Annotated in this window: 48 protein-coding genes (2 of these 48 running past the window's edge); 15 read left to right on the top strand and 33 right to left on the bottom strand. The window is 65.8% G+C overall.

What is annotated here, in order from left to right:
- Positions 1-727 carry the 5' portion of a pyridoxal phosphate-dependent aminotransferase gene (locus BVG12_RS12475; RefSeq protein ID WP_075792664.1) on the bottom strand. 500 nt of this gene lie to the left of the window's left edge, so 727 of the gene's 1,227 nt are visible here — the first part of the coding sequence; it begins with the start codon at positions 725-727; its stop codon lies off the left edge, out of view.
- Between the two features lie 304 nt (positions 728-1,031).
- Between BVG12_RS12475 and BVG12_RS12480 the strand changes: the two genes are divergently transcribed.
- From BVG12_RS12480 to BVG12_RS12525, 10 genes are all read left to right on the top strand, one after another.
- Positions 1,032-1,430: an Mth938-like domain-containing protein gene (locus tag BVG12_RS12480; protein ID WP_075792665.1), complete on the top strand. Its 399-nt coding sequence runs from the start codon at positions 1,032-1,034 to the stop codon at positions 1,428-1,430.
- Positions 1,427-3,097, top strand: a complete 1,671-nt coding sequence (locus BVG12_RS12485) for a glycosyltransferase family 39 protein (RefSeq protein WP_075792666.1) — start codon at positions 1,427-1,429, stop codon at positions 3,095-3,097. The genes BVG12_RS12480 and BVG12_RS12485 overlap by 4 nt, the downstream gene beginning before the upstream one ends.
- Positions 3,098-3,103: 6 nt before the next feature.
- The gene (locus BVG12_RS12490) at positions 3,104-3,478 is read left to right on the top strand and encodes a DMT family transporter (RefSeq protein WP_075792667.1); all 375 of its coding nucleotides are present in this window, start codon (positions 3,104-3,106) and stop codon (positions 3,476-3,478) included.
- Between the two features lie 122 nt (positions 3,479-3,600).
- Positions 3,601-4,740: a DegT/DnrJ/EryC1/StrS family aminotransferase gene (locus BVG12_RS12495; protein ID WP_075792668.1), complete on the top strand. Its 1,140-nt coding sequence runs from the start codon at positions 3,601-3,603 to the stop codon at positions 4,738-4,740.
- Positions 4,741-4,751: 11 nt separating this feature from the next.
- Positions 4,752-5,735: a glycosyltransferase gene (locus BVG12_RS12500; RefSeq protein WP_075796332.1), complete on the top strand. Its 984-nt coding sequence runs from the start codon at positions 4,752-4,754 to the stop codon at positions 5,733-5,735.
- 151 nt (positions 5,736-5,886) lie between these two features.
- Positions 5,887-6,804 (top strand): formyltransferase, encoded by a 918-nt coding sequence (locus tag BVG12_RS12505; RefSeq protein ID WP_075792669.1) that lies wholly within the window; start codon positions 5,887-5,889, stop codon positions 6,802-6,804.
- Entirely contained in the window at positions 6,801-7,841 is a 1,041-nt protein-coding gene (locus tag BVG12_RS12510) for a bifunctional UDP-4-keto-pentose/UDP-xylose synthase (protein WP_075792670.1), read from the top strand. The genes BVG12_RS12505 and BVG12_RS12510 overlap by 4 nt, the downstream gene beginning before the upstream one ends.
- Positions 7,842-7,850: 9 nt before the next feature.
- Positions 7,851-8,798, top strand: a complete 948-nt coding sequence (locus tag BVG12_RS12515) for a polysaccharide deacetylase family protein (RefSeq protein WP_075792671.1) — start codon at positions 7,851-7,853, stop codon at positions 8,796-8,798.
- Positions 8,799-8,834: 36 nt separating this feature from the next.
- Positions 8,835-9,290 (top strand): peroxiredoxin, encoded by a 456-nt coding sequence (locus BVG12_RS12520; protein ID WP_083684972.1) that lies wholly within the window; start codon positions 8,835-8,837, stop codon positions 9,288-9,290.
- Positions 9,291-9,642: 352 nt separating this feature from the next.
- On the top strand, positions 9,643-11,463 hold the full coding sequence (locus tag BVG12_RS12525) for a PhoH family protein (protein WP_075792673.1): 1,821 nt from the start codon (positions 9,643-9,645) through the stop codon (positions 11,461-11,463).
- A gap of 88 nt (positions 11,464-11,551) precedes the next feature.
- Here the strand turns inward: BVG12_RS12525 and BVG12_RS12530 are convergent, their stop codons facing one another.
- The 5 genes from BVG12_RS12530 to BVG12_RS12550 form a co-directional block, all read right to left on the bottom strand.
- Positions 11,552-12,331 (bottom strand): FecR family protein, encoded by a 780-nt coding sequence (locus tag BVG12_RS12530; RefSeq protein WP_083684975.1) that lies wholly within the window; start codon positions 12,329-12,331, stop codon positions 11,552-11,554.
- Positions 12,297-16,544 (bottom strand): two-partner secretion domain-containing protein, encoded by a 4,248-nt coding sequence (locus tag BVG12_RS12535; protein WP_075792674.1) that lies wholly within the window; start codon positions 16,542-16,544, stop codon positions 12,297-12,299. The genes BVG12_RS12530 and BVG12_RS12535 overlap by 35 nt, the downstream gene beginning before the upstream one ends.
- An 11-nt stretch (positions 16,545-16,555) precedes the next feature.
- Positions 16,556-18,130 carry a ShlB/FhaC/HecB family hemolysin secretion/activation protein gene (locus BVG12_RS12540; RefSeq protein WP_075796334.1) on the bottom strand — a complete coding sequence of 525 codons (1,575 nt, stop codon included), beginning with the start codon at positions 18,128-18,130 and terminating at the stop codon, positions 16,556-16,558.
- A 353-nt stretch (positions 18,131-18,483) separates the two neighbouring features.
- Positions 18,484-20,739 (bottom strand): CHASE2 domain-containing protein, encoded by a 2,256-nt coding sequence (locus tag BVG12_RS12545; RefSeq protein WP_075792675.1) that lies wholly within the window; start codon positions 20,737-20,739, stop codon positions 18,484-18,486.
- 4 nt (positions 20,740-20,743) lie between these two features.
- Positions 20,744-22,363: an HD family phosphohydrolase gene (locus BVG12_RS12550; RefSeq protein ID WP_075792676.1), complete on the bottom strand. Its 1,620-nt coding sequence runs from the start codon at positions 22,361-22,363 to the stop codon at positions 20,744-20,746.
- A gap of 238 nt (positions 22,364-22,601) precedes the next feature.
- Here BVG12_RS12550 and BVG12_RS12555 point away from each other — a divergent pair, with 238 nt between their 5' ends.
- From BVG12_RS12555 to BVG12_RS12565, 3 genes are read left to right on the top strand one after another with little or no spacing between them, the layout of a single operon-like run.
- Positions 22,602-23,504, top strand: coding sequence for an MBL fold metallo-hydrolase (locus BVG12_RS12555; RefSeq protein ID WP_075792677.1), 903 nt, complete (start codon positions 22,602-22,604; stop codon positions 23,502-23,504).
- Entirely contained in the window at positions 23,504-25,885 is a 2,382-nt protein-coding gene (locus BVG12_RS12560) for a GspE/PulE family protein (RefSeq protein WP_075792678.1), read from the top strand. Before BVG12_RS12555 ends, BVG12_RS12560 begins: the two co-directional genes overlap by 1 nt.
- Positions 25,886-25,922: 37 nt before the next feature.
- On the top strand, positions 25,923-26,159 hold the full coding sequence (locus BVG12_RS12565) for a hypothetical protein (RefSeq protein ID WP_075792679.1): 237 nt from the start codon (positions 25,923-25,925) through the stop codon (positions 26,157-26,159).
- Between the two features lie 62 nt (positions 26,160-26,221).
- On the opposite strand, the gene pulA is transcribed toward BVG12_RS12565, so the two are convergent.
- The 8 genes from pulA to rpsF all read right to left on the bottom strand — a co-directional run bounded on the left by pulA (position 26,222) and on the right by rpsF (position 34,550).
- Complete coding sequence (gene pulA / locus BVG12_RS12570) at positions 26,222-29,305, bottom strand: pullulanase-type alpha-1,6-glucosidase (RefSeq protein WP_229503868.1); 3,084 nt, start codon at positions 29,303-29,305, stop codon at positions 26,222-26,224.
- A 291-nt stretch (positions 29,306-29,596) separates the two neighbouring features.
- A complete protein-coding gene (locus tag BVG12_RS12575) occupies positions 29,597-30,607 on the bottom strand; it encodes an inorganic phosphate transporter (RefSeq protein ID WP_075792681.1) in 1,011 nt (336 codons plus the stop codon).
- Between the two features lie 22 nt (positions 30,608-30,629).
- Positions 30,630-31,256, bottom strand: coding sequence for a DUF47 domain-containing protein (locus BVG12_RS12580; RefSeq protein ID WP_056440441.1), 627 nt, complete (start codon positions 31,254-31,256; stop codon positions 30,630-30,632).
- 193 nt (positions 31,257-31,449) lie between these two features.
- Positions 31,450-32,835 carry a replicative DNA helicase gene (locus tag BVG12_RS12585; RefSeq protein WP_075796335.1) on the bottom strand — a complete coding sequence of 462 codons (1,386 nt, stop codon included), beginning with the start codon at positions 32,833-32,835 and terminating at the stop codon, positions 31,450-31,452.
- Positions 32,836-33,018: 183 nt separating this feature from the next.
- A complete protein-coding gene (gene rplI, locus BVG12_RS12590; RefSeq protein WP_075792682.1) occupies positions 33,019-33,471 on the bottom strand; it encodes a 50S ribosomal protein L9 in 453 nt (150 codons plus the stop codon).
- Positions 33,472-33,517: 46 nt separating this feature from the next.
- Positions 33,518-33,808, bottom strand: coding sequence for a 30S ribosomal protein S18 (rpsR, locus tag BVG12_RS12595; RefSeq protein ID WP_020656854.1), 291 nt, complete (start codon positions 33,806-33,808; stop codon positions 33,518-33,520).
- Between the two features lie 42 nt (positions 33,809-33,850).
- Positions 33,851-34,141, bottom strand: a complete 291-nt coding sequence (gene priB, locus BVG12_RS12600) for a primosomal replication protein N (protein WP_075792683.1) — start codon at positions 34,139-34,141, stop codon at positions 33,851-33,853.
- A 25-nt stretch (positions 34,142-34,166) separates the two neighbouring features.
- Positions 34,167-34,550, bottom strand: a complete 384-nt coding sequence (rpsF, locus tag BVG12_RS12605; protein WP_036232978.1) for a 30S ribosomal protein S6 — start codon at positions 34,548-34,550, stop codon at positions 34,167-34,169.
- A gap of 304 nt (positions 34,551-34,854) precedes the next feature.
- Between rpsF and lexA the strand changes: the two genes are divergently transcribed.
- Positions 34,855-35,517 carry a transcriptional repressor LexA gene (gene lexA, locus BVG12_RS12610; protein WP_075792684.1) on the top strand — a complete coding sequence of 221 codons (663 nt, stop codon included), beginning with the start codon at positions 34,855-34,857 and terminating at the stop codon, positions 35,515-35,517.
- A gap of 16 nt (positions 35,518-35,533) precedes the next feature.
- On the opposite strand, the gene BVG12_RS12615 is transcribed toward lexA, so the two are convergent.
- On the bottom strand, positions 35,534-36,169 hold the full coding sequence (locus BVG12_RS12615) for a class I SAM-dependent rRNA methyltransferase (RefSeq protein WP_075792685.1): 636 nt from the start codon (positions 36,167-36,169) through the stop codon (positions 35,534-35,536).
- A gap of 97 nt (positions 36,170-36,266) precedes the next feature.
- On the opposite strand from BVG12_RS12615, the gene udk reads away from it, so the two are divergent.
- Positions 36,267-36,908 carry a uridine kinase gene (gene udk, locus BVG12_RS12620; RefSeq protein ID WP_075792686.1) on the top strand — a complete coding sequence of 214 codons (642 nt, stop codon included), beginning with the start codon at positions 36,267-36,269 and terminating at the stop codon, positions 36,906-36,908.
- A 21-nt stretch (positions 36,909-36,929) separates the two neighbouring features.
- Here udk and BVG12_RS12625 read toward each other — a convergent pair whose 3' ends face one another.
- From BVG12_RS12625 to BVG12_RS12710, 18 genes are all read right to left on the bottom strand, one after another.
- The gene (locus BVG12_RS12625) at positions 36,930-37,730 is read right to left on the bottom strand and encodes a tetratricopeptide repeat protein (protein ID WP_229503869.1); all 801 of its coding nucleotides are present in this window, start codon (positions 37,728-37,730) and stop codon (positions 36,930-36,932) included.
- 66 nt (positions 37,731-37,796) lie between these two features.
- Positions 37,797-39,038: a cystathionine gamma-synthase family protein gene (locus BVG12_RS12630; protein ID WP_075796337.1), complete on the bottom strand. Its 1,242-nt coding sequence runs from the start codon at positions 39,036-39,038 to the stop codon at positions 37,797-37,799.
- A gap of 89 nt (positions 39,039-39,127) precedes the next feature.
- The gene (gene purF, locus BVG12_RS12635; RefSeq protein WP_075792687.1) at positions 39,128-40,651 is read right to left on the bottom strand and encodes an amidophosphoribosyltransferase; all 1,524 of its coding nucleotides are present in this window, start codon (positions 40,649-40,651) and stop codon (positions 39,128-39,130) included.
- Positions 40,652-40,691: 40 nt separating this feature from the next.
- Positions 40,692-41,180, bottom strand: a complete 489-nt coding sequence (locus BVG12_RS12640; protein ID WP_056440455.1) for a CvpA family protein — start codon at positions 41,178-41,180, stop codon at positions 40,692-40,694.
- A gap of 14 nt (positions 41,181-41,194) precedes the next feature.
- Complete coding sequence (locus tag BVG12_RS12645) at positions 41,195-42,151, bottom strand: SPOR domain-containing protein (RefSeq protein ID WP_075792688.1); 957 nt, start codon at positions 42,149-42,151, stop codon at positions 41,195-41,197.
- A gap of 11 nt (positions 42,152-42,162) precedes the next feature.
- Positions 42,163-43,461, bottom strand: coding sequence for a bifunctional tetrahydrofolate synthase/dihydrofolate synthase (gene folC / locus BVG12_RS12650; protein ID WP_075792689.1), 1,299 nt, complete (start codon positions 43,459-43,461; stop codon positions 42,163-42,165).
- A 67-nt stretch (positions 43,462-43,528) separates the two neighbouring features.
- Positions 43,529-44,401, bottom strand: a complete 873-nt coding sequence (gene accD, locus BVG12_RS12655; protein ID WP_075792690.1) for an acetyl-CoA carboxylase, carboxyltransferase subunit beta — start codon at positions 44,399-44,401, stop codon at positions 43,529-43,531.
- A 185-nt stretch (positions 44,402-44,586) separates the two neighbouring features.
- Complete coding sequence (gene trpA / locus BVG12_RS12660) at positions 44,587-45,387, bottom strand: tryptophan synthase subunit alpha (RefSeq protein ID WP_075792691.1); 801 nt, start codon at positions 45,385-45,387, stop codon at positions 44,587-44,589.
- A 42-nt stretch (positions 45,388-45,429) separates the two neighbouring features.
- The gene (gene trpB / locus BVG12_RS12665; RefSeq protein WP_075792692.1) at positions 45,430-46,674 is read right to left on the bottom strand and encodes a tryptophan synthase subunit beta; all 1,245 of its coding nucleotides are present in this window, start codon (positions 46,672-46,674) and stop codon (positions 45,430-45,432) included.
- Entirely contained in the window at positions 46,655-47,350 is a 696-nt protein-coding gene (locus tag BVG12_RS12670; protein ID WP_075792693.1) for a phosphoribosylanthranilate isomerase, read from the bottom strand. Before BVG12_RS12670 ends, trpB begins: the two co-directional genes overlap by 20 nt.
- Positions 47,351-47,513: 163 nt before the next feature.
- Positions 47,514-48,320 (bottom strand): tRNA pseudouridine(38-40) synthase TruA, encoded by an 807-nt coding sequence (truA, locus tag BVG12_RS12675; protein WP_075792694.1) that lies wholly within the window; start codon positions 48,318-48,320, stop codon positions 47,514-47,516.
- 11 nt (positions 48,321-48,331) lie between these two features.
- Positions 48,332-51,376, bottom strand: coding sequence for a motility hub landmark protein FimV (locus tag BVG12_RS12680; RefSeq protein ID WP_075792695.1), 3,045 nt, complete (start codon positions 51,374-51,376; stop codon positions 48,332-48,334).
- A gap of 414 nt (positions 51,377-51,790) precedes the next feature.
- A complete protein-coding gene (asd, locus tag BVG12_RS12685) occupies positions 51,791-52,915 on the bottom strand; it encodes an aspartate-semialdehyde dehydrogenase (protein ID WP_075792696.1) in 1,125 nt (374 codons plus the stop codon).
- Positions 52,916-53,058: 143 nt separating this feature from the next.
- Positions 53,059-54,129: a 3-isopropylmalate dehydrogenase gene (gene leuB, locus BVG12_RS12690; RefSeq protein WP_075792697.1), complete on the bottom strand. Its 1,071-nt coding sequence runs from the start codon at positions 54,127-54,129 to the stop codon at positions 53,059-53,061.
- A gap of 14 nt (positions 54,130-54,143) precedes the next feature.
- A complete protein-coding gene (gene leuD / locus BVG12_RS12695; RefSeq protein ID WP_075792698.1) occupies positions 54,144-54,791 on the bottom strand; it encodes a 3-isopropylmalate dehydratase small subunit in 648 nt (215 codons plus the stop codon).
- A 65-nt stretch (positions 54,792-54,856) separates the two neighbouring features.
- Positions 54,857-54,979 carry a lipoprotein gene (locus BVG12_RS12700; RefSeq protein WP_075792699.1) on the bottom strand — a complete coding sequence of 41 codons (123 nt, stop codon included), beginning with the start codon at positions 54,977-54,979 and terminating at the stop codon, positions 54,857-54,859.
- A gap of 69 nt (positions 54,980-55,048) precedes the next feature.
- Positions 55,049-56,449, bottom strand: a complete 1,401-nt coding sequence (gene leuC / locus BVG12_RS12705; RefSeq protein WP_075792700.1) for a 3-isopropylmalate dehydratase large subunit — start codon at positions 56,447-56,449, stop codon at positions 55,049-55,051.
- 229 nt (positions 56,450-56,678) lie between these two features.
- Positions 56,679-57,671, bottom strand: the 3' portion of a protein-coding gene (locus BVG12_RS12710) for a chemotaxis protein CheA (protein WP_075792701.1). 903 nt of this gene lie beyond the right edge of the window; 993 of the gene's 1,896 nt are visible here — the last part of the coding sequence; the start codon falls outside the window, past its right edge; its stop codon occupies positions 56,679-56,681.

Here is a 57,671-nt window from a genome sequence, read left to right on the forward strand (position 1 = left end):
GGTAGTTCTTCGACAGGCCGTTCAGCGTGACGAACAGGACGTCGTCGGCCAGCGAGGCGAGCGACACGTGTTCCTCGCCGTCGTACAGCGTCTTGTCGTAGATTTCGTCGGCGTAGACGATCAGCTGGTGCTGGCGCGCCAGTTCGACGATTTCCAGCAGCACGTCGCGCGAATACAGCGCGCCGGTCGGGTTGTTCGGGTTGATGACGACGATCGCGCGCGTGTTCGGCGTGATCTTCTTGCGCATGTCGTCGATGTCGGGCAGCCAGCCGGCCTGCTCGTCGCAGATATAGTGCACCGGGTTGCCGCCGGCCAGGCTGACGGCCGCCGTCCACAGCGGATAGTCCGGCGCGGGCACGAGCACTTCGTCGCCGCTGTTCAACAGGCCCTGCATGGCCATCACGATCAGTTCGGAGGCGCCGTTGCCCAGGTAGATGTCGTCGATGCCGACGCCGCGGATGTTCTTTTCCTGGGTGTAGTGCATCACCGCTTTGCGCGGTGCAAACATGCCTTTGGAATCCGTGTAGCCGGCCGAGCTCTGCATGTTGCGGATCATGTCCTGCACGATCTCGTCCGGCGGATCGAAGCCGAACACGGCCAGGTTGCCGATGTTCAGCTTGATGATCTTGTGGCCGTCTTCCTCCATCTGGCGCGCGATCTGCAGCGCCGGGCCCCGGATCTCGTAGCAGACGTCGTCGAGCTTGTTGGATTTCAAAATCGGTCGCAAAATATCACCCTGGAAATTTATGGCTGAACGCATCAGTACCCATCGGGGGCCTCGAAAAACCGTAGCGAGCGGCAGCAGTTTTGTCCAAGAAGCGCAGCCGTACTCAAGTACGGCCAGCATCGCATCCTATGCGGCCCGGACAAAAATGCAACGCGCAGTAGGTTTATCGACGCCCCGGTTGTTGCAATGCGAAAAATTCCATTCTGCCCAAAGCGCAAGGATTAAGCAACCCGCCATTGCTGGGACGTGGTGGAAACCAGTTACAATACGCGCCCTGTGCCTGTCATCTCCCGGCTTTTCCATCATGAAGCTACATTCCAGCAGCACCGAAAAATACCAGACGGTCACCGGCTACGACCAATCCGGCGTCGAGATCAACGCCCAGCGCTTCGACTACAGCGTGCTGGTGATGCCCGAGGTTGCGCCGCGCCCGTGGCCCGTGACGCGCTTCGAGGACCTGCAAACCGGCCATTTCGACGCCATCGCCGCGGACAAGCCGGACGTCGTCATCCTCGGCACGGGCGAGCGCCAGCGCTTCGTGCACCCGCGCCTCGTCGCCAGCCTGTCGAATCTGCGCATCGGCGTCGAGAGCATGGACAGCCACGCCGCCTGCCGCACCTACAACATCCTGATGGGCGAAGGCCGCAAGGTCACCCTCGCGCTGATCATCGACGCCAACGACGAGGGCGCGAAGGCCGAATGAACGACCTGCACCGGAACAAGACCCTCGCCTGGACCCTGCTGATCGCCTTTGCCGTCGTCCTCCTGTATGTACTGGGCGCGCGCACGCTCGTGCCGCCGGACGAAGGCCGCTACGCCGAGATGGCGCGCGAGATGTTCGCCAGCGGCGACTGGATCACGACGCGCCTGAACGGCATCAAGTATTTCGAAAAACCCCCGCTGCAGACCTGGATGAACGCCCTGTCGTTCGCCCTGTTCGGCCTCGGCGACTGGCAGGCGCGCCTGTGGACGGGCCTGTGCGGCCTGTTCGGCGTCGTGCTGACGGGCTTTGCCGGCACGCGTGTGTTCGGCGCGCGTGTGGGCTTCTATGCCGCGCTGGTGCTGGGTTCCTCATTCTACTGGGTCGCGTGCAGCCAGATCGATTCGCTCGACATGGGCTTGTCCGGCATGATGACGCTGGCGCTGTGCGCCCTGCTCATCGCCCAGCGCGACGACGCCAGCGATTCGGAACGGCGCAACTGGATGCTGGCCTGCTGGGCCGGGATGGCGCTGTCCGTGCTGGCCAAGGGCCTCATCGGCCTGCTGCTGCCGGGCGGCGTGCTGGTGTTCTACACGATTTTTTCGCGCGACTGGGCGATCTGGAAGCGCCTGCATCTGGTGAAGGGCTTGATCGTCTTCTTCGCGATCGCCGCGCCGTGGTTCGTGCTGGTCGGGATGAAGAATCCGGAACAGCCGCACTTCTTTTTCATCCACGAACACTTCGACCGCTTCCTGAAGAAGGAACACCACCGCGAGGCGGCATGGTGGGTCTTCTTCGCCCTGCTGGCCGCGGGCAGCGTGCCGTGGGTCGGCGTGCTCGTGCAAAGCCTCGTCGCCGGCGCGCGCGGCAACGGCGAAACGACGAGGTTCCGTCCGCGCCTGATGCTGCTCGTGTGGGTCGCGTTCATCGTCCTGTTCTTCACGAAGTCGAATTCCAAGCTGCCCGGCTACATCCTGCCCGTGTTCCCCGCCGTCGCGCTGCTGGTGGCGCACTACCTGGACAGCGGCACGCGCCGCGGCCGCATGGTCACGGCCGGCCTCACGGCGCTGCTGGGCGTGGGCTTCCTGGCCACCGTCCCGTTCATGCAGAAGCTGGCCAAGCATGCGGGCGAGGACGTGCTGTACGCCGCGTATCAGCCGTGGGTGCTGGCGGCGGGCCTCGTGCTGCTGATCGGCGGCTGCCTCGCCATGCTGTACGCGCGCCAGATGCTGCGCGACCTGTTCGTCGTCGTGCTGGCCGTCGCCGGATTCGCCGGCACGGAGCTGCTGCTCGTCGGCTTCGAGCCGATCGGCCAGGTGCGCGCGGGCGTCAACCTGCTGCCCGCCCTGAAGGCCGCCGGCGCCGCGGATCCGGCCGTGAAAGTCTATTCGGTCGGCATCTATGAACAGTCGCTGACCTTTTATCTGCGCCGTCCCGTGATCCTCGTCGACTACCGCGACGAATTCGACTTCGGCCTGCAGCAGCAACCGGAACTCGCGATCCCGGCGATGCCCGCGTTCGTCGCCCAGTGGCGCGCGGATGCGGCGGAAGGCAGGCACGACGTGGCGATCACCCGTCCGGAAATCGCCGCCGACCTGCAGCGCCAGGGCGTCATGCTGCGCATCGTGGCGGCGGACTCCCGCCGCACCGTCATCGCGAATTTTAAATAGGGCCTCATGAACCTCACCACGTTTGCCTTCATCATTTCCGGCGTCCTGCTGAACGCCTGTGCCCAGCTGCTGCTGAAAGCGGGCACGAACGCCCTCGGCGGCGCCATCCACCTCACCATGGCGACCTGGTTCCAGACCCTCGTCAAGGTCTTTACCCAGCTGCCGATCGTGGGCGGCCTGGCCTGCTACGGCCTGTCGCTCATCGTGTGGATCATCGGCCTGTCGCGCACCGACGTGACGATCGCGTACCCGATGCTGTCGCTCGGCTACGTCGTGTCGGCCTTCGGCGCGTGGATGTTTCTGGGGGAAGCTGTCTCGCCGCAGCGCCTCGTGGCCATCGGCGTCATTATCGTCGGCGTCGTATTGCTGGCGAGAACGTAATACGGCGCAGGACGGCGCGCTGCTACAATGACAGCTTTGTCTGCATAAACATATTCACCCTGGCATGCCGCACGATGGCGCGCCATGGATGACATCTTTACCGAGAGAATAACGAGCTTCCCATGACTGCCGAGCTGCCCTTCCTGCCCTTTTCCCGGCCCACCATCGACGAAGAGACCATCGCCGCCGTCGGCGAGGTGCTCCGCTCCGGCTGGATCACGACCGGACCGAAGAACCAGGCATTCGAGGCGCTGCTGTCCGAATACTTTGGCGGCCGTCCGGTACGCACCTTCAATTCCGGCACCTGCACGATGGAGATCGCGCTGCGCATCGCCGGCATCGGCCCGGGCGACGAAGTGATCACGACGCCGATCTCGTGGCCGGCCACCGCCAACGTGATCATCGAAGTGGGCGCGACCCCGGTGTTCGCCGACATCGATCCGGTCACGCGCAACCTGGACCTGGACAAGCTGGAAGCCGCGATCACCCCGCGTACCCGCGCCATCATCCCCGTCTATCTGTCCGGCCTGCCGATGGACATGGACCGCCTGTACGCCATCGCGAACAAGCACAAGCTGCGCGTCGTCGAGGATGCCGCGCAAGCCATCGGCGCGCTGTGGAACGGCAAGCGCATCGGCTCGTTCGGTGACTTCGCGTCGTTCAGCTTCCAGGCCAACAAGAACATCACGACGGGCGAGGGCGGCTGCCTGGTGCTGAACAATCTGGAAGAAGCGCGCCTGGCCGAAAAATACCGCCTGCAGGGCGTGACGCGCAGCGGCGTGGACGGCATCGACGTCGACGTCCTGGGCGGCAAATACAATATGAGTGACATCATGGCCACCATCGGCCTGGGCCAGATGAAGAATCTGGACAAGCTGACGGCGCACCGCGCCGCGCTGGCCCGTCACTACTTCGACTGCTTCGGTCCCGATTTCGAAGAGACGACCGGCGCCCAGCTGCCGGTCCAGGCCTTCGGCACGAGCAACTGGCACCTGTTCCAGATCATCCTGCCGGACAACGGCCCGGGTACGCGCGCCGACTTCATGACCCGCATGCAGAAGGAACACAATATCGGCACCGGCTATCACTACGCGCCGATCCACCTGTTCACCTTGTACCGCGAGCGCGGCTTCAAGGAAGGGATGTTCCCCGTCGCCGAGAAGATCGGCCGCCTGACCGTGACGCTGCCGATGTTCAATGCGATGACCATCGCCGACGTCGAGCGCGCCGTGGCCGCAGTCAAAGCGGTGCTGGCGAAATGACGGCGCAGGCGATGAAGCCGGAAGTCTCGGTCGTCATTCCGGTCTATAACGAAGAAGCGGGCCTCGCGAACCTGTTCGCGCGCCTGTATCCGGCGATGGACGCGCTGGGTCTGCCGTACGAAGTCATCTTCGTCAACGACGGCAGCCGCGACAACTCGGTGGCGATCCTCGCGGAGCAGTACCGCAAGCGCCCGGACGTGACGCGCGTCGTCCTCTTCAACGGCAACTACGGCCAGCACATGGCGATCCTCGCGGGCTTCGAGCAGACGCGCGGCCAGATCGTCATCACGCTCGACGCCGACCTGCAGAACCCGCCGGAAGAGATCCACAAGCTGATCGCCAAGATGCGCGAGGGCTACGACTACGTGGGCTCGATCCGCCGCAAGCGCCAGGATTCCGCGTGGCGCACGGTGGCGTCGAAGGCGATGAACCGCGTGCGCGAGCGCATCACGAACATCCATATCACCGACCAGGGCAATATGCTGCGCGCCTACGGCCGCAACGTGATCGACCTCGTCAACCAGTGCGGCGAAGTGAACACCTTCGTGCCGGCGCTCGCGTATAAATTCTCGCGCAAGCCGACGGAGATCGTCGTCGAGCACGAGGAGCGCGCGGCGGGCGAATCGAAGTATTCGCTGTACAGCCTCATTCGCCTGAACTTCGACCTGATGACGGGCTTCTCGCTCGTGCCGCTGCAGATGTTCTCGCTGCTGGGCATGACCTTGTCGCTGCTGTCCGCGCTGCTCGTGATGATCCTCGTCGTGCGCCGCTTCCTGCTGGGCGCCGAGGCCGAGGGCGTGTTCACGCTGTTCGCGATCGCGTTCTTCTTCATGGGCGTGATCCTGTTCGGGATCGGCCTCGTGGGCGAATACGTGGGCCGCATCTACCAGCAGGTGCGCGCACGGCCGCGCTACGTCGTCGCGACGATCCTGCAGGGCGTGCCGGCGGAACTGGCCGACACCGACGGGTTCGAAAAGCGGCAGGTCGTGCGCTGATTTCGCTCGCGTTACCGCACAATTCAAGGCCCGTCATCCCCGCGAACGCGGGGATCCATGCTGAGCCGATTTCTGTCGCTCGGTATGGGTTCCCGCTTCCGCGGGAGCGACGGATGAAAACCGCTTACGCCGCCATCGCGGCACAAAGACCATGACCCAACCCCGCAAACGCGCAGTCGTCTTCGCCTACCACAACGTGGGCGTACGCTGCCTCAAGGTGCTGCTGGCCGGCGGCGTCGACGTCGCCCTCGTCGTCACGCACCAGGACAGCGCCACGGAAAACATCTGGTTCGAATCCGTCCTGTCCCTGTGCGAGACGGAGAACATCCCGTACCTGACGCCGGAGGACGCGAAAGGCGCCGACCTCGTGGAAGCCATCCAGGCCGTGCAGCCGGACCTGATGTTCAGCTTTTACTTCCGCCACATGCTGCCCCAGGCGATCCTCGACATCGCCCCCGCCTACAACATGCACGGCTCGCTGCTGCCGGCCTTCCGCGGCCGCGCGCCCACCAACTGGGCCGTGCTGCACGGCGCGACGGAAACGGGCGCCACCTTGCACGAGATGACCGTCAAGCCGGACGCCGGCGCCATCGTCGCCCAGCAGGCCGTCCCCATCCTGCCGGACGATACGGCGTTCGAAGTGTTCGGCAAGGTGACCGTGGCGGCCGAACTGGCGCTGTACGACGTCCTGCCGGCCCTGCTGGCCGGCATGGCGCCGCGTACCCCGAACGACCTGACGAAGGGCGGCTACTTCGGCGGCCGCAAGCCGGAAGACGGCCGCATCGACTGGAACAAATCCGCGCAAGAGGTCTACAACCTGCACCGCGCCGTGGCGCCGCCCTACCCCGGCGCCTTCACGGACCTCAAGCAGCGCCGCTACGTGATCGAGCGCGCCCGCCTGCACAACGGTAACGCGGAAGGCCTGCCGCCGGGACTCGCGGTCGTGGATAATGCCATCCTCGGCGTCTGCGGCGACGGCCGCGCGCTGGTCATTCACAGCCTGCTGGCCGACGGCCTGCGCATCACCCCTGCCGAACTGCGGGCGCAACTCCAGGAAAACCCAACATGAAAAAAGTCCTCATCCTCGGCGTCAACGGCTTCATCGGCCACCACCTGTCCAAGCGCATCCTCGAGACGACCAACTGGGAAGTCTACGGCATGGACATGAACTCGGAGCGGATCACGGATCTGCTCGACCATCCGCGCATGCACTTCTTCGAAGGCGACATCACCATCAACACGGAATGGGTCGAGTACCACGTCAAGAAGTGCGACGTGATCCTGCCGCTGGTCGCGATCGCGACGCCGTCGACCTACGTGAAAGAGCCGCTGCGCGTCTTCGAACTGGACTTCGAGGCGAACCTGCCGATCGTCCGCTCGGCCGCCAAGTACAAGAAACACCTGATCTTCCCGTCGACGTCGGAAGTCTACGGCATGAGCCGCGACGCCGAATTCGACCCGGAGAATTCGGAACTGGTCTACGGCCCGATCAACAAGCCGCGCTGGATCTACGCCTGCGCCAAGCAGCTGATGGACCGCGTGATCTGGGGCTACGGCATGGAAGGCCTGAACTTCACGCTGTTCCGTCCGTTCAACTGGATCGGCGCCGGCCTCGACTCGATCCACACGCCGAAGGAAGGCAGCTCGCGCGTGCTGACCCAGTTCTTCGGCCACATCGTGCGCGGCGAAACCATCCAGCTCGTCGACGGCGGCATGCAAAAGCGCGCCTTCACGTATGTCGACGACGGCATCGCGGCGCTCATGAAGATCATCGAGAACAAGGACGGCCGCGCCACCGGCCAGATCTACAACGTCGGCAACCCGACCAATAACTACTCGATCCGCGAACTGGCCGACATGATGCTCAAGCTCGCCGCGGAATACCCGGAGTACGCGGCCGGCGCGGAGAAAGTCAGGATCGTCGAGACCAGCTCGGGCGCTTACTACGGCACCGGCTACCAGGACGTGCAGAACCGCGTGCCGAAGATCGAGAACACGATGAACGACCTCGGTTGGGCCCCGTCGGTGACGATGGCGGATGCGCTGCGCCACATCTTCGACGCCTACCGCGGCCAGGTCGCGGCGGCCCAGGCCCTCGTGGATTAAGGACGCGCCTTGGCACCGCTGCTCGTCCTCAAGATCGACGTCGACACCTACCGCGGCACGCGCGAGGGCGTGCCGAACCTCGTGCGCATGCTAACAAAGCACGGAGCCGGTGCGACGTTCCTGTTCTCGCTGGGCCCCGACCACACGGGTTGGGCGATGCGGCGCGCGCTGCGTCCCGGCTTCTTCCAGAAAGTGTCGCGCACGTCCGTCGTGGAGCACTACGGCTTCAAGACGCTGATGTACGGCGTGCTGCTGCCCGGCCCGGACATCGGCGCGAAAACGGCCGCCGAGATGCGCGCCGTGCGCGACGCCGGCTTCGAATGCGGCATCCACACGTGGGACCACGTCTGGTGGCAGGACAACGTCCGCGGCCGCGACGCCGCGTGGACGGACCGCGTGATGAAGAAGAGCGAACAGCGCTACGCGCAGGTGTTCGGCGAGGCGCCGCACACGTTCGGCGCGGCCGGCTGGCAGATGAACGCTCACGCGTTCGCGCGTCACGATGCGGTGGGCTACCGCTACGCCTCGGACGGCCGCGCCCAGCTGCGCGACGATGGTTCGCTGGCCGATCCGAACGCCGGCCCGTACCGCTACCGGGGCCTGTCGCACATCCAGATGCCGACCACCTTGCCGACGCTGGACGAGCTGCTGGGCCGGGAGATCGGCGGCACCGTCATCGACGAACACAATATCGCCGCCCACCTGCTCGAGCTGACGGCGAACCCGAAACGCGACCACGTGTACACCTTGCACGCGGAGCTTGAAGGACAGAAACTCGCCCCCATATTCGAGCAGCTGTTATCAGGCTGGAAAGCCCAAGGTTACCGGCTTGCCTCGATGGCGGACTATTATGAGAAGATAAAACAGGAAGCGCCGCAGTTGCCCGAATACCCGGTGCAATGGGGCGAATTACCGGGACGGTCAGGCGAACTGATCATCCTCGACACAGCGAAGTAAAAGCGCGGTGCTAGGGCCGCGAGACAGGAGAAAACCGTGGCCGAAAGCCCAACCGCAGCACCTTTGGCTAATTTCAGTGCGCCGATGACCGGCGAGCGGACCTTCGAGCTGAACGGCCGTCCCGCGCGCTATACGGTGCTGTACTTCTATCCCAAAGACAATACCCCCGGTTGCACGACGGAAGCGATGAACTTCCGCGACCACTACGACGAATTCAAGGCATTGAACGCCGACATCTATGGCATCAGCCGCGATTCGCTGCGCTCGCACGAAAGCTTCAAGTCCAAACTGGGTCTGCCGTTCGAACTGATTTCCGATCCGGACGAAGCCGTGTGCACGCAGTTCGACGTCATGAAGATGAAGAATATGTACGGCAAAAAAGTGCGGGGGGTAGAGCGCAGTACGTTTGTCATTGACGCTGACGGCAAAGTGGTGAAAGAATGGCGTGGCGTGAAAGTCAATGATCACGTCCAAGAAGTGCTGGATTTTTAAGAAACCAGCCCAAGGGCGTTGAATAAGCTGCTGCGTGTTGCAGCGGCGGCCTGCGATGCTCGCCGTACGTGAGTACGGCCGCGCTCCTCGACCACCGCTGCGGCCGCTCGCGACGCTTCTTCAAGGCCCGGTCTGCGGGCTGGCGATGGTTATGACAAACCTTTAGCCGAGCGTTCGCCTATTTTGAGTCACAGTTTTACCTCACCGCATCATTCCAATCTGGCTGCCGGCCAGGGCCCACGTCCGGGCCTGCCGGCGCCTCGCAGCTCCCCCCAGTTGCATCTGTCTGCCCGGCGGCGCGCATGTGCCGTGCGGAGCGTTTTTCCGACTACTTTTCTGGATTGAGAACCTGATGCCACTGCCTAAACTCCCCACCAAGCCGGCAACGATTTTGCTGGCCAAAGATTATCCCAGGGCTGAACCGGGCAAGTCGCCTGTCCGCGCCACCGCGAAGGCGGAGAACGACCCGGTCGAAGACCTGATCAGTGGCCCGGCCGTACCGGCCCCCAAGACCGCGAAACCCCGCAAGTCGAAGGCCGCGCTGCTGGCCGAAGCGCCTGCCCGCGAAGACAAGCCGGCAGGCGCTCCTGCGGCCGCCGCGCCGGTCCCCGTGCGCGCCGAAAAGCCCGTCAAACCGGGCAAGGCCGCGAAAGACGATGCCGTCGCCAAGCTGCGCGAAACGGATATGAACGAGCCGCATCCGGCCAAGCACAAGCCGGTCGAGGTCAACGTCAAATCGCAGGCCAGCCGCAAGGCCGACACGTCGGGCGCCACCAAGGTATTCGTGCTCGACACCAACGTGCTGATGCACGATCCGACCTCGCTGTTCCGCTTCGAGGAACACGACGTCTACCTGCCGATGATGACGCTGGAAGAACTCGACAACCACAAGAAGGGCATGTCGGAAGTCGCGCGCAACGCGCGCCAGGTCTCGCGCACGCTGGATGCGCTCATCGCCAACGTCGACGACGACGCCATCGAGACCGGTATCCCGCTGGCGAAGCTGGGCAACAAGGATGCGAAGGGCCGCCTGCACTTCCAGACGCGCCTCAACGGCGCCGCCCTGCCCGAGGGTCTCCCGTCCGGCAAGGCCGACAACCAGATCCTGGGCGTCGTGCGCGCGCTGGAAGCGGAGCAGCCGGGCCGCGCGATCGTGCTGGTGTCGAAAGACATCAACATGCGCATCAAGGCGCGCGCGCTGGGCCTGGCCGCCGAAGACTATTTCAACGACCACGTGCTGGAAGACACCGACCTGCTGTACTCCGGCATCGTCCAGCTGCCGGACGACTTCTGGACCAAGCATGGCAAGGGCGTCGAATCGTGGCAGGAGATCAAGGGCGGCTATTCGTCCACGTTCTACCGCGTCACCGGCCCCCTGATCCCGAGCCTGCTCGTGAACCAGTTCGTGTACCTGGAGCCGAAGAACGGCGAGGCCCCGCTGTACGCCCAGGTCAAGCAGATCAACGGCAAGACGGCCGTGCTGCAGACCCTGCGCGACTATTCCAGCAACAAGAACAACGTGTGGGGCATCACGGCGCGCAACCGCGAGCAGAATTTCGCGCTGAACCTGCTGATGAATCCCGAGGTCGACTTCATCACGCTGCTCGGCCAGGCCGGCACGGGCAAGACGCTGCTGGCGCTGGCCGCCGGCCTCGCCCAGGTGCTGGAGACGAAGGTCTACAACGAGATCATCGTCACCCGCGTGACGGTGCCCGTCGGCGAGGACATCGGCTTCCTGCCCGGTACCGAGGAAGAAAAGATGTCGCCGTGGATGGGCGCCTTCGACGACAACCTGGAAGTGCTGATGAAGTCCGACGGCGACGCCGGCGACTGGGGCCGCGCGGCGACGCAGGACCTGATCCGCTCGCGCATCAAGATCAAGTCGCTGAACTTCATGCGCGGCCGCACGTTCGTCAACAAATTCCTCATCATCGACGAGGCGCAGAACCTGACGCCCAAGCAGATGAAGACGCTGGTCACGCGCGCAGGTCCGGGCACGAAGATCCTCTGCCTCGGCAACATCGCGCAGATCGACACGCCGTATCTGACCGAGGGCTCGAGCGGCCTGACGTATGTCGTCGACCGCTTCAAGGGCTGGGGCCACAGCGGCCACGTGACGCTGGCGCGCGGCGAGCGTTCGCGCCTGGCGGATCACGCGAGCGACGTGCTGTAACGGTTCGACCGTCCAAACAAAAAGCCTGTGCGCCGGAGGGTGCACAGGCTTTTTTTTCACGTCCTTCCCGCGCAAGCGGGAATGACGATTAGCGGACGATGCAGTCGACACCATTCTGCTGTGCCGCCGCACCCTGCGACGCGAGCGGTCCGCCCACGCTGTTGCTGAACGACGGCGGCGGCGTGAACTTCAGGCCCGGATTCTGCGGGATGACGATGGGCGGCGCGTTCACGTTGGGCACGAAGCCGAACTGGCCGGCCGGAAAGTGCTGCGCGCCACCCGGGTTCGTCACGACGATCAGCCCTTCCAACACCGCCACGTGCAGGCCGGGCGCCAGATTGGACGCGGGCAAGGCGGAAGGCGGCGGCAGGCCGGGAACCGGCGCGGGCGGCTCGACCCACTGGGCGATGAACGTCGTGCCGCGGATGCCGATCGTGGCGGCCGGCGTCTTGAGCGAGAACTTCTCCTTGTTGCGCTTGCCCAGCAGGCCCGTGATCGAACGCAGGCCGCCCTTCAAGAGGCTGAACGCGGCGCTGTCGGCGTCAGGCTTGTCGGCCTCGTAGGCGAAGTTCTCGATCTTGAAGGTCGTGTCCGGACGCAGCGTGATCTCGCTGTTGTCGAGCAGGCGGATCTGCGCGTACGTGTTCTTCTCCGACACGAGCGTGTCGCCGTTTTCGACCTCGGACTTGGCCGCCAGCGCCTTGACGGTGCCGTCGGCCTTGCGGTCCATCAGCGGCCCGCTCAGGTGCGCCACGACGCCCACGACCTGCCCTGCCCACGCCGCGTTTGCGGCCAGCAGCAGCACGGCACACAACAACGCCCGGGCCAGCGCCTCAATTGCAGTACAGTTTGGTCGCAGGTTTTTCATTCTTGACTCCAGTTGATTCCACTTGCGCCGGGCCGGTCGAGCGCTCGCCCGGCTTGACGGCCGGCGCGCCGCTGTCGCCCTTGGTGTCGCCGCTGCCGCCGGCGACGATCGTCCCGGCCGCGGGGATGACCCGGTTGATGACCTGGACGGTCGTCTGCACCGCCTGGGCCACCGGCGTGCCCTGCGTGTTCTGGCCGGCGCCGGCGCTGCCGCTGAACGTCACGCAGCTGGCGTCGCCCGGATGCGTACTGCAGAACGATGCCGTCGGCAGCACCGCCTCGCAGCCGGCCGTGGTCGGCGCCGCCGCACACACGGCAAGCGTCGGCAGGCGCACGTCGCAGCCTTGCAGGCTCGGACTGCCGATGCATTGCGCCAGCGTCGGCAGCACGGCGTCGCAGCCGGGCAGCTTGCTGTTGGCCTGGCATTGCGTCAGCGTGGGCAGGATGCCGCCGCAGGCCGGATCGTGCGGGTTCGCGAGGCAGGCCTGGAATCTCAGCGCCAGCACCTGCGAGCAACCCTCGACCGACGGCGTCAGCTTGCACACGTCCAGCTTGGGCAGGACGTCGCCGCAGCCGGCGCCGGACGGATTGGCAAGGCAAGCGTCGAAACGGGCGCGCGCAAGCACGGCCGCGCAGCCGTATCCGCTGCCGTCCGCGCGGCACTGGTCCAGCGCCGGCAAGGTCGTCGCGCAGCCCGGCGCTTTCGGATCGGCGATACAGGCCGCGACGGCGTCGTGTTCCTTGATGACGGCCGCGCAGCCATACGTCGCCGGAGCGGTCTTGCAGACATCGTAGACGGGCAAGGTCGTCGCACAGCCCGGCGCTTTCGGATCGGCGATACAGGCCGCGACGGCGTCGTGTTCCTTGATGACGACCGCGCAGCCATACGTGGCCGGAGCGGTCTTGCAGACGTCGTAGACGGGCAAGGTCGTCGCGCAGCCCGCGGCCTTCGGGTTGGCCATGCATGCGGTGACGGCGTCGTGTTCCTTGATCACGAGGGCGCAGCCTGCCGCGGTGGGCTGGGCCGCGCACGTGTCGTATGTCGGCAGGACCTCGCCGCAATGCGGGCCGGACGGATTGGCCACGCACACCTGCAGCGCGGCCGCCAGCACGGGGCCGCAGCCGGCCGCGGTGCGGTTGGCGAGGCAGGCGTCGAGCGCCGGAGTCGGCGCCGGCGGCGGCGCGCTGTCCTTGCCGCCGGTGGTCACCTGCAGCTTGTCCTGGCTGGACACGGTGACGCTGTCGGCCGCGATCTGCGTGGACCCGCCCGTGATGCTGACATTGCCGCTGACCGACGTCACGTGGGCGCCGGTGGCGATCGTCAATGCGCCGCCATCGTCGGCCAGCAGGCGCACGTTGCCGCTCGTCGTCGCCACGCGGCCATTGATGGTCAGCGGGCTGTGCGTCGTGAGGCTGATGTCCCCGCTGTTGGTGCGGACCTCGCCGGCGCCGTTGGTCACGTCGAACGCGGGCACGGTCATGCCGCCCACGCTGTCGACCGCGATGGCGCCGCCATTGCCCTCGCCGTCCTGCACGGCCCGCTGAAGCACGAGGGGTCCCGTGTTGGCGATGTTGATCGGGAGACCGCCCGCGCCCTGGTTGGACGCCATCAGCGTGCCGGTGCGGGTCTTGAGCGGGGTCGTCGTGGTGCCGATGCCGGCGCTGGACTTCAAGTTCAGCCTGCCGGCCTGGAGCAGGCCGCCGCCCGCGATGCCCGCGGCGTCCAGCGTCGCGTCGGTGCCGCCGGCGATGCCCGCCTCGAGCATCAGGAGGCCGCCACTGGTGACCTGCATGCCGGCGTTCGGCGCGGTGATGCCGGTCATGCCGTCGACGGTGCCGATGCGCAGGCCGCCCTGGTTGACGACGCTGAACAGGTTGCCGGCGGCCTTGCCGGACAGCGTGCCGATCTCGTTGGCGCCGGTGAGCACGACCTGGCCGCCGCGCACCGCCACATTGCCCGCCTTGACGGTGCCGGTATCCCGCTCGTAGATGCCGAGGGTCGACGTCAGCGCCACCGTGCCCGGCGCGCTCAGCGGCGCCTTGATCGCCAGCTCGCCGGCGCCGGCGTCCAGCGTCAGTTTCGCGGTCGTGAGCGATGCGGGGCCGGCGACGTCGATGCCGCCCCAGCCGCCCGCGAGTCCGCCGATCGTGAGTTCATTCGCCTTCACGTTGGCGAGCGCCGTCTGCCCGATCATGAAACCGTCGTTCGAACCGGCGCCGCCGATCACCATATGCGTGCCAGTGCTATTCGGTTGCAGCGTGACGCTGCCGGCGGACACGGTCGCGCCGATGTTCAGGCGGTCGCCCTGCAACAGCACGGACTTGGACGCGGTCACGGCGCCCGCGATGTCGATCAGGCCGCCGTTCGCGTACTGGTTCGCGATGACGCGGCTCGCCGTGTTCGCGGACAGATCGACCGGCGCGCGCACGCGGATGTCGCCGGCGTTTTCCAGCACGACGTTGGCCGCCGTCGCCAGGCCGGCGTCGACCGAGACGGTGCCCGTGTGCGCGCTGTTGCCGACGTTGATCTCATAGAGGTTGCTGCCCAGGCGCTGCAGCGCCGCCGTGTCCAGCACGAGCGCACCCGAGGTGCTCGTCCCCGTGCCGATGCTGATGGCGCGGCCCGGGTCGAACGACGTCAACGTCAGGATCGGCAACTGGCCCCTGCCGGCGATCTTGCCGGACAGCGTGACCTGGTTGGCGCTGACGTCGATGTAGTTGGCGGTGGTCAGCAGGCCGTTGGCGCCCAGCGTGAACGCATTCCCCGCGCGGAAATCGAGGTCGTCGCCGGCACCCACCTGGGCATTGATGTTGATGTCGTTGCCGGCTTGTGCATGCACGCTGCCGGCCGCGTTCAAGGCGTCCGTGATGCTCAGGTCGTGGCGCGCCTGCAGGACGACGTCCGTGCCGGCCGTCGTCAGCGTGGACGGGGCCACGCGGGTGACGCCGGTCGAGGTGCCGGCGGAAGTCGACTTGACGTCGCCCGCGCTCGCGTTGCCGCCCGCGACCACGTCGATGTCGTACGGGTCCAGCAGCCACGTGCCGTTCCTGCCCGTGGCGCCGGCCGCCTCGACCGCGATGCCGTCGACGTCCAGCAGGTGGCCCGATGTTTCCACCGCGCCGCCGGCCGCGCTGCCGCGGGCGGAGACGGTACCGTGCGCGCTGGTCGCGCCGTCGGACCACAGCACCACCTTGCCGCCGTTGCCGGCGACGCCGTCGGCCCGGATGACGGAGCCGAGAGCGACGCGGGTCTGCTGCGCGCGCATGCCGCCGCCCTGCCAGTCGCCGCCGACGAGCACCGTGCCGCCGTTGCGGCCGCTGGCATCGACGCCGGCGCCGGATGCGACATCCACCTGCCCGCCCAGCACCTGCACCGTGCCGCCGTCCGCGCCCGCGCCGCCGCGCGCGCTCGTGAAGCTGCCGGCATCCAGCGCGACCTTGCCGCCGGCCTTCAGGACGATGCGGCCGTTCGCGCCCATCACGGCGCTGTCGGCGTTGACGAGGCCGCGCTGGTTGACCAGCGCGCCGTAGATGCCGATGCGGCCGCCCCGGGCGATCACCTGCCCCAGATTGACGGCCTGTCCGCTGGGCGCGGAAAGTTCCACGCGCAGGTCCGGATCGTTCGAATCCACCAGCTGCACGCTGTGGCCCGCCGCGAGGATCACGTCGCCGCCTGGCGCCGTGATGATGCCCGTGTTCTTCACATCCGGCGCGATCAGGAAGACCTGGCCGCCGCCCGGCGTCGCGATGGTGCCGTCGTTGCGGACGTTACCCGCCGTCGTTCCGGCCTGGAAGCGCTTGCGGCCGGCCTGGAAGTCGGCGTCGCTGATGTTCAGCGTCGACGCCACGAGGCCGTTCACGTCCACGCGCGAACCCTGGCCGAACAGGATGCCGTTCGGGTTGATCAGGAAGACCTTGCCGTTCGATTGCAGGGCGCCGAGGACCTTCGTCGGGTCCTGGCCCAGCACTCGGTTCAGCACCGCGCTGTCGCCGTTCTGCTGGATGAAGCGCGTGATCTCGCCGGCGCCGACATTGAAGCTCTGCCAGTTGATGACCGTGCCGGGCGTGTTCGTGATCGAGAACACGTTGCCCTGCTGGTTGAACGTGGCCTGGCCCGCGACCACCTGCGGCAGCGCGGGCGCGCCCATTGCGGTCCCGCAGTAGGCCGCGGCGAGCACCAGCGCGCCGAACCGTCGTTGGATGGATGAAGTCATAAGAAAGGTCCTCAATACGCCAGCACCACGCGCACGTGGAGCTTGTTCCTGCTGGTTGCCGCCACTTGGCCGACGTGCATGCCGTGGCCGTAGTCGAGCTGCACGCTGGCCGCGCTGCCTGCCGCGAAACGCAGGCCGAGGCCCGTGCTGGAGATCGCGGCGCGATGCAGTTCGCTCGCCAGCGCGCGATTGCGCTCGCCCCAGGCCGTGTCGTAGAAGCCCAGCACGCGGCATTGCCAACCCGCGCGGTTGCACAGGTCCGGCGTGTACAACTCGACGTTGGAGACGATGCCCGTGTCCGTGGCCAGATCGCGCTCGCCAAAGCCGCGCACGGTCGTCGCGCCGCCGGCGCCGAACTGCTCGCCCGGGACCAGCGCATCGCGCGTCCACTGGCCGTTCAGCAGCACGCGCGTCTGCCAGTCGGCGGCGATGACGTTGGTGAAGGCGGCCGCGAAGCGCACCATGCGGTAGCCGGCTTTGGCGCCGCTGCGCACGGCCGCGAAGTCCTCGGCGCCGCCGCGCGAGCCGCCCGGCACGTTCTGCAGCAAGGCGATCGAAAAATCGGTCTGACCGTCGGGCGCCGCATGGCTGCCGGCATAGGCGATGCTCAGGGGACGCACGGTGATGTCGTTGCCGAAATTCTGCGTGCCGAAGACGACGTTGTTGCGGTAGGCCTTGACGTCGAGGCCGTACACGATGCGGCTCTCCAGGTCGCCGCGCTTGGGCAAGACATGGTTGTAGCGGGCGCCGTACACCGCGCCCTTGCCGCTCACCGTCAGGTCGAACAGGCCGGCGTTGACGGCGCCCGAGTCGACGTTCGAATAGCTGGCGAAGAGGTCGACGGAATCGCCCAGCGCGTACAGCGGCACGTGGTAGCCGGCGGCCCATACGGCCACGCGGTCCGGGCGCTCGGCCGTCGTCGTGTACTGCAGCGTGCCCACGTGGTCGCGCCCCCACAGGTCGGCGTGCTGCAGCATCACGCCCGCATGGGTCTTGCCGGTGGATGCCGTGCCCGTGTTGTCGGCGTTGAACATCACCCGCCAGGGGCGCTCGTCCGCGACTTCGACCTTGGCGTCGACGACATCCTCGCCGCCCACGTCCGCGCCGGCGAGGCTCAGCTTGACCTTCTTGGCCGGGTTCTCGTTGACGAGTTTGAGGTTGCGCGACACGTCGTTCAGGTTGGGCGTCGCGCCCGGCACCAGCGTGGGCAGGCTGGCGCGCACGTTCGCCTCGGAGAACCAGCGGTTGCCCGTGACCTCGACCTGGCGCACCTTGGTCTGGATGACGTTCAGGCGCACGACGCCGCCATTCAGTTCCTGTTCGGGCAACTGGACGGTGACCACGTTCCAGCCGTGCGCGTGGTACAGCGCCTCGAGCGCTTCCAGCGCGCGCTGGACGTCGCCGAAATCGCGCCCGCTGCCCGCGTACGGCGCCACCGCGGCCTGCACCTCGGCAGCCGGCAGCAGCGTGTTGCCGCTTACCTCGAAGCGGCTGATCTCGAACCGGATCGGCTCAATCGCCCAGGCAGCGCCGACGGCGGCGGCCAGCACCGAGCCCGCGACCAGGCGTGCCAAGCATAGTTTCATGTTGTCGATGACCATATCGTTATTGTTCTAGCCCATGCATGCCCGGGCCTGCGGCGATGCCGCTGAAGAGGAAAACCCTCGATTTCATGCGAGTGTAATCAGGTTTTCCTTGCTTGAGAGAAAAATTAGTGGCGATTACGAATCTTCCCCACGGGATGGGGGGAATCCCGGACGCCGCGTTGTGTGGCCGATACAGCCGATCCGTCGCCACGCGAAAGCGGGGCCCATGCCGAGGCGCCGAAGCCGGCCCATTCATGCGACCGCCTGTATTTCCCATGCACGGAATCCAGTTGCTCGGTATTGGGGGTACAGCCCGATGAGCCGTTCCCGCTTTTGCGGGAACGACGTCGGTGTTATTTGGTATCGAACGTCGTCACCCCATCCCACCCTTCGCCCGGGGGAGCCGCGCGCCAGCGCGCGATCCGCTCCAGGTACAGGGCATAGAGCGCCCGCTGCGGGTGCGCCCCGTGCAGCGCCGCGATGGCCGATTCGGCGGCGTCCCAGTCCCGCGCGCGCACCCGCGCCAGCGCCGCGTCCCACGCGGCCAGTTCGTCCAGCACGGCCGGAGCGACGTCGGCCGGCTTGCCCAGCGGTTCGAAGATCGCGACGGGCTCGTTCTTGCCCTTCACGCGCACGAGATCCAGCTCGCGGTAGACGAATTCCGGCGCCGCCAGGCGCGTCGCCTCGCCCACGGCGATGCCGACCCCATAGACCTTCGTGATGCCTTCCAGGCGCGACCCGAGGTTCACCGCATCGCCCATCACGGTGTAGGCACGGCGGATCGCGGACCCCATGTCGCCCACGTGCATCAGGCCGGAATTGATGCCGATGCCGATGGCAAGCGCGGGCCAGCCGCGCCGCTGGAAGTCGTCGTTCAGGCGCGCGGCGCTGGCCTGCATCAGCAGCGACGTGGCGACGGCGCGGCTGGCGTGGTCGGCGAAGGCGACGGGCGCGCCCCAGAAGGCCATCACGGCGTCGCCGATGTATTTGTCGAGCGTGCCCTGGTGGCTGCCGCGGATATCCTCGGACATCGCCGTCAGGTACAGGTTGATGTATTCGCGCAGCGCCTTGGGCGACAGGCCTTCCGAGATCGTCGTGAAGCCGCGCACGTCGACGAACATCACGGACAGCTCGCGGCTCTCCCCTTCCATCGTATAGGCTTCCGGGTTCTCGGCCATCTGCGCGACGAGTTCCGGCGCCACGTATTCGCCGAAGCGCGAGACGAGGGCGCGGCCCTTGCGGTACTCGAATAGAAAGCCCCACGCCACGTTCGCGACGAACAGCAGCGCGACGAGCAGCAGGCAGACGAACATGTCGATCGTCCAGTCCATCTGGCGGTACAGGAACCAGTTGAATGCGACGACGCCGGCGAAGACGGCGCCGGACGCCAGCACGGCCGGCAGCGGCGCCAGCGCCGGCAACAGCAGCGCGAGCAGGGTGCCGGCCACCGCGATCTGGAAGAATTCGAGCGCGGTGGCGTAGTCCGGACGCGATTTGAAACGGCCGTCGAGGATGGACTTGATCACGTTGGCGTGCACCTCCACGCCGGGATAGACGCTGCTCACCGGCGTCGAACGCATGTCCTGCAGGCCGGGCGTCGTCGTCCCGACGAGGGCGATGTGCCCTGTCAGCACGGCGGCGGGCACCTTCCCGTTCAGCACATCGACGGCGGACACGTAGCGGAACGTTCCGCCCTCCGGACCGCCCGGGCCGCGGAACTGCACGACCGTCGTCAAGTCGTCGCCGACCGGTATCCGCAAGTTCTTGTGCGGCAGCGCGAGCACGATGGCGTCCGCGCCGGCCGCGCCGTTCTGGCCGGCGAGCGACTCGTCGCCGAAGTCCGGGCGGATGGATGTCGCGCCCAGGCCCACGGCGGCCGTGGCGAGACCGAGCGACGGATAATAGCCGTCGCCGACGCGCTGCAGCAGCGGCACCGTGCGCACGACGCCGTCCACGTCCGGAACGAAGCTGAAGCTGCCGGCGCCCCGCGCCGCCGCCTGCAGGCGCGCGATGTTCGCTTCATAGCCGGACGACCTGCCGGCGTCGAGCGTCCGCCCGCGCAGGTCCGCGACGGTGAACGCGGGCTTCGGCAGCACGCCCTTGGACAGGTCCGACGACAGGTTATAGCCCAGCACGACGGGCCGTCCGGCCAGCGCCTTGGCGAAGCGGCCGTCGTAGTCGAGTTCAGGCTCGAGCGCGGCCAGCTTCGTCGCCATGCCCGGCACGTCCTTGAGTTCGCGCTGCGCAAGGCGCTCCAGCACGGCGTAGCCGGAACTCGTATCGGGTTCGGGGAACGACACGTCGAAGCCGATGGCCCTTGTGCCGTAGTGCCCGGCCAGCTGGTCGACAAGCTTCGCCATCACGTCGCGGCTCCACGGAAACCTGCCGACGGCGGCGATGCTTTTCGGGTCGATGTCGACGATGACGATGCGCGGGTCGGGCACCGGCCCGTCCAGGCGCATGCGCAGGTCGGAGATGATGGCGTCCTGGCGTTCGATGGCGCCGCTGTGCCACGTGCCGTTCGTGTACAGCATCGCAGCCAGCATGAGGGCGAAGCCGAGCGCCCAACGGGCGCCGTATTTGCCGAAGGCCTTGCGCAACCGGGCCATGCGCTTACGGCCGGTAGCCCGGGATCGCCGCCTCGTCGACGAAGTCGATCTGCGACGAATCCAGGTTCTTGCGGGCGAATTTCAGGTAGACCTTCTGGCGCACGAAGATGTCGAACAGGTCCGGGTCGATGTGGCCGTTGAGAGCGAACTTGCCCAGGATGTGCAGCGATTCGGACAGCGTCTTGCCCTTTTTATACGGGCGGTCGCGCGCCGTCAGGGCCTCGAAGATGTCGGCGATGGCCATCACGCGCGCCGGCACGGACATCTGCTCGCGCGTGAGGCCGCGCGGATAACCCTTGCCGTCCATGCGCTCGTGGTGGCCGCCCGCATATTCCGGCACGTTTTTCAGGTGCTTGGGCCACGGCAGCGATTCGAGCATGCGGATCGTGACGACGATGTGGTTGTTGATGATCTTGCGCTCGTCGTCGTTCAGCGTCCCGAAGCGCACGGTCAGGTTGCGCACCTCGTCCTCGTCGAGCAAGTCGCGAAGGACGCCGTCCGGCCCGGTCCAGCGGTAGGCGGCGATGCGGCGCACGCGCTCCTGGTCCTCGGGCGACATGCCTTCGCTGCCGATGTTCGCCTGGCGCAGGAAATCGCGATCGAGCCGCAGGCGCGCCTGCTCGGAGGCGAGGCGGTCGTCGAGCGCGGCATGGTCCGCGCCGGGTTCGCACTTCGCGCGCAGCGCGGTGATTTCGGCGTCGCGCAGCAGCACCTCGAAGCGCGTGTCGATCATGTGGATGCGGTCGAAGATCGTTTCCAGCTTCGTCGCCTTGTCGACGACGTGCACCGGCGTCGTGATCTTGCCGCAGTCGTGCAGCAGGCCCGCGAGCCACAGTTCGCGGCGGTCGGCGTCGCTCATGCGGAACGGGGCCATCGGGCCGGCGGTCGTCTCGTGCACGGCCTCGGCCAGCATCATCGTCAGCTCCGGCACGAACTGGCAGTGGCGGCCCGTGTACGGCGATTTTTCGTCGATGCCGATGTTGATCAGGTTGACGAGGGCTTCCAGCAGCGCTTCCATCTGCACGACGAGCTGCTGGTTCGTGAGCGCCACGGCCGCCTGCCCCGCTAAGGCCTCGATGAAGCGCTGGTCGGTGTCGGAGAACGAACGGATCTCGCCCGTCTCCCGGTCCATGGCGTTGATCAGCTGGAGCACGCCCACCAGTTCGCCCGCGTGGTCCGTCATCGGCACCGTCAGGATGGACTTCGAGCGGTAACCGAAAGTCTGGTCGAACGAGCGCATGCCCGAAAAATTGAAGACGTCGGCCCGGTACACGTCGCCGATGTTCACGGACTGGTGGAAGTTGGCCGCATATGCCGCCACGGACGCGAGGTTCTTGTTGCCGTATTCGTCATACAGGGGAATCGGCGGCAGGTCGATCGGATTGCCGCTCGCGCCGCCCTGGTAGATCTCCAGCGTATCGTTCAGGGAGATGTGGAAGCACAGGCTGCGTTCGTCGTTGCTGGGACGATACAGCGTGCCGCCGTCGGCGTTCGTCATGCTCTTCGCGACCTTGAGGATGCGGTCGAGGAAGGCGTCGATGTCATGACCGTCGCCGAGAGCGACGCTGACCTCGGTAAGGAGGTCGAGTCGCTCTACGATATTGGCCGGGGTGAGCTCTTGCATGATCGTTTGTGTCTCGCTGAAATCCGACGTGCCTGATCGCCACAAAAATTGCCGGACCGTAATTTACACACAGTGTAACTTCGTTGCGCACCGCTGTACACACATCGATGTGAAATTGCAAAATTCAGATAATTGGTTACAGAATCCCGCTATCATCTGACCTATATTGCAGCGGTGCAGGCTTGGCCGCGACGAAAAAACATACGCAGACGACGAGGCTGCGCAGCAAGGGACTTTTATGAAATTCAGATTCTGGGGCGTGCGCGGCTCCATCCCGTCCCCGGGGCCGCGTACCGTGCGCTACGGCGGCAACACCACCTGCATCGAAGTGCGCGGCGACGACGGCACGCTGATCGTGCTCGACGCCGGCACGGGGATCTACGCCCTCGCCCAGGACCTGATGCGCCGCCGCGCCGAGACCGGCCTTGACGTGGATGCCAACATTTTCATCACGCACAGCCACTGGGACCACATCCACGGCCTGCCCTTCTTCACGCCGCTGTTCGTGAAGGGCACGCGCGTGCGCCTGCACGGCGCCCACGACCACGTCACGGGCCAGGGCATCGAGCACGTGATGGGCGTGCAGCTGCAGAACAGCTACTTCCCCGTCAGCGAGGAACACATGGATGCCGCCATCGACTACCGCACGCTGGAGGTCGGCGTGCCGCACGCGGTGGGCGACGTGGTGGTGCACAACGTCGTGATGCACCACCCTGTCACGAACCTCGGCTACCGCGTCGAAAGCAACGGCCGCGCCGTGTTCTTCACGGGCGACCACGAACCGTTCTTCAATCCGCACGCGCCGGACAGCGCGGCGTACGCGGCGGCGCAACGCGAGATTGAGCGGCGCGAACGGGAGATCGAGCACGCGCTGGAAGGCATCGACGCGCTGATCGCCGACTGCTCGTACACGCTGGAGGAATACCCGGCCAAGCAGGGCTGGGGCCACGGCACGTTCGACGCCGCCATCGCGCTGGCGCTCAAGGTCGGCGCGCGCAGCCTGTACTGCACCCACCACGAGCCCACCCGCTCCGACGACGAGCTCGAAGCCGTGTTGGCGGAAGCGCTGGCGCGCTGGCACGACCGCCTGAACGGCCTCGTCGTGAAACTGGCCCACGAAGGCCTGGAAGTGGAACTCTGATGAACGCGGATTTCGTGGACCAGCGCAAGGGCGACCGGCGGGCGCACGACGACGCCGAGCGGCGGCTCGACTTCCAGCGCCGCCTGTTGGGCATCATCACGAAAATCCATGCCACCGCCAACCTGGACCAGATCATGCTCGACCTGGGCCTGGATTTCTGCGACCTGTTCGACAGCGACCGCTTCACACTGTACGTCGTCACGCCGGAACAGGACGCCCTCCTCGCCAAGGTCAAGACGGGCCTGTCGTCGTTCCGCGACCTGAAGCTGCCGATCGGACCGGGGTCGGTCGCCGGGTTCGTCGCGCGCACGCGCCAGACCGTCAACATCGCCGACGTCTACGACGAGGCCGAGCTGAAGCGCCTGTCGCCCAACCTGCACTTCCAGCGCGGCGTCGACCAGAAGACCGGCTACCGCACGCGCGAGATGCTGGTCGCGCCGCTGATCGACGCGAACGGCGTCCTGCTGGGCGTCATCCAGTTCATCAACCACCGCCCGAACGGCCCGTTCCCGCAACTGGCCCTGGACGGCGTGAAGCAGTTGAGCGAGACCCTGGCCGTCGCGCTCAGCCAGCGCCTGCGCGCAGCGGTGCCGCGCGGCCGCTACGACGGCCTCGTCGCGCGCGCCCTCCTGACCCAGCAGGAACTGGAACAGGCCACGCGCCGCGCGCGCGAGCGCGACGCCGACATCGAAGACGTCCTGCTGGCCGACTTCCACCTCAAGCCCGCCCAACTGGGGCAGGCGCTGTCCGATTACGCCCGCGTGCCGTACGAACCGTTCCGCGCCGAGCGTGTGAAGCCGGTCGAGCTGCTGCGCAACCTGAAGCAGCAGTTCGCGCTCGAACACGGCTGGCTGCCGCTGGAGGACGGTCCGGACGGCCTCGTGCTGATGGCGCTGGACCCGGAACGCGTGGCCGCCAGCCACATCGCCACCCAGGTGTTCGGCCGCGCGCGCTTCGCCTGGCGCGTGACGACCCGGCACGACCTGCGCCTGACCGTCGCCCAGTTTTTCGGCGGTCCCGTCGCCGACGATACGAGCGTCGGCGAACTGCTGTCGAACCTGGACGAGGACGGCGACACGGACGAGGATGCGGAGGGCGGCGGCGCCGAAGTCTCGGCCGCCGTCGAGAACGAGCTGGTCAAGCTGCTCAACCGGATCATCATGGAGGCGCACCGCCAGGGCGCCTCCGACATCCACATCGAACCGCAGCCGGGACGTGGCAAGACGGGCGTCCGCTTCCGCAAGGACGGCGTGCTGGTGCCGTACATCGAGATCCCGGCCAGCTACCGCAGCGCCCTTATCGCGCGCGTGAAGATCATGTGCGACCTCGACATCTCGGAACGGCGCAAGCCGCAGGACGGCAAGATCCGCTTCCGCAAATACGGCCCGCTCGACATCGAGCTGCGCGTGGCGACGATCCCGTCCAGCGGCGGCGTCGAGGACGTCGTGATGCGCATCCTGCAGGCCGGCGAACCGATCCCGCTCGACAAGCTGGGGATCCTGCCGCACAACCTGGAGCGCCTGAAGTCCGCCGTCGGCAAGCCCTACGGCCTGTTCTTCGTGTGCGGCCCGACCGGCTCCGGCAAGACGACGACCCTGCACTCGATCCTGGCGCACCTGAACACGCCGGAGACCAAGATCTGGACGGCCGAGGACCCGGTCGAGATCACCCAGAAGGGCCTGCGCCAGGTGCAGGTCAACCGCAAGGCGGGCCTCGATTTCGCGACCGTCATGCGCGCCTTCCTGCGCGCCGATCCGGACGTGATCATGGTCGGCGAGATGCGCGACCGCGAGACCGTCAGCACCGGCATCGAAGCGTCGCTGACGGGCCACCTCGTGTTCTCAACGCTCCACACGAACAGCGCGCCGGAATCGGTCGTGCGCCTGCTCGACATGGGGATGGACCCGTTCAATTTTGCCGACGCCCTGCTGGGCATCCTGGCGCAGCGCCTCGCGCGCCGCCTGTGCGCCACATGCCGCCAGCCCTACCACCCGGACGACGCCGAGGTGGATGCGCTGCTCGACGAGTATTGCGAGGAATTGCGCGGCCAGGCCGCCTACCGGACCGACCCGCAGGCCGCGCGCGCGGCCGTGCTGGCCGGCTGGCGCGAACGCCACGGCGGCGCCGACGGCCGCTTTACGCTCTACCGCGCCGTCGGCTGCGCCGAGTGCAACAAGGGATACCGCGGGCGCGTCGGCCTGCATGAATTGATGCTGGGCAGCGAGCGTATCAAGCGCCTGCTGACCGAGCACGCGCGCGTGGCCGACCTGCTCGCGGCCGCGCTGGAGGACGGGATGCTGACCCTGAAAATGGACGGCATCGAGAAGATCCTGGACGGCGTTACCGACATCAAGATGGTGCGCGCCGTCTGCATCAAATAACCCATCAACGCAGATTCACGCTGAGGAGAGAATCGTAATGAACCGTTTCAATTCGGCCGTCCTGGCGGCGACCGTGGTCGTGCTGTCCGGCTGCGCCGCGCAGGATCCGCAGCAACCGGGCGACAAATACCTCGACTCGAGCTACACGCCGACCGGCACGCTCATCCCGCGCAAGGCGCCGAGCCGCACCGACGACGTGATGGTCGTCGACAAGCAGGCGCTGGAGAACGACCGCACGACCGGCAACGGCACCATGATCGCGCCGGCGCGCTGACGGACGCGGACGCGACAAGGGCCGGGAGTTCGCACTCCCGGCCCTTTTTTTTTACGCCGCCATCAATCGTTCGCGTTCTGCACGAACACGGCCGCCGTGCGGGCCGGGATCGCGAACGTGCCGCTGGCGGCATCGAAGCTCGACGCCTTCACGACGTCGTCGCTGCCGTTGCGCTGGATGCGGTGCAACTGCAGCTTGCGGCCCTTCAGCTCCGGGATCGCGATCGACTTCGCGACCTTGTCGACGTTGAACACGACGACGACCGCCTTGTATTTCGCGCCAACATAGGAGCCCGGCTGCGCGCCGTCGATGCTCATCGCGACGAGGCCCGGCACCTGGTCGGGGCCCACGTTGTGGAACTTCAGGCGGTCGATCACGTCCTGGGCCGTGCGCAGGCGGAACAGCGTGCTGTCGGCGCGGATCGCGAGGAAGTCTTCGAACGCATTCTTCGCCGCCACGATCGCGCGCGTGTCCGGCTTGATCAGCGGGTTGGTGAGGATCGGCGACATCAACCCCCAGTTGTCCTGGTTCGAACCGGCCATCGGCAGGCCGACGCCGAAGTTGTTCGACGCGTAGCTGTAATCCAGCTTGTTGAACCAGTCGCCCGCGTTATAGCTGTCGCGGTCGAGCGATTTCGAGCGCAGGATTTCCTGGCCGGCGTGGAAGAACGGGATACCCTGCGCCAGGACGTTGATCGCCGCGCCAAGGGTCTGCACGCGCACGCGGTCGGCGAGCGGCGTCGATTGCGGCAGTTTATAGGCGTTGATGTCGAACAGCGTCTGGTTGTCGTGCGCCTCGACGTAGTTGATCGTCTCGGACGGATTCGCCGCGAAGCCGGCCTGCTGGCCGAAGTAGTCGATCTGGGCGTTCGTGCGCACGCTGCCGAAACGGTCCGTGAAGCGGTAGTCGCGCAGCGTGCCGGACAGCGCGACGCGCGCGAGGTCCGCGAGACGCAGCGCATCGTCGCGGGTCTGCGTCGACAGCGCGTTCGGGTCAAGGTAGGCGCCATTGATGAAGCCCTGCTGGCTGATGAGCCACTGGCCGCCGTCGCAGCAGCCGCCGCCGCGCACCGTATCGCGCATGCGGTCGTTGAACGAGCCGATGCCGGTGCCCGCCATGTTCGCCTGGCGCGCCTGCACGAAGCGGGCGTCGTTCGCCACGCTGCCGAAGTTCCACGCTTCGCCGTACAGGTAGATGTCGCGGCCCGCGGCCTGGTTGACGCTCGCATGCAGGCGTTTCAGCAGGTCCAGCGGCGTGAAGCCCATGATGTCGAAGCGGAAGCTGTCGACCTTGTACTGGCGCGCCCACAGCGACACGGAATCGATCATCAGCTTGCCCATCATGGCGTTCTCCTGCGCGGTGTCGGCGCAGCAGCTGTCGTTCAGGATGTGGCCGTCGCTGCCCAGACGGTAGTAATACGTGGGCACGATGCGGTCGAGGACCGACAGCGGGCCTTGCTGCGACTGGCTCGTGTGGTTGTACACGACGTCCATCGTCACGCGCAGGCCGGCTTCGTGCAGCGCCTGCACCATCGCGCGGAACTCGCGCACGCGCACGGCGCCGTCGTCCGCATCCGTCGCGTAGCTGCCCTCCGGCGCGTCGTAGTGGACCGGGTCGTAGCCCCAGTTGAAGCAGTCGGTGTCCGCGACGGCGGCAACGGCGGCCTGCTGCGCGGTCGAATCGGCGGCCGCGGCCGGAATCGTCGGCGTCACGCAGCCCTTCTCGTTGACGCTGGCGAAGTCGAAGCTCGGCAGCAGGTGCACGTGCGTCATGCCCGCCTTCTGCAGCGATTTCAAGTGGCGCATGCCGTCCGAATTCCCGTCCGTGAAGGCCAGGTATTTGCCGCGGTGGGCGGTGGGGACGGTGGCGTCGGAAGCCGAGAAGTCGCGGATGTGCAGCTCGTACAGCGCGATGTCGGTCGGCGCGTCGAGCTTCGGAATGCGCTGGTCGTCCCAGCCGGCCGGCTTGAGCTGCGCGCTGTCGAGGTTCGCGGCGAAGCTGCGCGCGCTGTTGGCCGAGAGGCTCAGCGAATACGGATCGGTGACGGTATTCGTCACGATCTTGTTGTCCGCCCAGCGCGACAGCACCTCTACCTTGTACGTGTAGTAGGCACGGTTCGCCAGTTGCGGATCGGTGGACGCGTAGGTCCATACGCCGCTGGCCGCGTCGCGCGTCATCGGGACCGTCGTCGGCGTCGCCGCGTTCGCGCCGGCGTACAGGTTCAGCGCGACGGATTTCGCCGTCGGCGCCCACACGCGGAACGTCGCGAGGCCGTTCCGGTCGAACGACACGCCCAGTTGCGCCTGGGCCGCCTTCGCGGCAAACAGGTCGTCCAGCAGGCCGGCCATCTGCAGCGACGTCACCTGCACCAGGTTGCCGGCGCCGTCGTACTGGGCGATGGCGAACTGGCCGCTGACCATGGACGCCACCTTGGCCGCGTCAAGCGCGGACAGGCTCAGGCCCGTGGCGCCGGCCAGGTGCGGGTATTTCTGGCGGATCGCGTCCGGCAGCGCGGCCACGGTCAGGTCGAAGGCGCCGTCCGCGCCGGACAGGCCGAGCGCCCCGCCCGGCGTCGGCGCGAGGCCGCCGTTCTCGGCGTAGAACAGTTTATAGCGGCCGTTCGCGGGCACGCCCGGCCAAGCCAGGGTCGCGCCGGTCAGCCAGTGCGCGTTGGCGAAGGCCAGATTGCCGTAGCTGAGCGCGGGCTGGCTCGCGTAGACGGTGCAGTCGCCCTCCAGCATCCAGATCTCCTGGCCTTTCGTGGCGACGTCCGCGTTCAGGTCGGCGTGCTGGTCGGCGCCGCAATTCTTCGTGCCGTTGCCGTCCGTGACGAGGAACCAGATCGCGCTTTTTCCGGCCGCCAGCGGGATGTCGACATAGCCGCCGAAGCCGTCGCTGTTCGTCATCATGAAGCGGTCGGCGATCCACGCCGAGCTGGGATGCTGCGGGCCGTCCCAGGAATACACGCCCCACTGGGCCGTATCGTTCTGGACGCGGTGGAAGTGCATGCGGATACTGCCCGGCGCGACCGGCGTGGCGGCTGCCGAGGTGCCGGTCGCGAGCAGCCGGGTGCCCGACTGGGTGGCCTGCTGCGCCGGATCGCCGGCGCCGCAACCGGCCAGCAGCAGGCTGGCGCAAGCGGCCACGGCGACGCTCAACCGTGAAGTCAAACTACGTCTGAATATCATATTGTCCCCTCTTCATTCTTATTCTGATCGGCGGGCGTGGCCCCGGCGGCAACGCTGGCCGACGATCGCATGTAATATTACTACAGTGTTAGTAAAAATGAACAAGGAACACGCAAGTGTGGCAAAAAACAAACCGGGGTCAGAGCCCGATTTTGGGCAATTTCCAAAAACCGGGCTCTGACCCCGGTTTTTGGAAATTGGCAAAAAAAAGCAGCCCGGAGGCTGCTTTTCGTTCGACGCGTCGTGCGCTTACAGGATGTGGGTTCCGACCCACCACGCGATCGCGGCCATGAAGGCCGACGCGGGAATCGTGAAGACCCAGGCCCAGACGATGTTGCCCGCCACGCCCCAGCGCACGGCCGAGGCCTTCTGCGCCGAGCCGACGCCGACGATGGCGCCCGTGATGGTGTGCGTCGTCGACACCGGCACGCCGATGCTGCTTGCGATGAACAGCGTGATGGCGCCGCCCGATTCCGCGCAGAAGCCGCCCACCGGTTTGAGCTTGGTGATCTTCTGGCCCATCGTGCGCACGATGCGCCAGCCGCCGAACAGCGTGCCCATCGAGATCGCCGTGTAGCACGCGATCACGACCCACAGCGGCGGCGCCGCGTCGCCGGCCTTCGATACGCCGGCCACGATCAGCAGCATCCAGATGATGCCGATGGTCTTCTGGGCGTCGTTGCCGCCGTGGCCCAGGCTGTAGGCCGCGGCCGAGACCAGCTGCAGGCGGCGGAACCAGGTGTCGACCTTGCGCGGCGGGGTGCGCACGAAGATCCACGACACGGCCAGCATCACGAGCGAGCCGAGGATGAAGCCCAGCAGCGGCGACAGGATGATCCACTGGACGGTCTTGAGCAGGCCGCCGCCGACCAGCGCGCCGGTGCCGCTCTTGGCCACCGCGGCGCCCACCAGGCCGCCGATCAGTGCGTGCGACGACGACGACGGGATGCCGTAGTACCAGGTGATCACGTTCCAGATGATGGCGCCGACGAGCGCGCCGAACACGACGTAGTGGTCGACGATGTGCGGGTCGACGGTGCCCTTGCCCACCGTCGACGCCACGTGCAGGCCGACGGTGAAGATGGCGACGAAGTTGAACATCGCCGACATCGCGACGGCGGTCTGCGGACGCAGCACCCCGGTCGACACCACCGTCGCGATCGCGTTGGCGGCATCGTGGAAGCCGTTCATGAAGTCGAAGACGAGCGCCAGAAAGACGAGCAGGCCCAGCACATAAATGCTGATGTGAAGAGAATCCATATTGTTTTTATTGGTCCGGTCGTTACGCGTTCTCGACGATGATGCCTTCGATGATGTTGGCAACGTCTTCGCAGCGGTCGGTCACGGTCTCGAGGATCTCGTAGATGGCCTTCATCTTGATCAGGTTGCGTACGTCCGGTTCGTCGCGGAACAGCTTGGACATGGCCGCGCGCATCACGTGGTCGGCGTCCGATTCCAGGCGGTCGATCTCTTCGCAGATGGCGACCATCTTCTGGGCGTTGTCCATGTTGTGCAGCATGCCGACGGCCTGCTGGACCTTTTCGCAGCAGGCCAGGCACAGCTCGGCCAGGCGCTTGGCTTCCGGCGTCACGGCGTGCAGGTCGTACAGCGAGATGGTCTGGGCGGCGTCCTCCATCATATCGAGGATGTCGTCCATGCGGGTGATCAGCTTGTGGATGTCGTCGCGGTCGAGCGGCGTGATGAACGTCTTGTGCAGCAGGTCCACGCACGCGTAGGTGACCTTGTCCGCCTGCTTTTCGATGCTCTCCACGGCGTGCGTGCGGTTTTCCAGGTCGTCGAAGTTGGTCATCAGGCCGACCATCTCTTGTGCACCCTTCACGCACAAGGCCGCGTGCTGGTTGAACAGGTCGAAAAATTTGCCCTCCGTGGGCATCAGGCGTCCAAACATAGGTTCTCCGTTGGGTTTTCTCTTGGGACTTCTTAAACGTTGCGGCGCGACGCCGCAACAATAGCTTTTTGTTATAACTCGCAGCGCGTCAGGGGCTTCGAAAACCGTAGCGGGCGGCGGCAGTTTCGTTCAAGAATCGCAGAACGAAAATGCAACGCGCAGCAGGTTTGCGAGGCCCCCTTCTATATCGACGTTAGTCGCCTTGGTAAATACCGAGGTTGCCGCTGTAATTGCCGAACTTGGTGTACATGCCCATCCAGGTCAGTCGAATGGCGCCGATCGGGCCGTTACGCTGTTTGCCGATGATGATCTCGGCGGTACCTTTGTCGGGCGAGTCCGGGTTGTAAACTTCGTCACGATACAGGAAGATGATCACGTCCGCATCCTGTTCGATAGCGCCGGATTCGCGCAGGTCGGACATCACGGGGCGCTTGTTGGGGCGTTGTTCCAGCGAGCGGTTCAGCTGGGACAGCGCGATCACGGGGCACCCCAGTTCCTTGGCCAGGCCCTTCAGGCTGCGCGAGATCTCCGAGATCTCGGACGCCCGGTTGTCGCCCGGCTTGGAACCCTGCATCAGCTGCAGGTAGTCGACGATGATCAGGCCCAGCTTGCCGCACTGGCGCGCCAGGCGGCGTGCCCGCGCGCGCATCTCGATCGGGTTCAGCGCCGGCGTCTCGTCGATGAAGATCTGCGCGTCGTTCATCTTCTGGATCGCGTTGGTCAGGCGCGGCCAGTCCTCGTCCAGCAGCTTGCCGGTACGCAGGCGGTGCTGGTCGAGCTGGCCGATGGAACCCAGCATACGCATCGCCAGCTGCACGCCGCCCATCTCCATCGAGAAGATCGCGACGGGCAGGCCGGCGTCGACGGCGACGTTCTCACCGATGTTGACGGAGAATGCCGTCTTGCCCATCGACGGACGGCCGGCGACGATGACGAGGTCGCCCGGCTGCAGGCCGGACGTCATCTTGTCGAGGTCGATGAAGCCCGTCGGGACGCCGGTGATTTCGCCCTGGTTGTCGCGGCTGTACAGCTCGTCGACGCGCTCGACCACCTGGGTCAAGAGCGGCTGCACGGGAAGCCAGCCCTGGGCGCCGCGCGCGCCCTGCTCGGCGATCGCGAAGATGCGCGATTCGGCCTCGTCGAGAATCTGCTTGACCTCGGCACCTTGCGGATTGAAGGCCTTGCCCGACACTTCGTCGGCAACGGTGATGAGCTGGCGCAGCACGCCGCGATCGCGGACGATCTCGGCATAACGGCGGATGTTGGCGGCGGATGGCGTATTCTGTGCCATCGCGTTGAGGTACTGCAGGCCGCCGACCTCCTCGGCCTTGCCGAGCTGGACGAGCGCCTCGTACACGGTGATCACGTCGGCAGGTTTGCCAGCGTTGATCAGGCGGACCATCTGTTCGAAGATGATCCGGTGGTCGTAGCGGTAAAAATCCTCCGCATGCATGAAATCGGCGATACGGTCCCACGCCGCATTGTCGCGCAGCAGGCCGCCGATGACGGACTGTTCTGCTTCGATGGAATGCGGGGGGATGCGGAGCGACTCGATCTGCGGGTCTGCTGAGGTGTTCATGGCCGGCATTATACCCGTATCCGATCAGACGCTGAAATCATTGGTGAGTTTCCAAAAACGAATTTTTTTTGCTGTTGCAAAAAAAATTCGTCCCCGCGAAAGCGGGGACCTGTGCTTGCGTATCGACTCGCAAATCTGGCCCCCCGCTTTCGCGGGGACGACGGTATTACCTTGAAACTTTAATTAAGCAGCTTCGCCCACGACAGCGATGGTGATTTCCACCACGACGTCGGTGTGCAGAGCGACCGACACCGGGTGCTCGCCGGTGGTCTTCAGCGGACCGGTCGGCATGCGCACTTGTGCCTTCTCGACGGCGAAACCTTGCTTGGTCAGGGCTTCGGCGATGTCGAAGTTGGTCACGGAACCGAACAGACGGCCGTCGACGCCGGCTTTCTGCGCGATGGTGACGGTCATGCCGTTCAGCTTGTCGCCCTGGGCTTGAGCGGCGGTCAGTTTCTCGGCAGCTGCTTTTTCCAGTTCGGCGCGCTTGACTTCGAACTCGGCCACGGCAGCTTGCGTTGCGCGGCGGGCCATTTTTTGCGGGATCAGGAAGTTACGAGCGTAACCATCCTTGACCTTGACGACGTCGCCCAGGTTGCCGACGTTGACGACTTTTTCCAGCAGGATAACTTGCATTTTATTCTCCAGTAATCTGACTATGCTTGCGGTCGCGACCGACGAATTAAGCGTTGTGCAGGTCGGTGTACGGCAGCAGAGCCAGGTAACGGGCGCGCTTGATCGCGGTATCCACTTGACGCTGGTAGTGCGCCTTGGTGCCGGTCAGGCGTGCCGGCATGATCTTGCCGTTTTCCTGGACGAAATCCTTCAGGGTGTCGACATCTTTGTAGTCAACCTGTTCCACGCCTGCAGCGGTGAAGCGGCAGAATTTCTTACGCTTGAACAGCGGGTTCTGCTGTTTACGCTTCTCTTTGAGCTTAGCTTTGTTTTTGTCGAACTTTTTACCGAATGCCATTTTGAGGCTCCTGTATCTATCTAAAAACGTGCCCGCATTTCGTTACGCGGCACTGAAATCAATGATGTGAAACACCAAGCCTTTGCTGTGACGGCTTTTCCTGGCCAGGAATCCCGTGAAGCGGTACATCGCGCCCAACTCGGCATTGGCAAATCGTCCCGAAATCTCGCCCGCGGCAACCGCGGGAATCTCGAATTCGACCTGCCTGTCCATCCTCGCCTCCGTCTGCGTCGATCCATGTTGCAGGATGCCGCCCACGATGGGGATGCCGGCCGGGGTGTAGCGCAAGGTGTCGCGTTCCAGAATGCTTGCGACCAGCGACAGCTCGTTCACTTACAGCTCGGTGCTCCCGCGAGATTTAGGCGGCTGCGGCCGGAGCGGCGGCCTGCTCGGCGCGGTGGCTCTTGGCTGCGTCTTCGCGCTGGACCGACTTCATCATCGGCGACGGTGCGGTTTCAGCCTTCTTCATCTTCACGGTCAGGTGACGCAGCACGGCATCATTGAATTTGAATGCGGTTTCCAGCTCGACCAGGGTCTCGTTGTCGCACTCGATGTTCATGCAGATGTAGTGTGCCTTCGGCAGCTTCTGGATCTGGTAAGCCATTTGACGACGGCCCCAATCTTCGACGCGGTGGATGTTGCCGCCGCGCGAGGTGACCGTGGTCTTGTAGCGTTCGATCATCGCCGGGACCTGTTCGCTCTGGTCCGGGTGGACGATAAACACGATTTCATAATGACGCATGAAACACTCCTTAAGGACGTTTAAACAAATGCCCACCTCGGCGTCAAGACGAGTGTGGGAAGGGAAAGCCCGACATTATAGCAGCAAAAACGTCAAGCGCGCCATCTTTGACGCACCGCGACGCTGTCGGACACGCGCAGCATGCCGCAACGCAACAGGCTGCGGACGCGCGCCGCGTGCCGCAACGCAACAGGCGGCAAACGCGTGCAGCGGCGCGCTGCACGAAAAAAACTACTAATTCCCCTTGCGCGCCGCGCAATACTGTACAAAAATACAGTCTGATCCCGTACCAACCAAGACGAACATGCTAAAGCTCACCGCACGGCAAGAACAGATCCTTAACCTGATCAAGGAAGCCATCGACAACACCGGCTTCCCGCCGACCCGCGCCGAAATCGCCCAGGAGCTTGGCTTCCGCTCGGCTAATGCCGCCGAGGAACACCTGCAGGCCCTGGCCCGCAAAGGCGCGATCGAAATCTCACCGGGCACCTCGCGCGGTATCCGCCTCGTCGGCCAGGCCACCGCCGAATCCAAGGCCGCGCCCGCCGTGCCGGCCTTCGTGCCCGCCATGCCGCCGAACCTGATGTCGCTGCCGCTCGTGGGCCGTGTCGCTGCCGGCTCGCCCATCCTGGCCCAGGAACACGTCGAAGCGACCTACTCCGTCGACCCCGCGATGTTCTCCAGCAAGCCAGACTTCCTGCTCAAGGTCAAGGGCTGGTCGATGCGCGATGCGGGCATCTGCGACGGCGATTTCCTGGCGGTCAAGAAAGTCGACAACGCCAAGAACGGCCAGATCGTCGTCGCCCGCATCGGCGACGAAGTGACGGTCAAGCGCTACCGCAAGACCGGCTCCACGATCGAGCTGCTGCCCGAAAATCCGGACTTTTCCGTGATCACCGTCGACCCGAGCTCGGACGAGTTCGCGCTGGAAGGCCTGGCGGTCGGTCTGCTGCGCTCCTGGCACTGACGTGCCGTGACCGGTTTCAGCGCGGGTAGACGAAACCCGTGCGGATATCGGTCGGCAGCAGGCGCTTGCCGTCTCGCACCATCAGGCGCTGGGGCGGCTCGTCGCCGGCCAGCGCGCGCCAGATGACCGGCAGCCCCTCGCCCTTGCGCAGCAACTCGTCGCTGCGTTCGAACACGTTGGGGCAGCCCGTCGCCGCAAGCAGCGCCTGCACGATGGTCACCTTCCACGCGTCCACGCCGGCAGCATTGAACTGGCACACCAGATAACCGCCGGTCCCGCCATAGCTGTGCACCAGCAGGCCCGGCAGGCCGTCTTTTTCGCCATCGATCACGGGCACCAGGGCCTGCGGGTCGGCGCCGCGCACCGCCATGGCACGCCGCGCGACCGCAGCCTGCACGCGGCGCTTCATCATGGCGTGGTCGACCGGCTCATCCTCGCGCAGCGTCCAGACGCGGGCCGCGATCTGCGACTTGGCGTTATAGGCCGCGCGCGCCAGAAACTGGCGCGACGACGACTGCACGACCGCCGTGACGCCGGCCTTGTTGCGTTCCTGGGGCCGTCCCTCGACCTTGTCGATGGCGGAGAGATAAATCCAGGGGTCGCCGGACAGCAGGCTTTTTTCCTTGCCCTGTTTGATGGTGATGATGAGCATAGATGGGCTTCGTTGACGGGAGCCGAATGATACAGCAAGGCGTCGTCGCTCCGCCTGTCGGTTCCGTCGCCGCTCCGGTATCCGGTATCATTTACGGATGAATGAGATTTCTTTCCTGCCGTTTGTCATTGGTGTCGCCGGCGGCAGCGGCAGCGGCAAGTCAACGGTGTCCCAGCAAGTGCTGGCGTCGTTCGGCGCCGACATGGTGTCGGTCGTGATGCAGGACGACTACTACTGCGACCAATCCGACCTCCCCCCGGAAGTCCGCCGCAAGCAGAATTACGACCATCCCCGGGCCTTCGACTGGCCACTGCTGGTACGGCACGTCCAGGCCTTGCGCAACGGCGAGGCGATCGAGATGCCGGAGTACGACTTCACGATCGACAACCGTTCCAGCAGAACCATTCCCGTCAAACCGGCTCCGGTGATCGTGATCGAAGGCTTGTTTGCCTTGTATGACGCCGACTTGCGCGACATGATGTCGCTGAAGATCTTTGTCGACACCGCCGCCGACATCCGCTTCATCCGCCGCATGCAAAGGGATATTGCCGAACGCGGCCGCTCGATGGAGAGCGTCGTCGGCCAATATCTGGAAACGGTACGCCCGATGCACAAGCAATTCATCGAGCCGACCAAGCGCCACGCCGACGTCATCCTGCCCCACGGCGCGAATGACCCGGCGGTCGATATCATTACCACCAAGGTGGCGAGCGTCATCGGCCGCTGGAAGCGGCCCTGATCTTCGCGCCGGCACGCACCGTCACTTGCCGCCGTCGTCCCGCGGCGGCGCGTTCTTGACCATCTCGTTGTGCTCCTTGACGTACGCCTCGGTGCCCGCGCGCCAGGCATCGAAGTCGGCGACGACCATGCGGCCGGCCACCTTCGTGTCTTCCGCCAGGCGGTCGCTCACCTCCTTCAGGTGCGCCGTTGCCTTGTCCGTCTCGTCCTTCGTGAGCAGCTTGGCGATATCGTCCGGGATGCGCTTCGTGAGCGGCAAGGACGCGTTCAGGTATTTCACCCAGCGGTTGTGGCACGCCTCCCAGTCCTTCATCTTGCCGCTGTAATAGTCGATTTCCTCGTTGACCTTCGACATGGCCGGGAAGCGCGGCGCCGGGCAGCGGTATTCGTTCGTGCGCAGGTCGGCACCGTCGTACTTCGCGATCCAGTAATCGAGGTCGGCACGCCGCGTCTCGCGCTGCTTCATCAGCTCGAGCGACGCCGTGGCAACCGGGTTCCCCTTGGCCGCCGCCTTCTGGAACCATTGCGCGGCCTTGTCCATGTCGACGCTGCCGGCCTCGCCATAGAAATACATCTCGCCCAGGTGCTGCTGGGCCATCACGTTGCCGGCATTCGCCAGCTTCGTGTATTTCTGCAGGGCTTCCGGATAGGCTTTCTTGGCGAACAGCGCATCCGCCTCCGCCAGCTCGGCGGCGGCATTCGCGGACGAGGCGGCGGCGGCCGGCTTCGCGGCGGCACCCTTCGCCGGAGCTTTGGCGCCCGGCTCGGCGGCCAGCGCGGCACCGCCGCACAGCAGTGCGGCGCACAACAGGACAGTTTTCATGGGCGTGCGATTCTTCGGATAGAGGGATGGCAACACGACGATCATAACCGCAGCGTTACGACGGCATCAACCGTTCAGCGCGTCGCCGAAGTCGGCCAGCAGGTCGGCCGTATCCTCGATGCCCACCGACACGCGGATCAGCGACTCCGCGATGCCCATGCTGGCGCGGCGCTCCGCGCCCATCTCGAAGAAGATCGTGTGCGCGACCGGGATCACGAGCGTGCGCGTGTCGCCCAGGTTGCTGGCCGGGATGCCGACCTTCAGCCGGTTCAGGTAATCGAAGCAGTCGATGCCCTCCTTCAGCTCGAAGCTGAACAGCGAGCCGTAGGCGCGGAACTGCTCGGACGCCAGCTTGTGCTGCGGATGCGAGGCCAGGCCCGGGTAGTAGACGGCGGCGACGCGCTCGTCCGCCTCCAGCATGCGCGCCACCGCCAGCGCGTTCGCGCACGTGCGCTCCATGCGCAGGGCCAGCGTCTCCGCGCCGACCGCGATGTGGTGCGCCGCCTCCGGCGCCAGCGATGCGCCGAAGTCGCGCAGCGCTTTCGCGCGCAACTGCGCCATGCCCTGGGCGGCCGGCGGCTGGCGGCGGAAGTTGTCGGCGATGTTCGGGTAGGCGGACCAGTCGAACACGCCGGTGTCCGTCAGCGCGCCACCCAGCGCCATGCCATGGCCGCCGATCGACTTGGTCAGCGCGTTCACGACGAGGCCGGCACCGACGGCCTTCGGGCGGAACAGATACGGCGTCGTCATTGTGTTGTCGACGACGTACAGGATGCCGCGTGCGCGGCACAGTTCGCCGATGCGGGCCAGGTCGGCGATCTGCGTGCGCGGATTCGCGATCGTTTCGACGAACACCATGCGCGTATTCGGCGTCAAGGCGGCTTCCACGTTGGCGACGTCGGTCGCATCGACGAACGACACTTCGGTGCCTTGCGCGGCCACCGTGTTCCACAGGCTGTTGGTATTCCCGAACAGGAACGAGGACGAGACGACGTGGTCGCCCGCGCGCAGCAGCGCCTGCGCCAGCGCGCCGATCGCGGCCATGCCGGTGGCGAAGCACAGGGTGGCGACGCCGTCTTCCATCTTGCTGATCTTGTCTTCCAGCGCGGAGACGGTCGGGTTGCCCTGGCGGCCGTAGCGGAAGCCCGGCTCCTTGCCCTGGAAGACGGAGGCCAGCTGGCGCGCGTCCGTGTAGCCGAACGCGACCGAGGTGTGGATCGGCTTATGCAGGGAGTTGTGTTCGATCGACTTCCTGCGATCGTTGTGCAGGATGGTGGTGGTGAAGCCGTAGGATGGTTTGTCGCTCATGGTGTCGAAATGAAAATGGGCGCCCGCGGCGCCCAATTATGCAATACAGCGTGCAATACAGCGCCGGCGCGGAGCGCCGGCGTCCGGGCTCATTCCGCCGCGACGGGCGGATTCAAATTCAGCTGCGTGCGCACGATATCGTCCGACGACTTGCCCGACGACTTGTGGCGCACGTTCTCGAGCTGGTCGAGATAGGCCGGCGTGACGTCGCCCGTGATGTAGACGCCGTCGAAGCACGACGCTTCCACGTTCGTCAGGGCCGGATTCACGTCCGAGATCGACTTGCGCAGCGCGTCCAGGTCCTGGTAGACGAGGCGGTCGGCCGTGATCTCGCGGCACACTTCCTCGACGGTGCGGCCGTGGGCGATCAGCTCGTCGCGCGTCGGCATGTCGATGCCGTACACGTTCGGGTACAGCACCGGCGGCGCGGCCGACGCGAAGAAGACCTTGCGGGCGCCCGATTCGCGCGCCATCTGCACGATCTCGCGGCTGGTCGTGCCGCGCACGATGGAGTCGTCGACGAGCAGCACGTTCTTGTCCTTGAATTCGGACGCGATCGCGTTCAGTTTCTGGCGCACGGATTTCCGGCGCATCGTCTGGCCCGGCATGATGAACGTGCGGCCGATGTAGCGGTTCTTGATGAAGCCTTCGCGGTACTCGACGCCGAGCTTCAGCGCGAGCTGGATGGCGGCCGGACGCGACGAATCCGGGATCGGCATGACGACGTCGATCTCTTCGACCGGGATCTCCTTGCGGATCTTCTCGGCCAGGTATTCGCCCATGCGCAGGCGGGTGGCGTACACGGACGCACCGTCGATCACGGAGTCGGGTCGGGCCAGGTAGACGTATTCAAAGGCGCACGGGTTCAGCGACGGATTCTCGGCGCACTGGCGCGTATGCAGCTGGCTGTCGGCGTCGACCCAGACGGCTTCGCCCGGGGCGATGTCGCGCATGAAGCGGAAGCCCAGGCCTTCCAGGGCGACCGATTCGCTGGCCAGCAGGTATTCGGGGCCGTTCTCGGTCTCGTTGATGCCGAGGCACAGCGGACGGATGCCGAACGGGTCGCGGAACGCGAGCAGGCCGTGGCCGGCGATCTGGGCGATGACGGCATAGGCGCCGCGCACGCGGCGGTGCACCTGCGCGACGGCCTTGAACACGGCGTCCGGCGCCAGCGAGTAGCCGTCGGCGGCCTGGGCGATTTCGTGGGCCAGCACGTTCAGCAGGACTTCCGAGTCGGAGTTCGTGTTGACGTGGCGGCGGTCGTTGCGGAACAGTTCTTCCTTCAACTGTTCCTGGTTCGTGAGGTTGCCGTTGTGCGCCAGGGTGATGCCGAACGGGGCATTCACGTAGAACGGCTGCGCTTCTTCTTCGCTGGACGAGCCGGCGGTCGGATAGCGGCAGTGGCCGATGCCGGAATTGCCTTGCAGCGAACGCATGTTGCGCGTGCGGAAAACGTCACGCACGAGGCCGTTGGCCTTGTACATCGAGAACATGCTGCTGTGATTGGTTGCAATCCCCGCCGCATCCTGACCGCGATGCTGCAGCAGCAGCAATGCGTCATACAACAGCTGGTTGACGGGGGCTTGCGAGACGACGCCGACGATGCCACACATGGTGTGCTCCTAAACTTGGACAGCTAAACAAAAGGGTATTTCAAAACTGTACGTGCTGCGCGAAGGCGGCAGGCAAGAAAGGCTTGACCGTGCGCGCTCCCGTTTCCGCCATGGGCGAAAGCAGCGCGTCTTTCCAGAAAGCCTGTTGGGGAATGGAAGTCATCCCGCACAATATGACGCCGGCCAGCACGATTACAATGCCCCGGCCCAATCCGAACAGGCCGCCGAGGCCGCGGTCGGCCAGGGACAGGCCGGAGGCCTCGATCAGGGCGCCGATCGCGAGGGCCAGGAGGCCCATCAGCACGCGCACGCCGAGGAACAATGCAATGAAGGCAACGATCAGCCGCAAGGCTTCGCCCGGAATAACGGATGGTAGCATGGGTGCCAGCTTCGCGCCGAAGGCGTTGGCCACGATGAAGGCCGCCACCCAGCCGAGCAGCGACAGGATTTCCTTGACCAGGCCGCGCATGGTGCTGATGACGACCGACGAGGCCAGAATGAACAACACCACGTAGTCGAAAATCGTCACGGCTTTTCGCGGAATCAGACCGGGGACATGGCGCCGGACATGCCCAGGCGGCCCAGTTTGGCGCGGACTTTCTCGGCGTCTTCCTTGTTCAGGGGACCGACCCGTACGCGGATCAGTTCGCCGGAAGGCGTATTCGTCTTCTGCGTGTACGACGAGATGCCCGCTTCGCGCAGCCTGGCCTGCACTTCGGCCGCCTTTTCCTGGCTCGACAGCGCCGCCACCTGCAGCACGAAACGCTGCGATCCGGACTCGGCCTGCTTGTCCTTCTCGGCCTGTTTGCCTTCGAGGATGGCCAGCGCGCGCGCCGCGTCGTCATGGGACTTGGCGGGCTTGTCGTCCGTCTTCGGCTTGACCGGCTTGTCCTTCTCGGCCAGGCGCGGTTCCGGCTTGGGTTCCTTGTGCTCGACCTTGGGCGCTTCTTTGTGCTCCGGCTTCGGCGCGTCCTTGTGTTCCGGCCTGGCCGGCTCCGGCTTGGGTTCGGGCTTGCGCTCGACCTTCGGCTCAGGCTTGGGCTCGGGCCTCGAAGCTTCCGGCTTCACGGCGGCGACGACCGTCTTCGGTGCGTTTGCTGCCGCCGGTGCATCGACCACCTCTTCGTCCTTGTCGACGCTGTCCACGGCGGACACGGCCTTGCCGGCGGCCGGCACGGGCAGCGGCGCGGCCTTGTCCTTGGCGGGAATCTGGATCGCGATGTCGCCGGCGAGCGGCTTGGGTTCGGAATCGAGCAGCATCGGCAGGCCGACGGCGGCGGCCAGCGCCAGCGCGATGGCGCCGACGAGCCGGCGCCGGGCCCGCTTCTTTTCGGGGAGCATGGGGTCGGCACCAGGACGGCGCGTCGCCCCGCCGCCGGCGTTGCTGGCGCGTTTGGCGCGGGCGCGCTCGCCGATCGCGGCGTCGTCGTCCTTGCTGTAGAAGCGGCCACTGTCCTCGGTGAGGCGGTCCTGCTTGCTTTTACGGGAGAACAAGCCCATGCGGTGTCACGTCAATGAAGAGAGGATTTACGGGCCGCCATCACGCCTGCTACCGTGTAGAACGAGCCAAAGACCACTATTCTATCATCCTGTCCGGCGCGGCTTGTTGCATCTGCGAATGCTTCGGCCGGATTCGCGAACGTTTTGACGGAGAATTCGTCGTCTTTTGCACCCGCCGGCTTCAACGCTTCGAGCTTCGCGGCCAGCACGGCCGGATCGGCCGACCGGGGCGACGGCAGCGCCGCCACGTTCCAGTGGTCGACGTACGGTGCCATGTGTGCGATGACGGCGTCGATGTCCTTGTCCTGCATGATGCCGAGCACGGCGTACGTGAAACGGTGGAACCCCATATTGCTCAGGTTCTGGGCGAGGGTCGCGGCCGCATGCGGATTATGGGCGACGTCGAGGATCGTCGTCGGCCGGCCCGCCAGCACCTGGAAGCGCCCCGGCAGTTCGACGAGCGCGAGACCCGTGCGTACTTCCTGCGCGCCCACCGGCAGCCTGTTCCGCAACGCTTCCAGCGCGGCCAGCGCGGCCGATGCGTTGAGCAGCTGGTTGGCACCGCGTAGCGCCGGATACGCCAGCGAGTTGCGGCGCTGGTTGCGGCCGCCGTAGGCCCACTGCTGCTTGTCGCCCTGGTAGTTGAAGTCGCGGCCCAGCAGCCACAGATCGGCGCCGATTTTTTCCGCGTGGTCGATCAGCGATTGCGGCGGCAGCGGATCGCTGCAGATCGCCGGCTTACCGGGACGGAAGATGCCCGCCTTCTCGAAGCCGATCGCTTCACGCGTGTCGCCGAGATAATCCTTGTGGTCGATGTCGATGCTCGTGACGATGGACACGTCCGCATCGATCACGTTCACGGCATCCAGGCGGCCGCCGAGGCCCACTTCGAGGATCGCCACGTCGACGCCGGACGTCGCCAGCAGATGCATGATGGCGAGCGTCGTGAATTCGAAATACGTCAGGTCGATGTCGCCGCGGCGCGCTTCGACCTCGTTGAACGCGGCGATGAGGGACGCGTCGCTGGCCATCTCGCCGTTGATGCGGGCGCGTTCGTTGAAGTCGAGGAAGTGCGGCTTGATGTACAGGCCGACCTTGTAGCCGCTCTGCAGCAGCATGGCTTCCAGCATGGCGCAGGTCGAGCCCTTGCCGTTGGTGCCGGCGACCATGATCACGGGGCAACTAAAGGCCAGGCCCATGCGCTCCTTGACGGTGCGTACGCGGTCCAGTCCCATATCGATATGGGTTTCGGCATGGCGCGACTCGAGCAGCGCCAGCCAGTCGGGCAAGGTGGTCGGGAGATTGGGCATGGTGGCGTCCGGAATGCACACGCGGCCGGCTGCCTGTCGGAGCAGCCGGCCGCGCGGTGACAACGTATTAAGCGATGACGTCGGCCGGCTGGCTTTGCAGCAGGGCGAGCAGGCGCGCGATTTCTTCGCGCATCTTGCGGCGGTCGACGATCATGTCGACGGCGCCTTTTTGCACCAGGAACTCGGCGCGCTGGAAGCCTTCCGGCAGTTTTTCGCGCACGGTGTTCTCGATCACGCGCGGGCCCGCGAAACCGATCAGGGCTTTCGGCTCGGCGATGACGACGTCGCCCATGAAGGCGAACGAGGCCGAGACGCCGCCCGTCGTCGGGTCGGTCAGCACGCTGATGAACGGCAGTTTTTTCTCGGACAGCTTGGTCAGCATGGCGGTGGTCTTGGCCATCTGCATCAGCGACAGCAGGCCTTCCTGCATGCGCGCCCCGCCGCTGGCGGTGATGGAGATGAACGGCACCTTCTGCTCGAGCGCCACCTGGGCGCCGCGCACGAAACGCTCGCCGAGAACGGAACCCATCGTGCCGGCCATGAATTCGAATTCGAAGCACGCGACGACGACGGGCAGGCTCATGATCGATCCGCCCTGCACGATCAGCGAGTCGGTCTCGCCGGTGGCTTCCATCGCGTCCTTCAGGCGGTCGGGATATTTCTTGCTGTCTTTGAACTTGAGGGTATCGACCGGCAGCACGTCCTGGCCGATCTCGTAGCGGCCGCCTTCATCGAGCAGCGCGTCGAGGCGCTCGCGGGCGCGGATGCGCATGTGGTGGCTGCATTTCGGGCAGACATGCAGGTTCGACTCCAGGTCGGCGCGGTACAAAACCGATTCGCACGACGGGCACTTGACCCACAGGCCTTCGGGCATCGTCTGGCGTTTGGCGGCATCGGAGCGCTGGATCCGGGGGGGCAGCAGCTTTTCCAACCAACTCATGTTCTCTCCTTTGCGGCAATTCTGGAATTGGGCGTAGTGTAGCCGTTCGCATCAGGCTTGTCGAATTCTTGCCGTAAATTACTTGCCCTTTTGATAAAGTTGCGCTAGTAGAAATAAGAACCGGGGTCAGAGCCCGGATTTTGGAAATTTCCCAAAATCGGGCTCTGACCCCGGTTCATTTACGATCAGCGGGCGTCCAACGCTTCCCGAATGCCCGCGACGAAGGCGCGCACGGCCGCCGGCCCCTGCTCCTTCGGCGTGTTTTCCAGCTCCTGGATGATGCGGCTGCCGATCACGACGGCGTCCGCCACCGCCGCCACCGACTTGGCGGTCGCAGCGTCGCGGATGCCGAAGCCGACGCCGATCGGCAGCTTGACGTGCTCGCGGATCGCGGCCACGCGCTTGGCCACGTCGGCCGTGTCGATGCCGCCCGCGCCCGTCACGCCCTTCAGCGACACGTAATAGCTGAAACCACTGCCGTGGCGCGCCACCTGTTTGATGCGCTCGACGGTCGACGTCGGGGCCAGCAGGAAGATCAGGTCGAGATCGTTGGCTTTCATTTCGGCGGCGAACGCTTCGCATTCTTCCGGCGGGTAGTCGACGACGATGGCGCCGTCGGCACCGGCCGCCTTGGCGCGGCGGACGAATTCGCTCTGGCCCATGCGCTCGATGGGGTTCGCGTAACCCATCAGCACGACCGGGGTGTGCTGGTTGGTCTTGCGGAATTCCGCGACCTGCGCGAACACGTCGGTCATGCTGACGCCGAACGTGAGGGCGCGTTCGCAGGCGCGCTGGATGACGGGCCCTTCCGCCATCGGATCGGAGAACGGGACGCCGAGTTCGAGGACGTCGGCGCCGCCTTCCACGAGCGCGTGCAGCAGCGGGACGGTCAGTTCCGGGGCCGGGTCGCCGGCGGTGATGAAGGTGACGAGGCCGGTCTTGCCCTGTTCTTTGAGGGCGTCGAAGGTTTGTGCGATACGGGACATGCTGTGATTCCTTTTGTAGGTGGTTGCAATGGGTGACAGGGCTCAGCCGAAGTTGAGTCCCGCCCGTTGCGCCACGGTGTGCATGTCCTTGTCGCCGCGGCCCGACAGGTTCACCAGGATGATCTGGTCGCTTGGCAGCGTCGGCGCCAGCTTGGCGGCGTAGGCGATCGCGTGCGACGATTCCAGCGCCGGGATGATGCCCTCGATGCGGCAGCAGTCGTGGAAGGCGGCCAGCGCCTCGTCGTCCGTGATCGACACGTATTGCGCGCGCTGGCTGTCCTTCAGCCACGCGTGTTCCGGACCGACGCCCGGATAATCCAGGCCGGCCGACACGGAGTGCGTCTCGATGATCTGACCATGCTCGTCCTGCAGCAGGTACGTGCGGTTGCCGTGCAGGACGCCCGGGAAACCGGCCGTCAGCGATGCCGCGTGCTTGCCGGAGTCGAGGCCCTCGCCCGCCGCCTCGACACCCACCAGCTTCACGCCCGGCTCATCGATGTACGGATAAAAGATGCCCATCGCGTTCGAGCCGCCGCCAATGCAGGCGACGACGTAGTCCGGCTGGCGGCCCGTCATCTGCGGCATCTGCACGCGGCATTCCTCGCCGATCACGGACTGGAAGTCGCGCACCATCATCGGATACGGGTGCGGACCGGCGACCGTGCCGATGATGTAGAACGTGTTCTCGATGTTCGTGACCCAGTCGCGCATCGCCTCGTTCAGCGCGTCCTTCAAGGTCTTCGAGCCCGATTCCACCGGCACGACGGTCGCGCCCAGGAGCTTCATGCGGTAGACGTTCTGCGCCTGGCGCTTGACGTCCTCGCTGCCCATGTAAATGACGCATTCGAGGCCGAAGCGGGCGCAGATCGTGGCCGTCGCGACGCCGTGCTGGCCGGCGCCCGTCTCGGCGATGATGCGCGGCTTGCCCATGCGTTTCGCGAGCAGCGCCTGGCCGATCACGTTGTTGATCTTGTGGGCGCCGGTGTGGTTCAGGTCTTCGCGCTTGAAGTAGATCTGCGCGCCGCCCCCCTGCTGCGACCAGCGCTTGGCGTGGTAGACGGGCGACGGACGGCCGACGAAGTGAGCCAGCTCGTAGCGGAATTCTTCGAGGAACTCGGGGTCCTGGCTGTAGCGCGCGTAGGCGTCGTTCAGCTCGGCCAGCGCGTGGCTGAGCGTCTCGGCGACGAACGAGCCGCCGTAGGGGCCGAAGTGGCCGGTGGTGTCCGGCAGCTGGTAGTCGGGGGTCTTGAACAGCGCTTGGGCGCCGTCAGCTTGATTGGCTTTCATGGTGTGTCAGGCTTTCAATGGTGGCATCGCCGGCCCGCACCGCGTCGACGAACGCGGCAATCTTGCGGGCATCCTTGATCCCCTTGCTCGCCTCGACACCGCTACTGATGTCGACCGCGAAGGGGCGTACTTGCGCCACCGCGCCAGTCACGTTGTGTACGCTCAAGCCACCACTCAAAACGACCCGAGGCGCGAGCTCTTTTGGAATAAGAGACCAATCGAAAACCTTTCCTGCGCCGCCGTAGGCGTCCACGTATGTGTCGAGCAGCAGGCCCGAGAACCACGGAGACGCGGCGCGGTATTGAGCTTCCGATTCTAGCAAATCGGCGACCGTCGTGTCAGGTTTTACGCGATACGCCCGCGTGAACGGCCGCTGCACGGCGGCGGCCAGTTGCGCGCACTGCTCGGGCGTTTCGTCGCCGTGGAATTGCAGCAGTGAGACCGGGCCTGCCGTGACGACGGCGCTCACCTCTTCCACCGTCGCGTTGACGAACAGCGCGACGGCGTTCACGTACGGCGGCAGTGCGCGCGCCAGCTCGGCGTAGCGCGCCGCGGTGACGTAGCGCGGGCTCTTGGGATAGAACACGAAGCCGAGTGCGTCGGCGCCGGCATCGACGGCGGCGTGCAGGTCTTGTTCGCGGGTGATGCCGCAGATTTTGATTCGGGTACGTGGCATATCGAGGGGTCAGAGCCCGGTGTCGCTTCTCCAAGGGCTCTGACCCCGGAGTTGCCAGCCGTTGCTCAGCCGGTTATTGGGTTTCGGGTTGTTGGGGCTGAGCGGCTAGGAACCGGGGTCAGAGCCCCTAAAAAGGCAACACCGGGCTCTGACCCTCTGCTTCCTAAAAAGGCAACACCGGGCTCTGAACCCTTTGCTCCTGCGGCAAGCCCCACTTCGGATCGTAGTCGATTGTAGCAAGGTACAGCCCATCCGGCATGAAGGTCGGCGCGGCGGCGTCGCGCGAGCGCGCGTCCAGCACCTCGGCCATCCAGCCCGGCTCGTTGCGCCCCGTGCCCACGTAGATCAGCGAACCGACGATGTTGCGCACCATATGATGCAGGAACGCCGAGGCCCGCACCGTGAACACGATGACGTCGCCCGTGCGCTGGATGCCGACTTCATGCATCTGCTTCACGGGCGAATTCGCCTGGCAGCCGGACGCGCGGAAGCTGGAAAAGTCGTGCGTGCCGATCAGGTGCGCGGCCGCTTCGCGCATGCGCTCGACGTCGAGCGGACGAAACACCCAGCCGGCGCGTCCCGCCAGCAGCGCGGACGGGTTGGCGTGGTTGTACAGCACGTAGTGATAGGTGCGCGAGCGGGCCGAGAAGCGCGCATGAAAATCCTGGCCCTCGGCATCGGGCGCGACCACGTGGGCCCAGCGCACCACGATCGACTCGGGCAGGAAGGCGTTCGTGCCGCGGACCCATGATTGCGGCGCGCGTTCGAGGTCCGTGTCGAAATGGACGACCTGCTCGATGGCGTGCACGCCGGCGTCGGTGCGGCCGGCGCACGTCGTCGCGAGCGGCGTGCAGGCGAATTTTTCGAGCGCGATTTCCAGCTGATCCTGGACCGTGTCGCGCGATGGTTGTTTCTGATACCCGTTCCAGGCGGTGCCCACGTACTGGACACCCAAAGCGATGCGTGTCAAACCGTCTTACCTTACGCCAGTGCAGAGCGCATCGAGCTGGCGCGTGCCGCCTGCTCGGGATTGCCGCCGCGGATGACTTCGTCGAGCAGCTCGCGCGCCCCTTCCTTGTCGCCGATTTCCTGGTAGGCGATGGCGAGATCCAGCTTCGTCTCCATCTCCATGTGGGCCGCCGACAGCGCGGCCGTATCGGCCGGCGCGGCCGGCGCCGCGAATGCCGGCTCGGACAACGCCTGCACTTCCGGCAGCGGCAACGAACCGTCGGCCGGCAGGTCGAGGTCGAAGCCGCCCATGTCGAATTGCGGCGCGGCCGGTTCGAGCACGATGCGGTCCGGCTCGGCGAACATCGATTCGGCCGGCGCCGGCGTGGCCGGAATGTCGAACAGGTGCTCGTCCAGCGCGGCCGTCGGGATCGACGCCGGGCTGGACGCGCGCGGCGTCTCGGGCACATCGAAGTCCATCGCGTCGAGGTCGAACAGCGGGTCCCGCTCCGCGGCTGCGGCGTGCGGCTCCGGCTCGGCCGGCAGGCTGGCCTGCAGTTCCGTCGGCAGGTCCGGCAGGTCGAACTCGCGCGCCAGGTTGGCCATCTCGATGTCGGCCGCGGCGGCGGTTGCCGCGGCCGGAGCCAGCAAGTCGTCATCCGTGTGCACTTCCAGCTGCGGCACCGGATTCTCGGCCGGGGCGGCGAAATCCATATCGAACGAGAAGTCGAGCGGGTCGTGCTCGGCCTTGTCGAGGGACGCGGCCGCCTCGGCCGGCGCGCTCGGTTCGGCCGCTGCGGCCGGCGCCGGCGCGGCGGTCGGCTGCTCGAAGGCGCTCATGTCGAATTCGAGATCGGGCACGTCGCCCATGTCGGCGAGCGGCTGCGCCGCTTGCGGCGCGTTCGCCTGCTCGACGGGTTCGAAGGCCAGGCCACCCAGGTCGAAGTCGAGCATGTGGTCGTCTTCCACCGGCGCCGGTTCGGTCGACGGTGCGTTGGTCACGGGCGTCGGTGCCGGCTGGGCCGTCGCCATCGCGTCGGCGAAATGCTGGCTGAAATCCATCGGCTCGTCGAGCGGTGCGGGCGCCGTCTCGTTCAGGTGAGTTTCTGCCGCGGGCGGGGCGGCCGGCGCGCTGAATACATCGTCCAGTTCCTTCGACAGCAAAACCTTCTGGCCCAGTTCCTCGGTGCTGGGCGCCGGGCCGGCCGGCGCGGCGCTGTGCGCGTACAGCGGGTTGAGCGGATCGATCGACAGGCCCAGCGCGGCAGCCTGCGCCCATTCGTCGCCCTGGCCGCGCGTCATGGTGTAGAGCTCCGTGGCCTGCGCCTCGAACGCGCGCTGGTCCTTGCGCGCGGCATAGATCTCGAGCAGCTTCAGGCGCACCGGATAACGCTCCGGATGCGTACGCAGGGCTTCCTTGAGGATTTCCTCGGCTTGCGCGTCGCGGCCGTAGGCGATGTAGACGTCGGCTTCCGCGACCGGATCCACTTCGTTCGTGTCGAGCTGGCTGGCCGACGGCGCGAAGCTGGAATTGAAGACGCTGTTGTTCGTGTCGACGCTCTGCCCGCCCGTCTCGGCGAACATCGAGTGCGCCGGCTCGGCCGGCACGCCGAGGATCGACGGTTCAGCGACGGTCTTGACAACCGTCTTCTTGCGGCGCTGGGCGACGAGCAGGCCGCCCAGCAGCAGCGCAGCCGCGGCACCGCCGACCAGCGGCAGGTTGTTCATGATGAAGTCCAGCAGGCCCGGTTCCGGCGGTGCGGCCGGTTTCGCGGCGGGCTTGATGGACGGCAGCTTCTTGGCCGCGGGCTGGTCCTGCGGCGCGGTCGCGGCGGCGACCGGCGGTTTCGCCGGCGTCGCGGACGGCTGAGCCGGCGCGGGCGGCGTCGACGCGTTCTTTTCCGCTTCGGCGCCGGCACGGCTCTTGATCGTGGCGATCTTCTCGAGGTCGTTCACATTGCGTTCGAGCTCACGCACGCGCGCCTGCGCATCGGCCAGGGCTTTTTCCTTGGCGATGCGGTCCTCGGTGCTCATCGTCGTGCCCTTGCCGGAAGGCAGATCGGGCGCGGCCTTCGACAAGCGCAGCTTGTCCTGGGATTCGTTGGCGGCCGTCGGGCGTTCCTCGACCTTGGCCGTGATCTTGCCGGCCGCGCTCTGTCCCGGCTCCGGGGTCTTGACGGGCTCGGACGCGCCCACCTGGCCCGCCAGCTTGTTGCGGTAGGCGTTGAAATCGGCCGCGTGGGCGACGACGACGCCATGCGCCTCGGTGTCGTCCGTGCCGCGCACAACGTCGGCCGAGGGCACGGTCAGGATGCGGCCCGACTTGAGGCGGTTCATGTTGTTGCCGATGAAGGCATCCGGATTGGCGCGGTACAGCGCGACGAGCATCATGTCGAGCGATACGTCGACGGGCTTGAGCTGGGCGGCGATGCGGCCCAGGCTGTCGCCCTGCTTGACGCGGTACTTCGACGACGCGGCGCCCTCGCCTTCCGCGGCCGCGCGATCGTTGCGGCGCTGCGGACGGCCAGCAATACGCTCCATTTCCTGAGGACGCGCAGCGTCCATGGTCGACGGCGCCGGTGCCGCCTGCGAGCGCGGGGCCGGCGCGGCGCGCGTCTCGCTGGCCGCGACCTGGGCCGACTGCGTCGCGCGCAGCTCGGCCGGGTCGAGCAGGAACGTGTACTCGCGTACGAGGCGGCCGTTGTTCCACGACAGTTCCAGCAGCATGTCGACGAACGGCTCGTTCAGCGGCTGCGTGGAGCTGACGCGGATGAACTGGCGGCCGCCGCGCTGCTCGACATTGAAGCGCAGCGACAGCAGGGCCGGATTGAAATCGATGTTGGCCGCCTTGAACGCATCCGGCGACGCCAGCTTGGCCGTGAGGCCGGACGCCTCGTCTCCGGACACCGCCGTCAATTCGATCTCGGCGCGCAGCGGCTGGCCGAGCGCGGACAACACCGTGAGCTTGCCGAGACCGGCCGCATGCGCCGCGGACGTCAGGACCAGCGCACTTGCGACCGCCGCGGTGAGCTTCTTCAGCGCGGACGACTTCATCGGGAGGCGGTGAGTGACATGCATAGATTCGAAAGCGGAGTGGGTTGACGGGGGCGAACGACCATGCCCGGAGGTCCCAGCAACATATCATCATGCACTGTGGCATGCAAGTTCTGCGGGGAGAAACATTCAGCGAGTCTGAGATATGTAGACGGTCTATTCAAACTTGTGATGTTTTTTGGATGGTTTGGTGTCAATTCGATACGTAACTCAACCACGTCGTTCCCGCGCAGGCGGGAACAGCCCACTTGGCTCTTCCCGCCGATGCTGAACGACCGGACCCCGTACATTGGAAAGACCATGTGTCCTTTTGATAGCTGACTTCGAACACTCAGCATGGGTCCCGCCTGCGCGAGAACGACGTGCTGAAGCCCCGGGCCAAAATGAAAAGGGCGGCCTGCCGGCCGCCCTTTTCGCGCCCTCAGGCGACAGATTACATCACTTGTCCAGGACGATGCGCAGCATGCGGCGCAGCGGCTCGGCGGCGCCCCACAGCAGCTGGTCGCCGACGGTGAACGCCGAGATGTATTCCGGGCCCATCGACATCTTGCGCACGCGGCCGACCGGGATCGTCAGGCTGCCCGTGACGGCGGCCGGGGTCAGGTCGCGCACCGACGCTTCGCGCGTGTTCGGCACGAACTTCACCCACTGGTTGTCGCCGGCGATGATGTCGTTGATCTCGTCCAGCGGCACGTCCTTCTTGAGCTTGATGGTCAGCGCCTGCGAGTGGCAGCGCATCGCGCCGATGCGGACGCACAGGCCGTCGACCGGAATCACATTGTTGCCGGCAGCGTTGCGGCCCAGGATCTTGTTGGTCTCGGCGCCGCCCTTCCACTCTTCCTTCGACTGGCCGTTGCCCAGGTCCTTGTCGATCCAGGGGATCAGGTTGCCGGCCAGCGGCACGCCGAACTGCTTGGTTTCGTCGGCCGACATGCCGTGCTGGGTGGCCAGCACGCCGCGATCGATTTCCAGGATCGCCGATGCCGGATCGTCCAGCAGGTTCTTGACGGCCGAATTGATGGTGCCGAACTGGGTCAGCAGCTCGCGCATGTGCTGCGCGCCGCCGCCCGATGCGGCCTGGTACGTCATCGACGTCATCCAGTCGACCAGGTCGTGCTTGAACAGGCCGCCCAGGCCCATCAGCATGCACGACACGGTGCAGTTACCGCCGATGAAGTTCTTCACGCCGCGGCTCAATGCCGACTTGATGACGTCGGAGTTGACCGGGTCGAGCACGATGACGGCGTCGTCGTTCATGCGCAGCGTCGACGCGGCGTCGATCCAGTAGCCGTTCCAGCCGCTGGCGCGCAGTTTCGGGAACACTTCGGTCGTGTAGTCGCCGCCCTGGCACGAGATGATGATCTCGCATTTCGACAGTTCGGCGATGTCGGTTGCGCTTTTCAGCTTGGTTTCGTTCTTCGCCATCTTCGGGGCGTCACCGCCCGGGTTCGACGTGGTGAAGAACACCGGCTCGATGTGGGCGAAATCGCCCTCGTCCTGCATGCGCTGCATGAGGACCGAACCGACCATGCCGCGCCAACCAACCAGACCTACTAATTTCATTTTGATCCCTCGTTTAAAGTTATTCCGCCCCAATCGGCGTATTCCTGATTGCCTGCATTTGGTGGGCTCGGGGAGCCCACCCTAGGTTTGACATGCCGTAGGGTGGGCACCCCGCGCCCACCTTGAACGTTCGTAACGTCCGATCAAGCCAGCGCGTTGACGACGGCGTCGCCCATCTGTTCCGTGCCGACGCGCGTCGTGCCTTCTTCGTAGATGTCCGGCGTGCGCAGGCCCTGGGCCAGCACCTTCTTGACGGCGTTCTCGATGCGGTCGGCCTGGTCAAGCTTGCCGAGGGAGAACCGCAGCATCATGGCGGCGGACAGGATCGTCGCCAGCGGATTCGCGACGCCCTTGCCCGCGATGTCCGGCGCCGAACCGTGCGACGGCTCGTACAGGCCCTTGTTGTTCGCGTCCAGCGACGCCGACGGCAGCATGCCGATCGAACCGGTCAGCATCGCGGCCGCATCCGACAGGATGTCGCCGAACATGTTGCCGGTGACGATGACGTCGAATTTCTTCGGCGCGCGCACGAGCTGCATCGCGGCGTTGTCGACGTACATGTGTTCGAGCGCGACGTCCTGGTATTCCTTGTGCACGTCGGTGACGATGTCGCGCCAGAACTGGAACGTCTCCAGCACGTTGGCCTTGTCGACGCTCGTCACGCGGCGGTCGCGCTTGCGCGCGGCCTGGAACGCGACGTGGGCGATGCGGCGGATCTCGCCTTCCGCATAGCGCATCGTGTCGAAGCCTTCGCGCTGGCCCGCGAACGGACCGTCCGGGCATTCGCGCACGCCGCGCGGCTTGCCGAAGTAGATGTCGCCCGTCAGCTCGCGGATGATCAGAATGTCCAGGCCGGACACGACTTCGGGCTTGAGCGTGGACGCGCCGGCCAGTTCCGGATACAGGATCGCGGGACGCAGGTTGGCGAACAGGCCGAGTTCCTTGCGCAGGCCCAGGATGGCCTGCTCCGGACGCAGCGCGCGCTCCAGCGTGTCGTACTTGTAGTCGCCGACCGCGCCGAACAGCACGGCGTCGGCGGCCTTCGCCAGCGCCAGCGTACCCTGCGGCAGCGGATGGCCGTGCGCGGCATAGCCCGCGCCGCCGACGTCCGCACTCTCCAGTTCGAACGATTCGCCCAGCGCGTTCAGGACCTTGACGGCTTGCGCGGTGATTTCGGGACCGATGCCGTCGCCCGGCAGGATGGCAATCTTCATGTTCTTGTTCTCGTTCAGATGGTGTTGGCGAGCCACGGCTGCGCGCGCAGGTGGCGCTCTTCGAAGGCGCGGATGTCGTCGGCGTGGCGCAGGGTCAGGCCGATGTCGTCCAGGCCGTTCAGCAGGCAGTACTTGCGGAAGTCGTCGATGGCGAATTCGAACGCGAGTCGCCCGTCCGGCGTGCCCACGGTCTGCTTCTCGAGGTCGACGACGAGCTTGTAGCCGGGGAAGGCCTTGACTTCATTCATCAGGTGGTCGACCTGGGCTTCGGTGAGGACGATCGGCAGCAGGCCGCCCTTGAAGCAGTTGTTGAAGAAGATGTCGGCGAAGCTCGGCGCGATCACGGCGCGGAAGCCGTACTGCTGCAGGGCCCACGGCGCGTGCTCGCGCGAAGAGCCGCAACCGAAATTCTTGCGCGTCACCAGGATCGACGCGCCCGCGTAGCGCGGCTCGTTCAGCACGAAATCCGGATTGACCGGGCGCTTGCTGTTGTCCATGCCCGGCTCGCCGTGGTCGAGATAGCGCCACTCGTCGAACAGGTTGGGGCCGAAGCCGGTGCGGCGGATCGACTTGAGGAATTGCTTCGGAATGATGGCGTCGGTGTCGACGTTGGCCCGGTCCAGCGGGACCACCAGTCCTTCGTGTACGGTGAATTTATCCATAATGCTGCCTTGTTATTTGCCTCCGCAGGGGCCAGAGCCCGAAGTCGGCGGCATGTGCACGTCAATTATTTTCCGCCGGCGCCCGTGATCACCTGGCCGACCTTCTGCACGTCCTTGCCGACGCCGGAGATGGTGTTGCAGCCGGTGACGGCGATTGCGATCAGTGCGAGAGCGATGATTTTCTTCATTTGCAAGCTGTAGTCAGCGGGGGTCGGAGCACACCCGAGAAATCCGTGCTCCGACCCCGAATTATCAGATTAGATTTTACGTACATCCACGAAGTGACCCGCGATACCTGCCGCCGCGGCCATCGCCGGCGACACCAGGTGCGTGCGCCCGCCCTGGCCCTGGCGGCCTTCGAAGTTGCGGTTCGACGTCGACGCGCAGCGCTCGCCCGGTTCCAGGCGGTCGGCGTTCATCGCCAGGCACATCGAGCAGCCCGGCTCGCGCCATTCGAAACCGGCGGCCTTGAAAATCTGGTCCAGGCCTTCGCGTTCCGCCTGTTCCTTCACGAGGCCGGAGCCCGGCACCACCATCGCCAGCTTGACGTTCGAGGCGCGCTGGCGGCCGCGCACGACGGCGGCCGCGGCGCGCAGATCCTCGATGCGCGAGTTGGTGCAGGAACCGATGAACACCTTGTCGATACGGATGTCTTCCATCGCGGTGTTCGGCTTCAGGTCCATGTAGACCAGGGCCTTTTCCATCGCGTCGCGCTTGACCGGATCCTTTTCCTTGTCCGGATCGGGCACGCGGCCGTCGATCGTCGTGACCTGCTCGGGCGACGTGCCCCAGGTCACCTGCGGACGGATCTCCGCGGCGTTCAGCTGCACGACCAGGTCGAACTTCGCGCCCGGGTCCGAGTGCAGCGTGCGCCAGTAGGCGACGGCCTGTTCCCACTGAGGGCCGACGGGCGCGAACGGACGGCCCTTGACGTAGTCGATCGTCGTGTCGTCGACGGCGACCATGCCGGCGCGCGCGCCCGCTTCGATCGCCATGTTACAGACGGTCATGCGGCCTTCCATCGACAGCGAGCGGATCGTCGAGCCGCCGAATTCGATGGCATAGCCCGTGCCGCCGGCCGTGCCGATCTTGCCGATCACGGCCAGCACGATGTCCTTGGCGGTCACGCCCGGCGGCAGGTCGCCGTCGACCTGCACCAGCATCGCCTTGGATTTCTTCGCGAGCAGCGTCTGCGTGGCCAGCACGTGCTCGACTTCCGACGTGCCGATGCCGTGCGCCAGCGCGCCGAACGCGCCGTGCGTCGACGTGTGCGAATCGCCGCAGACGACGGTCATGCCCGGCAGGGTCGCGCCCTGCTCCGGGCCGATCACGTGCACGATGCCCTGGCGCTTGTCGTTCATGTTGAAGTACGTGAGGCCGAAGGACTTGGCGTTGCTGTCCAGCGTCTCGACCTGCAGGCGCGAAGTCGGATCGGCGATGCCGTGCGAGCGGTCGGTAGTCGGCACGTTGTGGTCGGCTACGGCAAGATTGGCCGAAGTGCGCCATAGCGGACGGTGCGCTTCGCGCAGGCCTTCGAACGCCTGAGGGCTGGTGACTTCGTGGACCAGGTGACGGTCGATATACAGCACGGTGGTGCCATCCGCATCGGCACGCACGACATGCGAATCCCAAAGTTTGTCGTAGAGCGTTTTTAACATGTTAAATCCAGTGAAACGACCGCTACATGCGGGCATGGTCTTTGATTATGCCATATTTGTGCAATGCGGAAGCAAGGTCCTTCGAGCACGATTATGCCAATGAACTCATCCATATAAAAATTTTATTAGGATGGAAAATCAAGATCACAAATAAAAAAAGCCTGCGCATTTCCTGCGCAGGCTTTTCGTAGCTTTGTAGCAAAAATGACGCAACCGCTTTTATGCCCCTTTATGCAGCCAGACGCACCGTCGAGCGGCAACCGTCCATCAGGAACGACAGGCCGACGACCAGCACCAGTGAACCTTCGGCCGAACGCGCGGTGCCGGTGATGCCTTCGACGTTCAGCGCCGTCATCGGCTTGATCACCAGGTCGGCCGTGCCGTCGACGGCTTCCACCGCGATGATGTACGGCTGCGGGGCGTTGATGACGATGCCAACGCGCTCCACGCATGCCTCGTAGCCGAGCGACAGCGCCAGCGAACGCACCGGCAGCGGACGGCCCTGGTCTTTCAGCACCGGGGCGCCGCCGACCTGCATGAAGGTCTCCGGCAGCTCGACGACGCGTTCGACGACGGCCATCGGCAGCGCCAGCTGCGCGCCCGACGTCGACACGAGCATGGTCGGGACGATCGACAGTTCGATCGGCAGGCGGATCGAGAACTTCGTGCCCTTGCCCAGGTTCGAGTCGATGCGGATCGCGCCGCGGTTTTTCTCGACGGCCGTCTTGACCACGTCCATGCCCACGCCGCGGCCCGAGACCGACGACGCCACTTCCTTGGTCGAGAAGCCCGGCAGGAACACGAGCTGGTACGCCTCGTCGTCGCTGGTGGCCTGGTTGTCGGAGATGAGGCCCTTTTCGATCGCCTTCTTGCGCAGCTTGGCCGGGTCCATGCCGCGTCCGTCGTCCTGCAGCACGATCATGACGCTGTTCGCTTCCTGCCACGCTTTCAGCAGGATGAACGCCTTGGCCGGCTTGCCGCCCGCGACGCGGTCTTCCGGCGATTCGACGCCGTGGTCCAGCGCGTTGCGCAGCATGTGGACGAGCGGGTCGTACAGGCTGTCCACGACGACGCGGTCGACTTCCGTCTCGGCGCCTTCGATGGTCAGCTCGACGTCCTTGCCGAGGTCCTTCGCCAGTTCGCGCACGAGGCGCGGGAATTTCTGGAACAGGCGGCCGACCGGCTGCATGCGGGTGGCCAGCGTGGCGCGCTGCAGCTCGGC

This window comes from Massilia putida (assembly GCF_001941825.1).
Classification (GTDB): Bacteria; Pseudomonadota; Gammaproteobacteria; order Burkholderiales; family Burkholderiaceae_D; genus Telluria; species Telluria putida.

Bases quoted from the DNA above. Each gene is read 5' to 3' on its own strand.
- BVG12_RS12480 (WP_075792665.1), top strand. From the start codon at position 1,032: ATGAAGCTACATTCCAGCAGCACCGAAAAATACCAGACGGTCACCGGC.
- BVG12_RS12485 (WP_075792666.1), top strand. From the start codon at position 1,427: ATGAACGACCTGCACCGGAACAAGACCCTCGCCTGGACCCTGCTGATC.
- BVG12_RS12490 (WP_075792667.1), top strand. From the start codon at position 3,104: ATGAACCTCACCACGTTTGCCTTCATCATTTCCGGCGTCCTGCTGAAC.
- BVG12_RS12495 (WP_075792668.1), top strand. From the start codon at position 3,601: ATGACTGCCGAGCTGCCCTTCCTGCCCTTTTCCCGGCCCACCATCGAC.
- BVG12_RS12500 (WP_075796332.1), top strand. From the start codon at position 4,752: ATGAAGCCGGAAGTCTCGGTCGTCATTCCGGTCTATAACGAAGAAGCG.
- BVG12_RS12505 (WP_075792669.1), top strand. From the start codon at position 5,887: ATGACCCAACCCCGCAAACGCGCAGTCGTCTTCGCCTACCACAACGTG.
- BVG12_RS12510 (WP_075792670.1), top strand. From the start codon at position 6,801: ATGAAAAAAGTCCTCATCCTCGGCGTCAACGGCTTCATCGGCCACCAC.
- BVG12_RS12525 (WP_075792673.1), top strand. From the start codon at position 9,643: ATGCCACTGCCTAAACTCCCCACCAAGCCGGCAACGATTTTGCTGGCC.
- BVG12_RS12530 (WP_083684975.1), bottom strand. From the start codon at position 12,331: ATGAAAAACCTGCGACCAAACTGTACTGCAATTGAGGCGCTGGCCCGG.
- BVG12_RS12535 (WP_075792674.1), bottom strand. From the start codon at position 16,544: ATGACTTCATCCATCCAACGACGGTTCGGCGCGCTGGTGCTCGCCGCG.
- BVG12_RS12540 (WP_075796334.1), bottom strand. From the start codon at position 18,130: ATGAAACTATGCTTGGCACGCCTGGTCGCGGGCTCGGTGCTGGCCGCC.
- BVG12_RS12545 (WP_075792675.1), bottom strand. From the start codon at position 20,739: ATGGCCCGGTTGCGCAAGGCCTTCGGCAAATACGGCGCCCGTTGGGCG.
- BVG12_RS12550 (WP_075792676.1), bottom strand. From the start codon at position 22,363: ATGCAAGAGCTCACCCCGGCCAATATCGTAGAGCGACTCGACCTCCTT.
- BVG12_RS12555 (WP_075792677.1), top strand. From the start codon at position 22,602: ATGAAATTCAGATTCTGGGGCGTGCGCGGCTCCATCCCGTCCCCGGGG.
- BVG12_RS12560 (WP_075792678.1), top strand. From the start codon at position 23,504: ATGAACGCGGATTTCGTGGACCAGCGCAAGGGCGACCGGCGGGCGCAC.
- BVG12_RS12565 (WP_075792679.1), top strand. From the start codon at position 25,923: ATGAACCGTTTCAATTCGGCCGTCCTGGCGGCGACCGTGGTCGTGCTG.
- BVG12_RS12575 (WP_075792681.1), bottom strand. From the start codon at position 30,607: ATGGATTCTCTTCACATCAGCATTTATGTGCTGGGCCTGCTCGTCTTT.
- BVG12_RS12580 (WP_056440441.1), bottom strand. From the start codon at position 31,256: ATGTTTGGACGCCTGATGCCCACGGAGGGCAAATTTTTCGACCTGTTC.
- BVG12_RS12585 (WP_075796335.1), bottom strand. From the start codon at position 32,835: ATGAACACCTCAGCAGACCCGCAGATCGAGTCGCTCCGCATCCCCCCG.
- rplI (WP_075792682.1), bottom strand. From the start codon at position 33,471: ATGCAAGTTATCCTGCTGGAAAAAGTCGTCAACGTCGGCAACCTGGGC.
- rpsR (WP_020656854.1), bottom strand. From the start codon at position 33,808: ATGGCATTCGGTAAAAAGTTCGACAAAAACAAAGCTAAGCTCAAAGAG.
- rpsF (WP_036232978.1), bottom strand. From the start codon at position 34,550: ATGCGTCATTATGAAATCGTGTTTATCGTCCACCCGGACCAGAGCGAA.
- lexA (WP_075792684.1), top strand. From the start codon at position 34,855: ATGCTAAAGCTCACCGCACGGCAAGAACAGATCCTTAACCTGATCAAG.
- BVG12_RS12615 (WP_075792685.1), bottom strand. From the start codon at position 36,169: ATGCTCATCATCACCATCAAACAGGGCAAGGAAAAAAGCCTGCTGTCC.
- udk (WP_075792686.1), top strand. From the start codon at position 36,267: ATGAATGAGATTTCTTTCCTGCCGTTTGTCATTGGTGTCGCCGGCGGC.
- BVG12_RS12625 (WP_229503869.1), bottom strand. From the start codon at position 37,730: ATGAAAACTGTCCTGTTGTGCGCCGCACTGCTGTGCGGCGGTGCCGCG.
- BVG12_RS12630 (WP_075796337.1), bottom strand. From the start codon at position 39,038: ATGAGCGACAAACCATCCTACGGCTTCACCACCACCATCCTGCACAAC.
- purF (WP_075792687.1), bottom strand. From the start codon at position 40,651: ATGTGTGGCATCGTCGGCGTCGTCTCGCAAGCCCCCGTCAACCAGCTG.
- BVG12_RS12645 (WP_075792688.1), bottom strand. From the start codon at position 42,151: ATGGGCTTGTTCTCCCGTAAAAGCAAGCAGGACCGCCTCACCGAGGAC.
- folC (WP_075792689.1), bottom strand. From the start codon at position 43,461: ATGCCCAATCTCCCGACCACCTTGCCCGACTGGCTGGCGCTGCTCGAG.
- accD (WP_075792690.1), bottom strand. From the start codon at position 44,401: ATGAGTTGGTTGGAAAAGCTGCTGCCCCCCCGGATCCAGCGCTCCGAT.
- trpA (WP_075792691.1), bottom strand. From the start codon at position 45,387: ATGTCCCGTATCGCACAAACCTTCGACGCCCTCAAAGAACAGGGCAAG.
- trpB (WP_075792692.1), bottom strand. From the start codon at position 46,674: ATGAAAGCCAATCAAGCTGACGGCGCCCAAGCGCTGTTCAAGACCCCC.
- BVG12_RS12670 (WP_075792693.1), bottom strand. From the start codon at position 47,350: ATGCCACGTACCCGAATCAAAATCTGCGGCATCACCCGCGAACAAGAC.
- BVG12_RS12680 (WP_075792695.1), bottom strand. From the start codon at position 51,376: ATGCATGTCACTCACCGCCTCCCGATGAAGTCGTCCGCGCTGAAGAAG.
- asd (WP_075792696.1), bottom strand. From the start codon at position 52,915: ATGAAATTAGTAGGTCTGGTTGGTTGGCGCGGCATGGTCGGTTCGGTC.
- leuB (WP_075792697.1), bottom strand. From the start codon at position 54,129: ATGAAGATTGCCATCCTGCCGGGCGACGGCATCGGTCCCGAAATCACC.
- leuD (WP_075792698.1), bottom strand. From the start codon at position 54,791: ATGGATAAATTCACCGTACACGAAGGACTGGTGGTCCCGCTGGACCGG.
- BVG12_RS12700 (WP_075792699.1), bottom strand. From the start codon at position 54,979: ATGAAGAAAATCATCGCTCTCGCACTGATCGCAATCGCCGTCACCGGC.
- leuC (WP_075792700.1), bottom strand. From the start codon at position 56,449: ATGTTAAAAACGCTCTACGACAAACTTTGGGATTCGCATGTCGTGCGT.